General features: G+C 66.9%; 50 protein-coding genes and 1 tRNA gene (1 of these 51 only partly in view). 27 read left to right on the top strand and 24 right to left on the bottom strand.

The features are described 5' to 3' along the window. Nucleotides 1-373, top strand: the 3' portion of a protein-coding gene (locus tag QQK63_RS02020) for a sarcosine oxidase subunit alpha family protein (protein WP_277826489.1). Its footprint begins 2561 nt before the window's first position; only the last 373 of its 2934 coding nucleotides appear in the window; its start codon lies off the left edge, out of view; it ends in the stop codon at nt 371-373. Continuing rightward, nucleotides 366-935 (top strand): sarcosine oxidase subunit gamma, encoded by a 570-nt coding sequence (locus tag QQK63_RS02015; protein ID WP_277826487.1) that lies wholly within the window; start codon nt 366-368, stop codon nt 933-935. Before QQK63_RS02020 ends, QQK63_RS02015 begins: the two co-directional genes overlap by 8 nt. On the opposite strand, the gene QQK63_RS02010 is transcribed toward QQK63_RS02015, so the two are convergent. Beyond that, nucleotides 920-1315 carry a hypothetical protein gene (locus QQK63_RS02010; RefSeq protein WP_277826485.1) on the bottom strand — a complete coding sequence of 132 codons (396 nt, stop codon included), beginning with the start codon at nt 1313-1315 and terminating at the stop codon, nt 920-922. The genes QQK63_RS02015 and QQK63_RS02010 overlap by 16 nt on opposite strands. 152 nt (nt 1316-1467) lie before the next feature. On the opposite strand from QQK63_RS02010, the gene dnaG reads away from it, so the two are divergent. From dnaG to QQK63_RS01990, 4 genes are all read left to right on the top strand, one after another. Then, nucleotides 1468-3411 carry a DNA primase gene (dnaG, locus tag QQK63_RS02005; protein WP_277826483.1) on the top strand — a complete coding sequence of 648 codons (1944 nt, stop codon included), beginning with the start codon at nt 1468-1470 and terminating at the stop codon, nt 3409-3411. Between the two features lie 110 nt (nt 3412-3521). Continuing rightward, nucleotides 3522-5525: an RNA polymerase sigma factor RpoD gene (rpoD, locus tag QQK63_RS02000; RefSeq protein ID WP_277826481.1), complete on the top strand. Its 2004-nt coding sequence runs from the start codon at nt 3522-3524 to the stop codon at nt 5523-5525. A gap of 56 nt (nt 5526-5581) precedes the next feature. After that, nucleotides 5582-6175: a hypothetical protein gene (locus QQK63_RS01995; protein WP_284283164.1), complete on the top strand. Its 594-nt coding sequence runs from the start codon at nt 5582-5584 to the stop codon at nt 6173-6175. Nucleotides 6176-6196: 21 nt separating this feature from the next. Continuing rightward, nucleotides 6197-6466: an HlyU family transcriptional regulator gene (locus QQK63_RS01990; RefSeq protein ID WP_277826476.1), complete on the top strand. Its 270-nt coding sequence runs from the start codon at nt 6197-6199 to the stop codon at nt 6464-6466. A 359-nt stretch (nt 6467-6825) separates the two neighbouring features. On the opposite strand, the gene meaB is transcribed toward QQK63_RS01990, so the two are convergent. Continuing rightward, the gene (gene meaB / locus QQK63_RS01985) at nt 6826-7821 is read right to left on the bottom strand and encodes a methylmalonyl Co-A mutase-associated GTPase MeaB (RefSeq protein ID WP_277826474.1); all 996 of its coding nucleotides are present in this window, start codon (nt 7819-7821) and stop codon (nt 6826-6828) included. A 195-nt stretch (nt 7822-8016) separates the two neighbouring features. Here meaB and hrpB point away from each other — a divergent pair, with 195 nt between their 5' ends. Both hrpB and selD read left to right on the top strand, forming a co-directional pair. Further along, nucleotides 8017-10425 (top strand): ATP-dependent helicase HrpB, encoded by a 2409-nt coding sequence (hrpB, locus tag QQK63_RS01980; RefSeq protein WP_277826472.1) that lies wholly within the window; start codon nt 8017-8019, stop codon nt 10423-10425. Nucleotides 10426-10500: 75 nt separating this feature from the next. Next, the gene (selD, locus tag QQK63_RS01975; protein ID WP_277826470.1) at nt 10501-12633 is read left to right on the top strand and encodes a selenide, water dikinase SelD; all 2133 of its coding nucleotides are present in this window, start codon (nt 10501-10503) and stop codon (nt 12631-12633) included. Between the two features lie 16 nt (nt 12634-12649). Here the strand turns inward: selD and QQK63_RS01970 are convergent, their stop codons facing one another. Next, nucleotides 12650-13081 carry an Lrp/AsnC family transcriptional regulator gene (locus QQK63_RS01970; protein WP_277826468.1) on the bottom strand — a complete coding sequence of 144 codons (432 nt, stop codon included), beginning with the start codon at nt 13079-13081 and terminating at the stop codon, nt 12650-12652. A gap of 129 nt (nt 13082-13210) precedes the next feature. On the opposite strand from QQK63_RS01970, the gene QQK63_RS01965 reads away from it, so the two are divergent. The 4 genes from QQK63_RS01965 to QQK63_RS01950 all read left to right on the top strand — a co-directional run bounded on the left by QQK63_RS01965 (nt 13211) and on the right by QQK63_RS01950 (nt 18012). Continuing rightward, on the top strand, nt 13211-14386 hold the full coding sequence (locus QQK63_RS01965) for a type III PLP-dependent enzyme (protein WP_277826466.1): 1176 nt from the start codon (nt 13211-13213) through the stop codon (nt 14384-14386). A gap of 62 nt (nt 14387-14448) precedes the next feature. After that, nucleotides 14449-16746 (top strand): xanthine dehydrogenase family protein molybdopterin-binding subunit, encoded by a 2298-nt coding sequence (locus QQK63_RS01960; protein ID WP_277826464.1) that lies wholly within the window; start codon nt 14449-14451, stop codon nt 16744-16746. Nucleotides 16747-16870: 124 nt separating this feature from the next. Further along, nucleotides 16871-17506 carry a DNA-binding transcriptional response regulator gene (locus tag QQK63_RS01955; RefSeq protein ID WP_277826462.1) on the top strand — a complete coding sequence of 212 codons (636 nt, stop codon included), beginning with the start codon at nt 16871-16873 and terminating at the stop codon, nt 17504-17506. A gap of 104 nt (nt 17507-17610) precedes the next feature. Beyond that, nucleotides 17611-18012, top strand: a complete 402-nt coding sequence (locus tag QQK63_RS01950; protein ID WP_277826460.1) for a hypothetical protein — start codon at nt 17611-17613, stop codon at nt 18010-18012. A gap of 20 nt (nt 18013-18032) precedes the next feature. Here QQK63_RS01950 and QQK63_RS01945 read toward each other — a convergent pair whose 3' ends face one another. After that, on the bottom strand, nt 18033-18638 hold the full coding sequence (locus QQK63_RS01945; protein ID WP_277826458.1) for a response regulator transcription factor: 606 nt from the start codon (nt 18636-18638) through the stop codon (nt 18033-18035). A 590-nt stretch (nt 18639-19228) separates the two neighbouring features. Here QQK63_RS01945 and QQK63_RS01940 point away from each other — a divergent pair. Beyond that, nucleotides 19229-21715 (top strand): ATP-binding protein, encoded by a 2487-nt coding sequence (locus QQK63_RS01940; protein ID WP_277826456.1) that lies wholly within the window; start codon nt 19229-19231, stop codon nt 21713-21715. A 265-nt stretch (nt 21716-21980) separates the two neighbouring features. Further along, a complete protein-coding gene (locus tag QQK63_RS01935) occupies nt 21981-24362 on the top strand; it encodes a hybrid sensor histidine kinase/response regulator (RefSeq protein WP_277826454.1) in 2382 nt (793 codons plus the stop codon). A 159-nt stretch (nt 24363-24521) separates the two neighbouring features. Here the strand turns inward: QQK63_RS01935 and QQK63_RS01930 are convergent. Both QQK63_RS01930 and ychF read right to left on the bottom strand, forming a co-directional pair. Next, a tRNA-Ser gene (locus QQK63_RS01930) sits at nt 24522-24611 on the bottom strand. Nucleotides 24612-24673: 62 nt separating this feature from the next. Continuing rightward, nucleotides 24674-25771: a redox-regulated ATPase YchF gene (gene ychF, locus QQK63_RS01925; protein WP_277826452.1), complete on the bottom strand. Its 1098-nt coding sequence runs from the start codon at nt 25769-25771 to the stop codon at nt 24674-24676. 212 nt (nt 25772-25983) lie between these two features. Between ychF and QQK63_RS01920 the strand changes: the two genes are divergently transcribed. Both QQK63_RS01920 and trpA read left to right on the top strand, forming a co-directional pair. Beyond that, a complete protein-coding gene (locus QQK63_RS01920) occupies nt 25984-27333 on the top strand; it encodes an MATE family efflux transporter (RefSeq protein WP_277826451.1) in 1350 nt (449 codons plus the stop codon). Nucleotides 27334-27387: 54 nt separating this feature from the next. Further along, nucleotides 27388-28179 carry a tryptophan synthase subunit alpha gene (trpA, locus tag QQK63_RS01915; RefSeq protein WP_277826449.1) on the top strand — a complete coding sequence of 264 codons (792 nt, stop codon included), beginning with the start codon at nt 27388-27390 and terminating at the stop codon, nt 28177-28179. 40 nt (nt 28180-28219) lie between these two features. On the opposite strand, the gene QQK63_RS01910 is transcribed toward trpA, so the two are convergent. The 4 genes from QQK63_RS01910 to QQK63_RS01895 all read right to left on the bottom strand — a co-directional run bounded on the left by QQK63_RS01910 (nt 28220) and on the right by QQK63_RS01895 (nt 33628). Then, entirely contained in the window at nt 28220-28552 is a 333-nt protein-coding gene (locus QQK63_RS01910; protein ID WP_277826447.1) for a DnaJ family domain-containing protein, read from the bottom strand. A gap of 93 nt (nt 28553-28645) precedes the next feature. Continuing rightward, the gene (locus tag QQK63_RS01905; protein WP_277826445.1) at nt 28646-31549 is read right to left on the bottom strand and encodes a valine--tRNA ligase; all 2904 of its coding nucleotides are present in this window, start codon (nt 31547-31549) and stop codon (nt 28646-28648) included. A gap of 142 nt (nt 31550-31691) precedes the next feature. Continuing rightward, entirely contained in the window at nt 31692-32738 is a 1047-nt protein-coding gene (gene mnmH, locus QQK63_RS01900) for a tRNA 2-selenouridine(34) synthase MnmH (RefSeq protein WP_277826443.1), read from the bottom strand. Nucleotides 32739-32743: 5 nt separating this feature from the next. Next, nucleotides 32744-33628: an NAD(P)-dependent oxidoreductase gene (locus QQK63_RS01895; protein WP_277826441.1), complete on the bottom strand. Its 885-nt coding sequence runs from the start codon at nt 33626-33628 to the stop codon at nt 32744-32746. Nucleotides 33629-33808: 180 nt separating this feature from the next. On the opposite strand from QQK63_RS01895, the gene QQK63_RS01890 reads away from it, so the two are divergent. From QQK63_RS01890 to QQK63_RS01880, 3 genes are read left to right on the top strand one after another with little or no spacing between them, the layout of a single operon-like run. After that, nucleotides 33809-34756, top strand: a complete 948-nt coding sequence (locus QQK63_RS01890) for an MBL fold metallo-hydrolase (RefSeq protein WP_277826439.1) — start codon at nt 33809-33811, stop codon at nt 34754-34756. A gap of 6 nt (nt 34757-34762) precedes the next feature. Beyond that, nucleotides 34763-36370, top strand: coding sequence for an FAD-dependent oxidoreductase (locus tag QQK63_RS01885; RefSeq protein ID WP_277826438.1), 1608 nt, complete (start codon nt 34763-34765; stop codon nt 36368-36370). Next, entirely contained in the window at nt 36370-36558 is a 189-nt protein-coding gene (locus tag QQK63_RS01880; protein ID WP_277826436.1) for a DUF2783 domain-containing protein, read from the top strand. The genes QQK63_RS01885 and QQK63_RS01880 overlap by 1 nt, the downstream gene beginning before the upstream one ends. 4 nt (nt 36559-36562) lie before the next feature. Here the strand turns inward: QQK63_RS01880 and QQK63_RS01875 are convergent, their stop codons facing one another. Then, nucleotides 36563-37330: an aspartate dehydrogenase gene (locus tag QQK63_RS01875; RefSeq protein ID WP_277826434.1), complete on the bottom strand. Its 768-nt coding sequence runs from the start codon at nt 37328-37330 to the stop codon at nt 36563-36565. A 77-nt stretch (nt 37331-37407) separates the two neighbouring features. On the opposite strand from QQK63_RS01875, the gene QQK63_RS01870 reads away from it, so the two are divergent. Then, complete coding sequence (locus QQK63_RS01870) at nt 37408-39507, top strand: xanthine dehydrogenase family protein molybdopterin-binding subunit (RefSeq protein ID WP_277826432.1); 2100 nt, start codon at nt 37408-37410, stop codon at nt 39505-39507. 119 nt (nt 39508-39626) lie between these two features. Here the strand turns inward: QQK63_RS01870 and QQK63_RS01865 are convergent, their stop codons facing one another. The 7 genes from QQK63_RS01865 to QQK63_RS01835 all read right to left on the bottom strand — a co-directional run bounded on the left by QQK63_RS01865 (nt 39627) and on the right by QQK63_RS01835 (nt 43196). After that, nucleotides 39627-39872, bottom strand: coding sequence for a TFIIB-type zinc ribbon-containing protein (locus QQK63_RS01865; protein WP_277826430.1), 246 nt, complete (start codon nt 39870-39872; stop codon nt 39627-39629). 79 nt (nt 39873-39951) lie between these two features. After that, entirely contained in the window at nt 39952-40257 is a 306-nt protein-coding gene (locus tag QQK63_RS01860) for a DUF5665 domain-containing protein (RefSeq protein ID WP_277826428.1), read from the bottom strand. Further along, the gene (locus tag QQK63_RS01855) at nt 40247-40570 is read right to left on the bottom strand and encodes an antibiotic biosynthesis monooxygenase family protein (RefSeq protein ID WP_277826426.1); all 324 of its coding nucleotides are present in this window, start codon (nt 40568-40570) and stop codon (nt 40247-40249) included. The genes QQK63_RS01860 and QQK63_RS01855 overlap by 11 nt, the downstream gene beginning before the upstream one ends. 117 nt (nt 40571-40687) lie before the next feature. Further along, the gene (locus QQK63_RS01850; protein WP_277826424.1) at nt 40688-41182 is read right to left on the bottom strand and encodes a hypothetical protein; all 495 of its coding nucleotides are present in this window, start codon (nt 41180-41182) and stop codon (nt 40688-40690) included. A gap of 91 nt (nt 41183-41273) precedes the next feature. Beyond that, nucleotides 41274-41771 (bottom strand): tRNA (cytidine(34)-2'-O)-methyltransferase, encoded by a 498-nt coding sequence (locus QQK63_RS01845; RefSeq protein WP_277826422.1) that lies wholly within the window; start codon nt 41769-41771, stop codon nt 41274-41276. Then, nucleotides 41764-42600: a DUF6206 family protein gene (locus QQK63_RS01840; RefSeq protein WP_277826389.1), complete on the bottom strand. Its 837-nt coding sequence runs from the start codon at nt 42598-42600 to the stop codon at nt 41764-41766. The genes QQK63_RS01845 and QQK63_RS01840 overlap by 8 nt, the downstream gene beginning before the upstream one ends. Then, entirely contained in the window at nt 42597-43196 is a 600-nt protein-coding gene (locus QQK63_RS01835; RefSeq protein WP_277826366.1) for a carboxymuconolactone decarboxylase family protein, read from the bottom strand. Before QQK63_RS01835 ends, QQK63_RS01840 begins: the two co-directional genes overlap by 4 nt. A 104-nt stretch (nt 43197-43300) precedes the next feature. Here QQK63_RS01835 and QQK63_RS01830 point away from each other — a divergent pair, with 104 nt between their 5' ends. After that, nucleotides 43301-44029, top strand: a complete 729-nt coding sequence (locus QQK63_RS01830; RefSeq protein WP_277826364.1) for a hypothetical protein — start codon at nt 43301-43303, stop codon at nt 44027-44029. A gap of 20 nt (nt 44030-44049) precedes the next feature. Next, the gene (locus QQK63_RS01825; RefSeq protein ID WP_277826362.1) at nt 44050-44538 is read left to right on the top strand and encodes a HugZ family pyridoxamine 5'-phosphate oxidase; all 489 of its coding nucleotides are present in this window, start codon (nt 44050-44052) and stop codon (nt 44536-44538) included. Nucleotides 44539-44541: 3 nt separating this feature from the next. Here the strand turns inward: QQK63_RS01825 and QQK63_RS01820 are convergent, their stop codons facing one another. The 4 genes from QQK63_RS01820 to QQK63_RS01805 form a co-directional block, all read right to left on the bottom strand. After that, nucleotides 44542-45024 carry a DUF427 domain-containing protein gene (locus QQK63_RS01820; protein WP_277826360.1) on the bottom strand — a complete coding sequence of 161 codons (483 nt, stop codon included), beginning with the start codon at nt 45022-45024 and terminating at the stop codon, nt 44542-44544. Nucleotides 45025-45108: 84 nt separating this feature from the next. After that, complete coding sequence (locus tag QQK63_RS01815; protein WP_277826358.1) at nt 45109-47400, bottom strand: right-handed parallel beta-helix repeat-containing protein; 2292 nt, start codon at nt 47398-47400, stop codon at nt 45109-45111. Nucleotides 47401-47602: 202 nt separating this feature from the next. Then, nucleotides 47603-48019 (bottom strand): DUF4864 domain-containing protein, encoded by a 417-nt coding sequence (locus tag QQK63_RS01810; protein ID WP_336618802.1) that lies wholly within the window; start codon nt 48017-48019, stop codon nt 47603-47605. Between the two features lie 130 nt (nt 48020-48149). Then, complete coding sequence (locus tag QQK63_RS01805; RefSeq protein WP_277826356.1) at nt 48150-49796, bottom strand: lysine--tRNA ligase; 1647 nt, start codon at nt 49794-49796, stop codon at nt 48150-48152. A 108-nt stretch (nt 49797-49904) separates the two neighbouring features. Here QQK63_RS01805 and QQK63_RS01800 point away from each other — a divergent pair, with 108 nt between their 5' ends. Then, nucleotides 49905-50318 (top strand): tellurite resistance TerB family protein, encoded by a 414-nt coding sequence (locus QQK63_RS01800; protein ID WP_277826354.1) that lies wholly within the window; start codon nt 49905-49907, stop codon nt 50316-50318. A gap of 4 nt (nt 50319-50322) precedes the next feature. Here the strand turns inward: QQK63_RS01800 and QQK63_RS01795 are convergent, their stop codons facing one another. Then, entirely contained in the window at nt 50323-51651 is a 1329-nt protein-coding gene (locus tag QQK63_RS01795) for an MFS transporter (protein ID WP_277826352.1), read from the bottom strand. A 149-nt stretch (nt 51652-51800) separates the two neighbouring features. Here QQK63_RS01795 and QQK63_RS01790 point away from each other — a divergent pair, with 149 nt between their 5' ends. The 3 genes from QQK63_RS01790 to QQK63_RS01780 all read left to right on the top strand — a co-directional run bounded on the left by QQK63_RS01790 (nt 51801) and on the right by QQK63_RS01780 (nt 55120). Beyond that, nucleotides 51801-53219 carry a 1-acyl-sn-glycerol-3-phosphate acyltransferase gene (locus QQK63_RS01790; RefSeq protein ID WP_277826350.1) on the top strand — a complete coding sequence of 473 codons (1419 nt, stop codon included), beginning with the start codon at nt 51801-51803 and terminating at the stop codon, nt 53217-53219. A 117-nt stretch (nt 53220-53336) separates the two neighbouring features. Continuing rightward, complete coding sequence (ccrA, locus tag QQK63_RS01785; protein WP_277827774.1) at nt 53337-54632, top strand: crotonyl-CoA carboxylase/reductase; 1296 nt, start codon at nt 53337-53339, stop codon at nt 54630-54632. Nucleotides 54633-54835: 203 nt separating this feature from the next. Then, nucleotides 54836-55120, top strand: coding sequence for a hypothetical protein (locus tag QQK63_RS01780; protein WP_277826348.1), 285 nt, complete (start codon nt 54836-54838; stop codon nt 55118-55120). A 132-nt stretch (nt 55121-55252) separates the two neighbouring features. Here the strand turns inward: QQK63_RS01780 and rpe are convergent, their stop codons facing one another. Continuing rightward, nucleotides 55253-55933, bottom strand: coding sequence for a ribulose-phosphate 3-epimerase (gene rpe, locus QQK63_RS01775; protein ID WP_277826346.1), 681 nt, complete (start codon nt 55931-55933; stop codon nt 55253-55255). Nucleotides 55934-56080: 147 nt separating this feature from the next. Here rpe and deoC point away from each other — a divergent pair, with 147 nt between their 5' ends. Then, the gene (gene deoC, locus QQK63_RS01770) at nt 56081-57082 is read left to right on the top strand and encodes a deoxyribose-phosphate aldolase (RefSeq protein WP_277826344.1); all 1002 of its coding nucleotides are present in this window, start codon (nt 56081-56083) and stop codon (nt 57080-57082) included. Nucleotides 57083-57162 lie beyond the last annotated feature (80 nt).

Here is a 57162-nt window from a genome sequence, read left to right as displayed (position 1 = left end):
GATGCAGGGGATGCTGTCGGGCAAGAAGGATTTCATCGGCAAGGCCGCAGCAGGCCGCCCCGGCCTCCTAGACCCCGCGCGGGAGCGTTTGGTGGGCCTCAAACCCGTCGATCCGGACGGGGTGCTGACGGCCGGGGCGCGGCTTTTCAAACCCGAGGACCCGCCCGAGGCGCGCAACGATCAGGGCTATGTGACATCGGTCGGCCAGTCGCCCAACCTCGGCCACATGATCGCGCTGGCCTTCCTGCGCCATGGCCCCGAGCGCGAGGGGCATGAAATCATGATGATCGATGCTCTGCGCGGTATCCGGACGAAGGTAGAGGTCGTGCCGCCGGTCTTCTTCGACCGCGAGGGAGGGCGCGCCCGTGGCTGAGTTGATCGCGACATCGCCCCTGCGTGACCTGACACCGATCACCATCGGCAACGTGACACTGACCGAAGGTATCCCGGGACAGGTCTGGGCCGTCCTTCCTTGGCGCGGGGCGACAGAGGCCGCAAGCACGGCCCTGCAATCGGCCCACGGCCTACCCTTTCCCGCGCCGGGGAATCTGCACAAGGCAGGGTCGACGCGCATCGCATGGGCGGGGCTGGATCAGGCCTTTCTCCTCGGGACGACGCCGGATACCGCCTTGGCCGCCCATGCCGCCCTGATCGACCAATCCGACGCCTGGGCGCATCTGGTCCTTTCAGGCCCTGCCACACGCGAAGTTCTGGCCCGCCTCGTGCCCGTGGACCTTGCTCCCGCCGCCTGCCCTAAGGGATCGGCGCGGCGCACACTTCTGGGGCACATGTCTTGCCTGATCCTGCATCCGGGCGGGGATACGTTCGAGATCCTCGTGTTCCGCTCCATGGCCAGCAGCGCGGTTCATGACTTGACGCGCGCAATGACGGCCGTGGCCGCGCGCGATCTTCGGGGCGCTCAAACCCCCGGATGAGGTCGTACGCCGCGCAGGCGCATCGCGTGGTCGATGATGACGAACATGTCGTTGGCCAAGGCCTGATCGGCATAGCGCGGGTCGCCAAGCCGTTCCGCCCAGGACCGGTGGGCATTGCGCAGTTGCGCGTCGGTCCGCTCGCTTCGGTCCATGTAGGTTTCAAGACGCACACGCACCTGCGACGGGCTGAATTGCTGGATCTCGCCCGCCATCAGGTCCGTGAACACGACCTCTACCGGATCGGTGGCCGGCGCGGCACGTGGCGTTGCGGCTGGCGTGACAAAGAGGAATAGGCCCATGCCGATCACCGCGCAAAAAGCCATCGCGGCAAAGACCACTTCGACCCGCGCACCCCCGCTTTTCGTCCTGACAAGCGCCATGTTCCTGCATCGCTCCGCTGCTGAGCGTGCAGGATGCGGGACAAGTTTGGCGGGATTTGGGCCAAAGCGCGCAGCGCCCGGGGCGTTTCATCCCCAGCCTTTAACGGCACCGCATCTGGACAGGGGGGGCTGCCCCCCCGATATTGCAAGACATGAGTCTCCCACCCGGCTTCCTTGACGAGTTGCGCAATCGCGTCCCGATCAGCCAGGTCGTGGGCCGCAAAGTCATCTGGGACAACCGCAAGTCGAACCAGGCCAAGGGCGATTTCTGGGCCCCCTGCCCGTTCCACCAGGAAAAGACCGCGAGCTTTCACGTCGATGACCGCAAGGGCTTCTACTACTGCTTCGGCTGCCACGCCAAAGGTGATGCGCTGGGGTTCGTTCAGGAAACCGAAAATGTCGGCTTCATGGAGGCGGTGGAAATCCTTGCCCGCGAAGCCGGGATGCAGATGCCGGCCCGCGACCCGCAGGCCGCGCGGCAGGCCGACCGCGCCACGAAACTGGCCGCAGCGATGGAAGCGGCCGTCGCACATTACCGGCTACAGCTGAAAACCGGCGCTGCGGCCGAGGCGCGTGCCTATCTTGATCGGCGGGGCCTCGATGCCGCAGCGCTCGACCTGTTCGAGATCGGCTTTGCGCCCGCCGCCCGTCAGGGTGCCTTCAGCGCGTTGACCGGCAAGGGCCTCGACGAGGCGGATGTGATCGAGGCCGGGATCGCCACGCGCCCCGATGATGGCGGCGCACCCTATGACGCGTTCCGCGATAGGATCATGTTCCCGATCCGGGATGCGCGGGGGCGGTGCATCGGCTTCGGCGGTCGCGCGATGGACCCGAACGCGCGCGCCAAATACCTGAATTCCCGCGAAACCCCCCTCTTCGACAAAGGTCGCGCGCTTTACAACCATGGTCCCGCGCGCGAGGCGGCGGGCAAGGGCCAGCCGCTGATCGTGGCCGAGGGCTACATGGATGTGATCGCGCTGGTGCGGGCAGGTTTTGGCGCTGCGGTCGCACCCTTGGGCACCGCGATCACGCAAGACCAGCTGCGGCTGATGTGGCGCATCGCGGACGAGCCGATCATCGCGCTTGATGGCGACAAGGCGGGTTTGCGCGCGGCACTGCGTCTGGTCGATCTGGCGCTGCCGATGCTTGAGCCGGGCAAGACGCTGCGCTTTTGCCTCATGCCCGAAGGGCTCGACCCTGACGAGCTGATCAAGGCCCGCGGGCGCGACGCGATGCAGGCGCAGCTTGATGCCGCCGAACCGCTGGTGCGGATGCTCTGGCGGCGCGAGACCGAGGGGCAAATCTTCGATACGCCCGAACGGCGCGCGGCCCTCGACCGGCGGCTGCGGCAGGCGATCGGCCAGATCACCGACCAAGGCCTGCGCCGTCATTATGGCGAGGCGCTGGCAGAGTTGCGTCGGGCGCTTTTCCGCCCCGCGGTGCCACAAGGTCGCGGGGATCGCGCAGGCTGGCGGGCGCGTGGCTTTGCCGAGGCGCAGATGCCCTTGGCCGAAACCCGGTCATCCGCCTTGGGGTCCGGGGCGCTTTCGGCGGATGACCTTCGGATCATGCTGATCCTCGCCACGCTTTGCCGGTATCCGGAACTTGTGTCCCGGTTCGAAACCGATCTCGACCGCCTCGCCCCGCGCCACGCCGATCATGCGGCGCTGGTTGACGTGATCCTGACCGCCGAGGCCGCGGATTCCGAGGCGATGGGGGCGGCCTGCGCCGCCGCGGGACTCGGGGCCGCCCTTGAAAGCTTGCAGTCGATGGCCCATTTGCGCATCAACCCCATCCTAGCGGGGCCGCCCGATGCCACCCGGGCAGAAGCCTGCCTGACCGAGGAGTTCGCGAAGTACCACGCCGACCGCGCGCTGAAGGCCGAGATGACCGAGGCGCTGGAAGACCTGGACAATATCCCCGAAGGGGACACGCGGCTGGGTCGCCGCCTCAACCACGCCGTTCACCGCCGCCAGACGGCGGGACGGGCCACCGCCTCGGACATGCAAGGAGCTGTCAGCGAAGACACAGACGCCCTGTCCGATCGACTGCGTGCCTTGATAGAGGCCCGCGTCTGGGAGAAGAAAACCCGCTAAGTGCTCTATGCGAATCACTGATTCGCCTTACATAAGTTGCAGTAGCAAAGATTCGGCGGCCCGACCGCCCCGCCGGCTTCACGCCACGAACCGCCAAAGGACACCTGCCCATGGCCAAAGATACCGAAGATCGCAAGCCGCAGGACGGGGAGGAAACCGACATCGGGCTCGACATGAGCCAGGCTGCGGTCAAGAAGATGATCGCGGAGGCGCGGGCACGTGGGTACATCACCTATGACCAGCTCAATACCGTGCTGCCGCCCGAGCAGGTGTCTTCGGAGCAGATCGAGGATGTGATGTCGATGCTGTCCGAGATGGGCATCAACGTCATCGAGGACGACGAGGCGGACGAGGACGCGGAGGCGAACAAGGGGGCCACGGACCTCGTGGAAACCTCGACCTCGCGCGAGGTGGCGCTGTCGTCTTCCGAGACCGAGAAACTGGACCGCACGGACGACCCGGTGCGGATGTACCTGCGCGAGATGGGCAGTGTCGAGCTCTTGTCGCGCGAGGGTGAGATCGCCATCGCCAAGCGGATCGAGGCGGGCAGAAATACAATGATCGCAGGGCTTTGCGAAAGCCCGCTGACCTTTCAGGCGATCACGATCTGGCGCGACGAATTGCTGGATGAAGACATCTTGCTGCGCGATGTCATCGACCTCGACGCGACCTTTGGCCGGTCGCTGGGCGAGGATGACGACGAACCGGTCGTGGCGCCTGTCGCCAATGCCAAGCCGCAGCCGGTCGAGGCGCGGGGTGGCGAGGCTGACGAGGAGTTGGACGCCGATGGCGAGCCGATCCGCCGCGCCGCCGATGACGACGACGACGAGGACGAACAGGCCAACATGAGCCTTGCCGCCATGGAGGCGGCGCTGAAACCGCGCGTTCTGGACATTCTGGACCGGATTGCCGCCGATTACGTCAAGCTTTCGGAAATGCAGGACAAGCGCATTTCCGCGACGCTGAACGAGGATGGCAGTTTCTCCAAATCGGACGAGGCGACCTATCAGCAATTGCGGTCCGAAATCGTGGTGCTGGTGAATGAATTGCACCTGCACAACAACCGGATCGAAGCGCTGATCGACCAGCTTTACGGGATCAACCGCCGGATCATGGCCATCGACAGCGCCATGGTGAAACTGGCCGACCAAGCGCGGATCAACCGGCGCGAATTCATCGACGAATATCGCGGCTGCGAATTGGACCCGGCATGGTGCGACCGGATGGCCGAAAAGGCCGGGCGTGGCTGGCAGGCGCTGATGGAGCGGTCCCGCGACAAGGTCGAGGAATTGCGCAGCGACATGGCGCAGGTCGGCCAATACGTGGGCCTCGATATCAGCGAATTCCGCCGCATCGTGAACCAGGTGCAAAAGGGCGAGAAAGAAGCCCGCCAGGCGAAAAAGGAAATGGTCGAAGCCAACCTGCGGCTCGTGATTTCCATCGCCAAGAAATACACCAACCGCGGTCTGCAATTCCTGGACCTGATCCAGGAAGGTAACATCGGCCTGATGAAGGCGGTGGACAAGTTCGAATACCGCCGGGGCTACAAGTTCTCGACCTACGCGACGTGGTGGATCCGGCAGGCGATCACGCGGTCCATCGCCGACCAGGCGCGCACGATCCGTATTCCGGTCCACATGATCGAGACGATCAACAAGCTGGTGCGGACGGGGCGGCAGATGCTGCACGAGATCGGCCGCGAGCCGACGCCCGAGGAATTGGCCGAAAAGCTGCAGATGCCGCTGGAAAAGGTTCGCAAGGTGATGAAGATCGCCAAGGAGCCGATCAGCCTCGAGACGCCCATCGGCGACGAGGAAGACAGCCAGCTGGGCGATTTCATCGAGGACAAGAACGCCGTCCTGCCGCTGGATTCGGCCATTCAGGAGAACCTGAAGGAAACGACGACGCGGGTTCTAGCGTCGCTCACGCCGCGTGAGGAGCGCGTGCTGCGCATGCGGTTCGGGATCGGGATGAACACGGACCACACGCTGGAAGAAGTGGGCCAGCAGTTCAGCGTGACCCGCGAGCGGATCCGGCAGATCGAAGCCAAGGCGCTCAGGAAGCTGAAGCATCCGAGCCGGAGCCGGAAGCTGCGGAGTTTCCTCGATCAGTGAGGACCGATCCGGCCACAGGTCGCGCGTTTCGCGGCAGCCAGAAATGGTTGCAGCACTTGGTAGAGCACGCACCTGAAAGGCTGGAGCCGCCAAAGCTTGGGCGACTGGATTGGGTATCACCCATTCCTGCGACACAATATCGAGAATATCAGGATTACGCCTTTCTTGATATTCTCGGGTTGGGGCATCTGGATACGGCTTTACGGGAATTCTGGCCGCGCGGCGGCGCGGTATGGGACGGATTGGCCCAAAGCAAAAGCGGGCCGGTACTTGTCGAAGCCAAGGCACATGTCAGCGAAAGTTTCAGCAGCCCTTGCGGCGCGACGGCACCAGCTTCGTTAGAATTGATCCGGAAGAGCCTTTCAGACTGCTCCCGCGATCTGGGCGCGGATATGCGTTCGGATTGGGCGCGCTGCCACTATCAGACCGCCAATCGTATTGCGCACCTGTGGTGGCTGCATCGACAGGGAATTCGGGCACATCTGCTGTTCGTGCATTTCGTTGGCGACGCCGAAATGAAGGGACCAAAATCGGCGGAAACGTGGATTGCCGTGGAAATGGCCGCAAACTATGCTCTGGGGCTTCCGAAGCAGCATGGTCTATCGGACTTTATCCACTACGTTCATACTGACGTTTCGAATATCGGTTGATCGACAGCGAGGCTAATAGCCATGTCCCTTTTCTCCAGACTTTTCGGCGGCAGCGGCAAACCCGCCAAGGAGCCGGAACTCTACAAGGACTTCCGTATCTTTCCCGATCCGCAGCAGGGTTCGGGTGGATACAGGGTGTCGGCACGGATCGAGAAGGATCTGGGCGGGGAAACCAAGGTTCACCAACTCTTGCGCGCTGATACGTTGCAGACGCTGGAGGAAGCCGAGGCGTTTTCGATCCGCAAGGCCAAGCAGGTGATCGACGAACAGGGCGAGCGGATTTTCGGTTAAGATCGGGTTACGATTTTTTGCCGAAAGTTTCGGAAAGGTTAAGATTTTTCGGGGCATGTGAAGGGGATCTTGCCGGGGATGGGACCGGGCAAGGTCTCGTTAACCCTGCGCGGGAACGGTGTTGACGGGGGTCGTGCAACGGGTCCGGGGCGCGTGTGGCGCGCGGGCAATGCATGGTCGGATTGAGATTTGGTTGAGGTGGGAGACGTAGGGTGGGCAATTTGCCCACCACGCGGGCCCACGATGCGAACCCACCATACGGGCGGCGTCGGTGAGGCGGTGGGGTGGTTTTGGTGGGCAGATTGCCCACCCTACAGTTTGGCATCGGTGGTTGTGGGGTGGTGGGCAGATTGCCCACCCTACAGTTTGGCGAGGATTGCGGCGGCGGCGGCGTCGGGGGTGAGGCGACCCTCGGTCACGGCCTCGGCATGGTCGGCCATGGCGCGGCGCAGGTCGGGGTCGCGGCGCAGGCGCGACAGGAGACCCTCGCGCACCTCTTCCTCGAACCAATGGACGGCCTGGGCGGCGCGGGCGTGATCCCACCAGCCCTGATCCTTGCGCCAGCGGGCCAGCGCCTGCACCTCGGCCCATGCGCCGGCGATACCGTCACCGGTGACGGCGGAGACGGGCAGCGCCTTGGGGAAACCCTCGGGGTCCTGCGGGCGTTTGCGCAAGAGCCGCAGCGCGCCCGCGTAATCGGCGACGGTGCGGGTGGCCGCAGGCTTGAGATCGCCATCGGCCTTGTTGACCAAGATGAGGTCGGCCATTTCCATGATGCCGCGTTTGACGCCCTGCAATTCGTCGCCGCCCGCCGGCGCGAGCAGGAGGACGAAGACATCGCACATCTGCGCCACCATGGTCTCCGACTGGCCGACGCCCACGGTTTCGATCAGCACCACGTCGAAGCCCGCCGCCTCGCAGAGCGCCACGGCCTCGCGCGTGCGGCGGGCGACGCCGCCCAGATGCGTGGCCGAGGGCGAGGGGCGGATGAAGGCGGCCGGTTCGCGGCTCAGGCGGTCCATCCGGGTCTTGTCGCCGAGGATCGAGCCGCCCGAGCGGGAGGAGGAGGGATCGACGGCAAGGACCGCGACGCGCAAGCCCCCCTCGACCAGCGCCATGCCGAAGGTTTCGATGAAGGTGGATTTGCCCACCCCCGGCGTACCCGAGAGCCCGATGCGCAGCGCCTGCCGCCCGAGATCCTTGGTGGGTTTGCGCAAAGCCTCGATCAGGGCGGTGGCGTCCTGCCGGTGATCGGGGCGGGTGCTTTCGACCAGTGTGACGGCCCGGGCCAGCGCGCGCCGGTCGCCCGCGAGGATGCGGGAGGCGAGATCGTCGGTAGGGGGCGCTTGGGTCATCGGGGGGTCGTCTTTCGGGTCCGGGGCCGTGGGGCGCGTGGCCTGTCGTGTTCTGCCCGGTTGCGCGCGTGCCTGTCCAGCCCGCTTGCCGAGGTCGGATGCCGCGCCCCTGCCCCGCTGCGGCGGGATTTGCGTGTTGACGGGGCGGGCGGGCGTGGCGCAGGTGGAGGCGCGTAAGACTGGACGAGAGCGCCCGTGGCCCTGCCCATCGACGATATCCTGACCGCGTTGAAGGTGGCGCTTGCCCGTGAGGGGCGATTGGTGCTGCAGGCCCCGCCCGGGGCGGGCAAGACCACGGGCGTGCCGCTGGCGCTCATGGACCTTGTGGCGGGGCGGATCGTGATGCTGGAGCCGCGACGGCTGGCGGCGCGGGCGGCGGCGGAGCGGATGGCGGAGATGCTGGGGGAGCCTGTCGGGGGGACGGTGGGTTACCGCATCCGGGGCGAGAGCGCGGTGTCGGAGGCAACGCGGATCGAGGTGGTGACGGAGGGGATCCTGACGCGGATGGTGCAGGATCGGCCGGATCTGCCGGGCGTGGGCTGCGTGATCTTCGACGAATTCCATGAACGCTCGCTCAATGCCGATCTGGGGCTGGCGCTGACGTGGGAGGTGCGGCAGGCGCTCAGGCCGGATCTGGCGCTGCTGGTCATGTCGGCGACGCTGGATGCGGGGCCGGTGGCGGCGATGCTGGGGGAGGCGCCGCTGTTGACGTCGGAAGGGCGGGCCTATCCGGTCGAGACGCGGCATCTGGAGCGGCCTGTGCCGAAGGAGCGGCGGCTGGAGGATGCGGTGGCCGATCTGGTGCTGGAGGCCATGGCGGCGACGGAGGGGGGCTGCCTTGTGTTCCTGCCGGGAGAGGGGGAAATCCGGCGGGTGGCGGCACGGTTGCAGGCTGCCGTGCCGGGGGATGTGGCGCTCCACATGCTTTATGGCGCGATGCGGATCGAGGATCAGCGCGCGGCGATCCTGCCCGCAACCAAGGGGCGCAAGCTGGTGCTGGCCACAGCCATAGCGGAAACCTCGCTCACCATCGAGGATGTGCGGGTGGTCGTCGATGCGGGGCGCGCGCGACGGGCAAGGTTCGATCCGGGCACGGGCATGTCACGGCTGGTGACGGAGCCGGTCAGCCGGGCGGAGGCCGATCAGCGGCGCGGGCGGGCGGGGCGGGTGGCACCCGGCATCTGCTACCGGATGTGGACCAAGGGCGCGGAAGGCGCGCTGCCCGCCTTTCCGCCCCCTGAAATCGCCGCGACGGATCTGGCGGGGCTGGCGCTGGAACTGGCGATCTGGGGCGGGGCCGAGGGGCTGGCCTTTCTGACGCCGCCGCCCGAGGGGGCGCTGGCGGAGGCACGCGCGCTGCTCGGGGAGCTGGGCGCGCTGGATGCGGAGGGGCGGATCACGTCGCATGGGCGGGCGCTGGCGCGGCTGCCGCTGCATCCCCGGCTTGGGCATATGGTGCTGACGGGGGGGCCGGGCGCGGCGCGGATGGCGGCGCTGCTGGCGGCGCGTGATCCGCTCAGGGGACAGGGGACGGACCTGATGCTGCGGCTGCGCGCGCTGGAGGATCCAGGCGGGATGGGGGCCGACCGGGGCGCGGTGGCGCAGATCCGGGATGAGGCGAAGCGGCTGAAACGCTACGAGGCCGGGGAGCGGCTGTCCCCGGGGGCGCAGGCGGCGCTGGCCTATCCCGACCGGATCGGCTTGCGGCGGTCGGGGGAGGCCCCGCGCTATGTCCTGTCGGGCGGTGCGGGCGCGATCCTGCCCGAGGGGGACGGGCTGGCCGGGCAACGCCTGATCGTGGCCACCGATCTGGACGGCGACAGGCGGGAGGCGCGGGTGCGGCAGGCCGTGGCCCTGTCCGAGGCGGAGCTGCGCGCGCTTTATTCGGATCGGATGGCTTGGGTCGATCATTGCCATTGGTCCAAGCGCCATCGCCGGGTCGAGGCACGCCAGCAGGAACGGTTCGGCGGGCTGGTGCTGGAGGATCGGGTCTGGCGCGATGCGCCGCCCGAGGCCGTCATCGCGGCGCTGATCGAAGGGGTGCGCGACCTGGGCCTGTCGGCGCTGGACTGGAGCGAAAAGGCGCGACTGCTGCGTGCGCGGGTCGCGGTGGCGGGCGTGGCCGATGTCTCGGATGCGGCGCTTTTGGCGGGTTTGGAGGATTGGCTTGCGCCATGGCTGACGCGGGAGCGGAGCGCGGCCGATCTGGGCCGGCTCGATCCGACCGAAGCGCTGAGGCTTTGGCTCGGGCATCAGGCGATGGCGGAGGTCGACAGGCTGGCGCCCGCGACATGGACCAGCCCCCTGGGCCGCGCCATTCCCATCGATTATTCGGGCGAGGTACCGGAGGTGGCGCTGCGGTTGCAGGAGGTCTTTGGCACAACGATCCATCCGGTGGTGGGACCGGACAGGGTACCGTTGAAAATGGTACTGCTGTCGCCCGCATCGCGCCCGGTGCAGGTGACGAATGATCTGCCGGGATTTTGGGACGGGTCCTATGCCGAGGTGCGCAAGGAGATGCGCGCACGCTACCCGCGCCACCCCTGGCCCGAGGACCCACGTGCGGCGGAAGCGACCTTGCGGGCGAAGCCGCGCGGGGGGTAGGCCGGTGTTGGGGGCGCTGCCCCCGTCGCCTTTGGCGACTCCCCCGGGATATTTGGGAAACAGAGAAGGACGGACATGCGCGACGGGTCGGTGCCGCTGGTCAGGGAGCTGGTTCTTGTCGGGGGCGGGCATGCGCATGCGCTGGTGTTGAAGCGCTGGGGGATGCGGCCCGTGCCGGGAGTGCGGGTGACGCTGGTGAACCCCGGACCCTCTGCCCCCTATACCGGCATGTTGCCTGGGCATGTGGCGGGGCATTACAGCCGCGCGGATCTGGAAATCGACCTTGTGCGGCTGGCGCGGTTTGCCGGCGCGCGGATCATTCTCGGGGCGGTCGACCTGATCGACCCGGTGACGCGGCGCGTGTCGGTGCCGGGGCGTGCGCCCCTCGCCTATGACCTGTTGTCGGTCGATATCGGCATCACCTCGGACATGGCCGATCTGCCGGGATTTGCCGAACATGGGGTGGCGGCCAAGCCGCTTGGCGCTTTCGCGGATCGCTGGACGGCGTTTTGCAAGGGGGAAGGCCCTGCAAGGATCGCGGTGATCGGGGGCGGCATCGCGGGGGTGGAATTGTCCATGGCCATGGCCGAGCGGATGCGGGGGCTTGGCCGGGCGGCGGAGGTTTGCGTGATCGACCGGGGCGCGGTGCTGGAGGGGCATCCGGCGCGGGGGCGGTTGATCGCGGCGATGGAGGGGTACGGGATCGCGCGGGCCGAGGGGGCGGCCCCGGTGCGGGTGGAGGTTGGCGCGGTGCATCTGGACGGGGGGCGCGTGGTCGAGGCCGATCTGGTGGTGGGGGCGGCCGGCGCCGTGCCGCATGGCTGGCTGGCGGATTGCGGAATGGAGATGCGCGACGGCTACATGGTCGTCGATGATCAGTTGCGCTCGATCAGTCATCCCGAGATCTACGGCGCGGGCGATTGCGTGTATCTGAGCCATGCGCCGCGGCCCAAGGCTGGCGTTTTCGCCGTGCGGGCAGCCCCGGTTCTGGCCTGGAACCTGCGGGCGGATCTGGTGGGGGCGCAACGGCGGCGGTTTCGGCCGCAGCGCGATTTCCTGAAGCTCGTGTCGCTGGGCGGCAAGGTGGCGCTGGCGGAAAAGGCGGGGTTCGTGGTGGCGGGGCCTGCGATGTGGCGCTGGAAGGACCGGATCGACGCGCGCTTCATGGAGGGCCTGCGCGATCTGCCCGCGATGGCGGGGCCGCGCGCGCCCGATGGGGCGGCCAAGGGTGTCGCGCGCGAGATGGCGGGCCCTGCGCCCTGCGGCGGCTGCGGGGCGAAGCTGGGTGCGGGGGCCCTGACCGGGATCCTTGGCGGGCGGCCCGGCGATGACGCGGCGGTTCTGGAGGTGGGGGGCGCGCGGCAGGTGATCTCGACCGATCACTTGCGCGGTTTTGCCGAAGATCCGGCCCTCGTGGCGCGGGCGGCGGCGGTTCATGCCATGGGCGATATCTGGGCCATGGGGGCGCGGCCGCAGGCGGCCGTGGCCAACGTGATCCTGCCCCGCATGGTGGCGAGGATGCAGGGCGCGTGGCTGGACGAGGTGATGGCAGCGGCGGGCGTGGTTTTCGGGGAGGCGGGCGTTGCAGTCGTGGGCGGTCATTCCTCGATGGGTCGCGAGTTGACCATCGGGTTCACGGTGACGGGGCTGTTGGAGCGCGAGCCGGTGACGCTGGCGGGGGCACAGGCGGGCGATGCGCTGATCCTGACGCGGGGGATCGGAACCGGCGTGGTTCTGGCGGGCGAGATGCGGATGCTGGCGACAGGGGCGGAGGTGGCCGCGGTCTGGGCGCAGATGGGCCGGGGACAGGGTTCGGCGGCAGCGATCCTGTCGCCCCATGCCCGCGCCATGACGGATGTGACGGGGTTCGGGCTTGCCGGGCATTTGGGCAATATCTGCGCGGCATCCGGCGTGGGCGCGGAGGTGGATCTGGAGGAGGTGCCGGTTCTGGCAGGCGCGCTGCGGCTGTCGGGGCTGGGGGTACACTCGACCCTTTGGGCGCAGAACCGGGCGGCGCTGGAGGGGCGGGTTACCGTGCCCGAGGGGGCGCTGGGCGATCTGGTCTATGATCCGCAGACGGCGGGGGGGTTGTTGGCCGCCGTGCCGGAGGAGCGGGCCGAGGCGTTGGTTGCAGAGTTGATGGCGGCGGGGTTCGACGCGGCGCAGATCGGGGTGGTGACGGCAGCGCCGGGGATCGTGTTTTCCTGAGGCTGGGCCGCGCCCGTCAAAGGGTGCGGTCGAGTTTCGTCGAGAGGTGGATGAGGCTTTCCGACGAGCGGACGCCCTCGATCTCGCCGATGCGGTCGAGGATGGCGTCGAGCGCGGTGGTGGTGGGCGCGCCCACCTCGAGCAGCAGGTCGACGCGGCCGGAAATGGTGTGGATGCGTTCGACCTCGGCCACGGCCTTGAGGCGGGCGAGGATGGCGGGCTGGCTGCGGGGATCGACGGAGAGGAGCACGCTGGCGCGGATGCGGCCCTGGCGGAGCGCCTCGCCCAGCCGGAGGGTGTAGCCCGCGATCACGCCGGAGCTTTCGAGCCGTTCGAGGCGGGCCTGCGCGGTGGAGCGGGCGACCTTGAGCCGCCGGGCGATGACGGCGACGGACATGCGGGCGTCACCGGCCAGAAGGCGCAAGATATCGCGGTCGAGATCGTCCATAGGGGCATTCCGCCATTGGTTTCGTCGATATGACAAGATGATCGGGCATTTCGTGCAGAGTGACCAGAGAAATCGCCCGGAATTGGCGGCAGGCTGAGGGGGAGGAGCGACAAGACAAAGGACAGGCGCATGAGCGAGACACGGCCGCTGCACCGGAGCCCGCGGGATTACCTTGTGGCGGAGGCGCCCGACGAGCCGGTGCTGTTCCTGTCGCCCGAGGTGTTGCAAGACAGCGCGCGGCGGTTCCTGCGCGGGTTCCCGGGGATGGTGACCTATGCGGTCAAGGCCAATCCGGCGGAGGCGGTGTTGCTCAACCTGATGGCGGCGGGGGTGGCGGGGTTCGACGTGGCCTCGCCTGCCGAGATCGCGCTGGTGCGGTCCTTGAGCCCCGAGGCGGCGCTGCACTACCACAACCCGGTACGGTCGCGGGACGAGATCGCCGCGGGGGTGGCCGCGGGTGTCGCGTCGTGGAGCGTCGATCATCCGGGCGAGTGGCGCAAGCTGGCCGAGGCCCTGCCCCGCGGTGCGGAGATCGCGGTCAGGTTCAAGCTGGCGGTCACGGGCGCGGCCTATGATTTCGGCGAGAAATTCGGCGCGACGCCCGAGGAGGCCGTGGCGCTATTGGCCGAGGTGGCGCGGGCGGGGTTCCGCCCTGCCCTGACGTTTCATCCCGGCACGCAATGCACCGACCCCGAGGCTTGGGCGAGTTATATCCACGCGGCGGGCGAGATCGCGCGGGCGGCCGGGGTGCGGCTGGCGCGGCTGAACGTGGGTGGTGGGTTCCCGTCGCGGCGGATGCGGGGCGAGGGTGCCCCGCTTGACGCGATCTTCGCGCGGATCGGGGCGGCGGCGCGAGAGGCTTTCGGCACGGACGCGCCCGCGCTGGTCTGCGAGCCGGGGCGGGCGATGGTGGCCGAGGCGGTCAGCCTTGCGCTGCGGGTGAAATCGCTGCGCGGTATGGGCGAGGTCTATCTGAACGACGGGATCTACGGCGCCCTCGCGGAACAGCCCTTGATGGGCATGACCGACCGCATCCGGGTGATGGCCCCGGACGGACGGGCAAGGGCCGGCGCGCCGCGCGACAGGCTGGTCTGGGGGCCGACCTGTGACAGCCTTGACCGGTTGCCGGGCAAGGTGCCCCTACCCTGCGACATGGAGGAGGGCGATTACCTGCTGATCGACGGGATGGGGGCCTATTCCACGGCGACGGTCACACGGTTCAACGGCTATGGCGGCCTGCGGCTGGCCACCGTTCGGACATTGGAGGAGCCGGCCGGCACTGGACACCACCGCCCACGCGCCTAGTGTCCCGGCGGGGACATGCGTACGCGCCTGTCCCGGCAGGGGCACAAGAAAGGGCGCAAGCGATGAGCAAGTTCGGGACCAGCCAGCCGGTGACCCGGTTGGAAGACACGCGGTTTCTGACCGGCAAGGGCCGCTATGTGGACGATATCGCGCCCGCGCATGCGCTGCATGCCTTTGTCTTTCGCAGCACGGCGGCGCATGGCGTCATCACCGCGCTGGACGTGTCCGAGGCGCGGGAAGCGCCGGGCGTTCACCTGATCCTGACAGCGGCGGATCTGGCCGAGGCCGGGCTGAAGAACGCGATGAAATATTCCCCCGTCAAGAACGGCGACGGATCGCGCCCGCCCCTGCCCGCCCGCCCCATTCTGGCCGAGGGACGGGTGCGGTTCGTGGGGGAACCCGTGGCATTTGTCGTGGCCGAAACGCTGGCAGAAGCCAAGGATGCCGCCGAACTGATCGTGCTGGAACTGGATGACCGGCCTGCCAAGCTCGACATCGCGCCGGGGGGCGAGGTGCTGCACGAGGTGGCGCCCGACAACGTGGCCTATGATTTCGCCATGGGCGATGCGGCGGCGACGGAAGCGGCCTTGGCGGGTGCGGCCCATGTCGTGACCCATACGAGCCACGACAACCGGGTGATCGTGAACAGCATGGAGCCGCGCGGCTGCTACGCGGAGCCCGAGGGCGAGCGCATCCATCTGGCGGTCAACGGTCAGGGGGTTTGGGGCACCAAGGGCGAATTGGCCAAATGGCTGGGCTGGCCCGAGGATCGGGTCCGCGTGACCAACCCGGACGTGGGCGGCGGGTTCGGGATGAAGGGGATGAATTACCCCGAGAACCTGCTGGTGGCGCAAGCCGCGCGGATGTTGGGCCACCCCGTGCGCTGGATGGGCGAGCGCACGGAATCCATGCTGTCGGACAACGGCGGGCGCGACCTGATCGTGACGACCACGCTGGGCTTCGATGCCGAGTTGCGGCTGGTGGCGTTCCGCACCGACAGCCTGTCGAACATGGGGGCCTATCCATCGAATTTCGGGATGAACATCCAATCCTCGCTCTATTCCAAGGTTCTGACCGGCACCTATGACGTGCAGACCTATCATTTCCGCAATCGCGGCATCTACACGAGCACGACCCAGATCGACGCCTATCGCGGCGCCGGGCGGCCCGAGGCGATCTATGCGCTGGAACGCGCGATGGATTTCGCGGCGCGCGAATTGGGGGTGGACCCGCTGGAGTTGCGGCGGCGGAATTTCATCGCCCGCGCGCAATTCCCCTATCGCAGCGCGACGGGCGAGCTCTATGACGTGGGCGATTTCCACCGGGTTCTGGCGCGCGCGGAGGCTTGCGCCGATCTGGCAGGGTTCGCCGAGCGGCGGGCAGCATCGGAGGCAGAGGGCAAGCTGCGTGGCCTGGGCCTGTGTTATTACATCGAGAGCATTCTGGGCGATCCGTCGGAAACCGCGACCATCGAGATCACGCAGACCGGCGCAAAGGTCTATGTCGGCACGCAGTCGAACGGACAGGGGCATGAGACGGTCTATGCGCAGCTACTGCATGACCAGACGGGCCTGCCACTGGACAGCATCGAGATCGTGCAGGGCGACAGCGACCTGATCGCCCATGGCGGCGGCACGGGCGGGTCGCGGTCGGTGACGGTGCAGGGCATGGCGATGCGCGCCACGGCCGAAACGCTGATCACGGGGCTGACGGCCTTTCTGGCCGAGGACATGGACCGGGCCGATATCGCCTTTGACGCGGAGGAAGGCGTGTTCCGCGCGCCGGGATCGAACGTGGTGGTGACGCTGATCGAGGCGGCGGGGCGCGCACGGGCTGCCGGGCGCGGTGACTTGGTGCAGGTGACCGAGACGCAGACCCTGCCGGGGCGGTCCTATCCCAACGGCTGCCATATCACGGAACTGGAAATCGACCGCGACACCGGGGTGGTGCGGATCGACCGCTACACGGTGGTCGATGATTTCGGCAACCTGATGAACCCGAGGCTGGCCGAGGGGCAGGTTCATGGTGGCGTGGTACAGGGGATCGGGCAGGCGCTGACCGAGCATGTCGTGTTCGACGCCGAGGGCCAGTTGCTGACGGCGACCTTCATGGATTACGGGATGCCGCGCGCCGATGACACGCCCTTCATCGCCTTCTACACCGAGGCCGTGCCGTCGACCGCGAACCCGCTGGGCATGAAGGGGTGCGGCGAGGCGGGGACCGTTGGCGCGCTGGCTGCCGTCGCCAATGCGGTTCAGGATGCGCTTTGGCCGCTGGGCCTGCGGCAGGTCGACATGCCGTTCACGCCCGCGCGGGTCTGGGAGATGTTGCAACACGCGGAGCGCATCGCCGCCGAATAGCGACCCGACAGGGCAGCGGGCGCGGTCTGCGGGCGGGCGCGAAGGTTGGCGTTCGATCTTCCGATGTGTCGCGGAAAACTTCTTGTTCCGGCATGGTTACGACCGAGCAGCAGGAAGAACGAACATGGCACTTTGGTACGGCCTTAAGGGTTGGGTGAGTGCGCTTTCAGGCGATCGTGCGGGGAAAACCGCCGAGGCCGAGGACAGCGCGCTGGAACGTCATGCTTCGGGTCCGGCCACAGGCGTGGCGCAGAGCGCAGCGGCCCATATCCTCGGCTCGGAGGTGTGCAAGCGGCGGATCATGCTGGTGGCCGATCCGATGTGCCAGATCCTCGAACATGCGACATGGCTGGATCAGCACACGCATGGCGTGGAATTGTGCAGCGGCCTGCCGGATGCCAAGGATCGCGCGGCGCAGTTTTCCGAAGACGCGATCGTGGTGATCGGGATCGATTATTTCGTCGATCTGGATGCGGCGATCACGGCCTTGGCGCAATTCCGGATGGATGCGCCAGATCTGCCCATCGTCATGGGGTCGGTGACCTTCGCGCGGCTGGACCTGTCGTGCGAGCGGGCGATGATCGCGGATGCAAGCATCCGCCTGCCGGTGACGCGGCCGCAACTGGCGCTGTCGCTGGGTGCGGCGCTGACCAATCACCGCGTGATGATGGCGCGTCTTGCAGAGCTGTCGGAGCGACGGGCCGCACAGACCGGCGTGCCCTCCAATGATCCGATCCAGCCCGTTTATCTACCGCATTGAGACAGCCGCCCCCCTTGCGGGACGCGACGAAGCCCGGCCTAGGCGCAGGCCACCCGCACCGCCCCGATCCAGGCGCGGTGCCGCTACATGAAAGGACGCGCGCCGTGCCTTGCACCGCTGACCAGATGGACCTGCCGCTTTCGGCGTTGCTGGGCGAGGAGGCCCGGGTTGCGGGCATCCGGCCGAGCGTTCTGAATTCGGATTTCTTCAGGGAATATTCGCTGACGCGGCTCTTGGAGAACCCCGAGGACGCCTATTACAGCCTGTTTCACACCCGTGGTATCGGGGCCACGATGCGGTTGCGCATCGTCGATGTGATTGCCGCGAAATTGCAGGCGATATGGCCGGAGCCATGGGTGCTGGCCGCGGCGGAGCCGGAGACCGGGATCGCTGATGAGACCGGGGCGGAGGACGGACCGGACGCGCGGTTGCGCGGGTTCGTGCGGCATTGGCTGACGCAAGCCGAACGCCACCCACGGCCGAGGCTGCGCCAGAAGCGCAGCTGAACGGCCGGGGCGGCGCGGCCTCAGATCAGCATGCGTTCGCGCGCGATGATGCAGGCATGGGCGCGGTTGCGGGCCGCAAGCTTCATGCAGATGTTGCGCATAATCATTTTGACTTGCGTTTCGGTATTGGCGATTTCGCGGGCGATTTCCTTGTTGGTCTCGCCATCGGCGGCCAGCCGCAGCACGTGGATTTCGCGGTCCGACAGCGGCGGACGCTTTTCGTCGGAGGGGCTAGAGACGGCGCTATCCGTATGCGGGATGAAGGTCTGGCCGGTCGCGATCAGCCGCAACGCGATCTCGAGCGATTTGAGCGGAAGTGTCTTGGGGATATAGCCCTTTACGCCGAGCGTGATGGCATCGTCGAGGAATTGCCGATCGACCTGCCCCGCAAAGAGGACGACGCTGCCCTCGCCCGCCTTGGCGATCACCTCGGTGATGCTGGCGAGGCCGTGCATTCCGGGCATCCGCAGGTCGAGCAAGATGACATCGTGGGCGGTCACGCTCAGTTCGTCGAGGGTTCCCTGAAGCGTAAAGGTGATGGACACATCGAAATCCGTGGTCCGCCGCAGACTGTCGGAAATAGCTTGCGCCAAAAGCGCGTGATCATCAGCAATCAGGACTTTCATCGTTTCGCTCCAACTTGCTGCTCTGAAAAACACGCGAGCCGGTCAAAACAAACGCAACAACCTGTATGTCTGGGTCTTGCTCCCCCAGATTGCGGGCCATAGCCTAGGCGCAAGACCGGGGCCACCCCGAAAGATCCTGCGCCTTGCCGAGCCCCGCTACCGCAGGGCGGCATAGCCTGCCTCGCACAAGTCCCCATGCCTCAAAAGAGCCAAGGGAGTTGGTGACTATTCGCTCCGCAACGCTATCGTCATATAAAGTTTGGCGCAACACACTCTGGTGGCATATGTGCCGTTGGTTGGCAAATAATTGCCCATTGCTATACAAAATCGGCATTGGGGTGGAAGTCAGGATGACTTTCGACCGGTTTTTGTGCATTTTCTCCTTCGATACAATCAGAAGGTAGGGAGACGCGCGCCAGTCATCTTCCCCGACAACCGGCCTCGCGGACCTAGATGGCCGAGGCAAGGGACCAACACAGCCCCGAAGCGGAGCGGGGCGGCAGACGCAAGATGGGCCATTCGGCCGAACACTGTACCCGTGACGATTTTCCAACCCGACAGTATGGGTTTTGACAGGGGATCGCGGGAGCGTGGCCGGAGCGGAGGAAAAACAGGGCTGGAGGTGCAGGTCATGCTGCAAGCTGGCCATCCTGTTCGGGGTCGCGCTGTTTGCGGCGGCGGTGTCGCTCTATCTTGCCGGTCGTGCCGAGCAGAGGCGCGAGATCGCCTATCTTCAGGCGCTCGCGCAATCAGAGGCGGGTCGGGTCGACACCCAGCTTGGGGCCTACAAGGCCGCGCTGATGACCATCGCGCAATCCGAGGCGCTGGTCGGGGGCGATGACCTGCCCACCTTGCGTGCGGAGGCGGAGCGGGTGGGTGAGTTGTTCGGGGTCTGGTTCATGCTGGCACCGGCCGGGCAATCCTTTGAGCCGCTGATGCGGTCGGGATCGCGGGAAGCCTTGCCCGTGACCGAACCGGCATCCGCCCATCCCGAGCTGGTGGCTACCGAGCAGGCGGCGCTGGAGAGCGGTCAGCCGACAGTTTCGGACGCGTTCACGAGCCTTCTCACCGGCGCGCTGATCGTGACGCTGGCCACGGGCGTTCCCGCCGGTGACGGTGTTGCGACGGACCGGGTGCTTTACCTGTCTTTCGACATGGCGCATCTGTCGGGCCTGTTGCAGGTGGATGCCTTGCCGCCCGATCATGTGGCCATCATCTTCGACGGCTCGCGGCGCGTCATTGCGCGGTCCGCGGATATCGACCGCCACCAATTGGCCCCGGTGCCCGCGATGCTGGCCGAGGCTGTGCCGGAGGCAGAGACGGCGGTGTGGGTCGGAGCAAATGACGAAACGGTCGGACTGCGCCGGGTTCATGCCATCCACAGGCTGGAGGCCGCGCCACATTGGGGCCTTGCCGTCTCGGCCCCGCATCGATCGGTCTTGGCGCTGGGGCTTGGCACGATCTGGCCCGCCCTGTCGGTTCTGGCAACGATCCTGTTGCTGGTCACGGGCGATACGATCCGGACCCGCACGATGATGGCGCGTCGGGCGCGCGACCGTGCCATGACAAAAGCCGCCGAGACAGCGAAGCTGAACGAGGCCCTGCGCGCGGAGCAAGCCCGCAGGACCAAGCTGATCGGGATCGTCGGGCATGAATTGCGCACGCCTTTGATCGCGCAGCTTGGCGCGCTGGACCTGCTGGAGCGGGACATGCCCGCACCGGAGCGGGCAGAGTTGATCGAACGGGCCCGCCGCGACGCCCACGACATGCTGGATCTTCTGGAAGATCTGTTGGACGTGGCCCGGATCGGCACGGGTGAGGCGCGATTGCAGCCCGTTCGCGTCGATCCGGCCGCCCTTGTGCGGGAAACCGCCCGGATGCTGGAGCCGCTGGCCCGGCGCAACAGCAACGAGATCACGGTCGAGATCCTGAACGAGACCGGGCCGGTTCTGGCCGATCCGGGGGCGCTGCGCCGGATCTTGCTGAATTTCGGCAGCAATGCCGCGAAATTCACCCGCGACGGCAAGATCGTTCTGGCGCTGCGGGCGCGTCCGGCGGGCGAGGAAAGGATCGAGGTCATCTTGTCGGTGACGGATACGGGCGTGGGGATCGCGCCCGAGGACCAAGGAAAATTGTTCCAGGATTTCGGGATGCTGGAGGCGACCCGCGCGCTTGATCCGGGCGGCACGGGGTTGGGACTTGCGATCTGCCGGGGTCTGGCCGAGGCGATGGGCGGGCGCGTCGGCGTGACGAGCCGCCCCGGCTTTGGGTCGACCTTTACAGCCGAAATCCCCCTGCCCCGCTGCGCCGAGCCCGCGCCACTGGGTGACGGCACGGACTTGGCGGGGCTGCGCGTGCTGCTGGCCGAGGATCAGGAGATCATCCGCAGGGTCACCGCCCATCGGCTGGAGGCACTGGGCGCGGAGGTGGTGGCGGTGGCGGATGGCGTGATGGCGGTGGCCGAGGCGCAGAGCCGGGATTTCGACCTGATCTTGCTGGATCTGCGGCTGCCCGGGCTGGACGGGGCAGAGGCCGCGCGGCGGATCCGGTCCGGGGCGGGGCATGAGGCGGGTGCCGTGATCGTCGGTGTGACCGCGGATCGCAACGCCGCGGCAGAGGCGTTGGTCGCGGACGGCGTGATGGCGGCCTGTCTGACCAAACCGCTTGATCCGCGCGCCTTGGCCCGACATCTGCGCGCGGCAGCGGGAGCGCCGGAAATGGTGCCGGGCGGGGTTTGCGTGATCGACGCGGCGGCGGTGGATTGGCTGAGCGAAGCACCGTGTTTCGCGCGTGAGTTGTTCGAGACGCTGCGGAAGGACACCGAGGTGGCGCTGGGCGCCATCGCGGCGGCGCGGGCGGCGGGCGATCTGAGCGCTGTCGCGGAGATCGCGCACCGGGCCTCGGGCCTTGCGAAAGCCTGCGGGGCCAGCGCACTTGGCGCGGCGATGGACCAGATCGACCGCGCCGCGCTGGCGGGGGATGCGGCCGGAGTGGACGAGGCGCGGGCGCGGGCCTGCCGTGTGGCGGCGGAGACGGACAAGGCGCTGGAGGCGCGACGGGAGACCGCGGCAAGCTGAGGCGGGGCGGCGCAAGGGCATGGTTTGCCCGGCGCGGCCGGAGCATGGCCCCCCCCCGTGGGCGCAAAGCCCGGCCCGCACCCAAACTTTAGAGTGAAATATATCCTAATATCAGTATTTCGCCGTGGCCGGGATGCCGCTACGCAGGATCGGCAAAGCCGACCGCTGCGTCCGCGCATCAGAAAGCCGTTTTGACCGAGTTTGCGGCGGTCGGGTGAGTGGTTGCTCGGGCCACGCTTCCCCCGTGCCGTTGGAGTGACCGCTCATGAGACCGCACGAGACTTTGGATTGCCTCGACCTGCCGCAGCCGTTGGTCACCCTGTTCGAAGGCCTGCCCGTCGCAGCGGCCCTCCATGACCCGAGCGGCGAGAACGGCGTTTGTTTCGTGAACGAGGTCTTTACCGCGACTTTCGGCTATGCGCCGGGCGATGTGCCCGATCTCGCATCTTGGGCGGCGCGCGTCTATCCGGACCCGGCCTATCGCCGGGCGGCGCTGGCGCGCTGCAGGTCCATCGTGGAGGCGCAACGGCGCACCGGGCGGGTGCAGCCGCCGGTGGAACACCTCATCACCGACAAGGCAGGCCGGTCGCGGAATGTGCAGATCGGGGTCGCGCCGCAGGGCGATTTCGTTTTGCTGACCTTTCAGGACATCACCGGCCTGCGCCAGACCGAGGCGCGCGAACGCGCCAAGCAAGCCGCGCTGGACCGGGCTGCCCATGCGCTGACCGAGGATATGCCCGGCGGGGCCTTCACCATGCTGCTGGAGCCGGGGCAGGACATGGCACGGTTCACCTTCGCAAGCCGGCATTTCCTCGACCTGATGGGAGTGGAGCGGGACAGGGTGCTGGCCGATCCCATGGCGGTCCTGGATTGCATCCCGGACGAGGATCGGGAGCCGTGGATCGCGGCGCACCGCGCGGCCTTTTGTGCCCGCACCGCCTTTTCGCGGGAAATGCGGACGGTCGTCGGGGGCGAGACCCGCTGGGTCCGGGCGGATGCCGTGCCCCGCGATCTTGGTTATGGCTGGTTCGTCTGGGAAGGCGTGATGGTCGACATCACACCGCTGCGGGTGACGGAGCAGCGGCTGGAACGGGTGCTCGACGCCGCGCAGGCCTATGTCTGGAGCCTCGATCTGCCCTCGGGATTGACGGTGTTCAACGACCGTTGGGCGCAGAGCCACGGCCTTGCGCCCGTGCAGCACCTCGACACCTGGATGAAGGGGGTTCATCCCGAGGATCGGCACATCGTCCGTGATGCGATGGCCCGGATCAGGGCGGGCGAGATCGATCAGGCGACCTGCATCTACAGGCGGCGGAACGCGGCGGGGGCATGGCGCTGGATCAAGGTCTTTGCCGGGGTCAACGGCCGCGACGCGACGGGCCGCCCGCACACGCTGTCGGGCGTCAGTTTCGACATCACCGCCGAGCAGGAAAGCCGGATCGAGGCACAGGAAACGCAGGCCAGCCTGCGCGAGGAGCTGCAACGGGCCCACCAGCGCGAAACGGTGGCGCAGGTGGCGGGCGGGCTGGCCCATGACCTGAACAACCTGATCGGGCTGGTGTTGTGGAACATCGAAAAGCTCGATCCGCTGGGCGCGCGGGACGCCGACGTGGCCGCAAGCCTGTCGCAGATGCGCCGCGCGGTGGACATGTCGCGCGACCTGATCGGCGGGCTGGAGGGGCTGTGGCATCCCGAGACCGCGCGGTCGGACCAGGATCTGGGCGCGCTTTTGTCGGCGGCGCGCGACCTGATCGGGTGGGGGCGCGCCAAACGTCACGACCTGCGGGTCGCGGTGCCTGCCCTCCCCCTGCCGATCTGGGGCAATCCGACGGAGATCCTTCAGGTGCTGATGAACCTGACGCTGAATGCCTGCGATGCCGGAACGCCGGATCGCCCCGCAAGGGTCGATATCGCGGCACTGGAGCCGGGAACGGCCCGGCCCGGCTGTCACCCCGATGCGGGCGTGCCGATCCACCCGGAGACGGAGGTGGTGATGTTCACCATCACGGACACGGGCACCGGCATCACCGCCGATGTGCGGGACCGGATGTTCCGCCATCATTTCACGACCAAGGGCGCGCGGGGCACCGGGCTTGGCCTGCCGATCGTGGCGCGGATCCTGCAACACAACAAGGCGGCGATGTGGATCGACACCGCGATCGGCACCGGAACGACGATGACGATCGCCTGGCCGGCCACCGCGCCCCGCATGGCCGAGCCCCCAGAGGCAGGCGCACAGCCCGAGCCGACGGCAGGTGTTCCGGTCGATCCGTCCCTGCTGGCGGGGACGCAAGCACTGGTCGTCGATGATCTGCCCGATGTGGCCATGGTTCTTGCCGCGATGCTGGAGACAGCGGGGGCGGCGGCCTATTGCGAAACCGACGCCGATCTTGCGCTGCAGATGCTGGCAGAGACACCGGGGATGTTTTCGGTGCTGGTGACGGACCTGCACATGCAGGGCATGGACGGCCTTGCCTTGGCGCGGCAGGCCGCCCTGCTGGATCCACCGATACCTACGGTGCTGGTGACCGCTCGGGCCGAGATGCTGGCCATGGAGGACCGAACGGCCTTTGCCGCCGTCTTGCCCAAGCCGGTCTCGAGCGCGGAGATGGTGCAGGCCGTGCGCAAGGCGGTGAACCGGGCCTGACAAGAACACACGGCGACATCCGGCTGCGTCCTTTGAGAGCAGGGCGAGATGCGCGCGACATGGGGAGCATGCGATCTTGACGCAGCAGACCGACCGCAGCCCCCATGCGAGTGCGGGGCCGGTGGGGCGGTCGGATGTTCAAGAAATTGTGCCAGATGATGGCGGAGACGATGGGATTCGAACCCACGAGACGGTTTCCCGCCTACTCCCTTAGCAGGGGAGCGCCTTCGACCACTCGGCCACGTCTCCGCCGACCCGTCTAATCGCAGCCCCTGCCGGGGACAAGCCTTAATTCAGGGGCAAACCGCCGCTCAGGCGTTGAACAGGAAATGCAGGACGTCGCCGTCCTTGACCTCGTAGGTTTTGCCTTCGACGCGCATCTTGCCCGCCTCCTTGGCGCCCGTCTCGCCCTTCAGCGCGACGTAATCGTCATAGGCGATGGTCTCGGACCGGATGAAGCCGCGTTCGAAATCGCCATGGATGACACCTGCGGCCTGGGGGGCCAGCGTGCCCTTTCGGATGGTCCAGGCGCGGGCCTCCTTGGGGCCGACGGTGAAATAGGTCTGAAGGCCCAAAAGCGCGTAGCCCGCGCGGATCAGGCGGTCGAGGCCCGCCTCCTCCAGCCCCATTTCCTCGAGGAACATCGCGGCCTCGTCGGCGTCCAGTTGGGCGATCTCCTCCTCGATGCGGGCGGAGATGACGACATGGGCGGCACCTTGGGCGGCTGCCATTTCGGCCACGCGGGCGGATTGCGCATTGCCGGAGGCGGCCGAGGATTCCTCGACGTTGCAGACGTAGAGGATGGGTTTGGAGGTCAGAAGCTGGAGCATCTTCCACGCCTTCTGATCCTCTTCGGCGACGGGCACGAGGCGGGCGGGCTTGCCGTCCTCCAGCATGGCCTGCGCGGCCTTGAGCAGGCGTTCCTGGGCCACGGCTTCCTTGTCGCCGCCACGGATCTTGCGGGTGAGGTTCTGGATGCGCTTCTCGATCGATTCCAGATCGGCCAGCATCAGCTCGGTCTCGATCGTTTCGGCATCGGCGATGGGGTCGACGCGGCCCTCGACATGGGTGACATCGCCATCCTCGAAACAGCGCAGCACATGGGCGATGGCGTCGGTTTCGCGGATATTGGCGAGAAACTGGTTGCCAAGGCCCTCGCCCTTGGAGGCGCCCTTCACCAGCCCCGCGATGTCGACGAAGGTCATGCGCGCCGGGATCACCTGTTTGGAGGCCGCAATGGCGGCAAGCCGGTCCAACCTTGGGTCGGGCACGGCCACGTCGCCTACATTCGGTTCGATCGTGCAGAAGGGAAAATTCGCCGCCTGCGCCGCGGCGGTTTTCGTCAGCGCGTTGAAAAGCGTCGACTTGCCGACATTCGGCAGGCCCACGATGCCCATCTTGAAGCCCATCTGCGCATCCTTCGCCGGTTTGCGGAAATTCGCGGGCATGTAGGGGGGGCGGGGCCCCGGCGTCAAGGTTGCGTCAGGTCGTGCCGGGCTTGACTTGAGGATTGGGGCGGGCCACCTCGGGCTTGCGGCAGCGCCGTCCCCGCGTGGCTGGGGTTTCGTTCAAGACTAGACGCATCGCCGGGGGCCCGTCTGCGATGCCGGTGGTATTGTCCATGTCTGCCCTGCCCCCGCCTGTGCCCGGCGCGCTGCGCGCCGAAATCGGACCGCTTGTGGCGCTGTCAGTGCCGATGATGGTCGGCCTGTCGGCGGTGACGCTGATGGGCGTGGTGGACACGGTCATGGTGGCGCCCTTGGGCACAGTGCCGCTGGCGGCCGTGGGGATCGCCTCGGCGGTCGGGATCTTGTTCATCGCGGCGCTGTGGGGGGTCGTGACGGTCGCGGGCGTGCGGATGGCGCAGGCCCATGGTGGTGGCGATGCGCGCGCCGTCTCGGGCGAGGTGCGGGCGGGATTGGTTCTGGGCGCGCTGACGGGGGCGGCGGGCGCCGTGCTGATGCTGGGGCTGTTGCCCTTCCTCGGCTGGATCGGGCAGCCGCAGGCCGTGGTCGCGGCCCTGCCGGTCTACTGGGCCCTCGTGGCGCTGGGATTGGTGCCCTTTACCGTTTTCTTCGTGCTCAAGGCGCTGTTCGACACCATCGGTCGGCCATGGGCGGGGGTGGTGTTGAGCTATCTGGGCGTGGCGCTGAACGTGCCGCTCAACTGGCTGTTGATCTACCAGCTGGGTCTGGGATTGCCCGGCGCGGGGGCGGCAAGCCTCATGTCGCAAGTGGCAAGCCTTGGGGTTGGGCTTTTGGTTTGGCGGCACTGGGCCGTGCTCGCCCCGTTCCGGCAAAGGGCGCGCGGGATCGGGCCACGGATGCGCGCGCAATGGCGTGATGGCTGGCCCCTGACGCTGGGCTATGCGGGCGAAGGCGGATCCTACGCGCTGATCGGGGTGATGATCGGCTGGCTGGGGGCCGAGGCGCTGGCCGCGAACCAGATCGTCCATGCGGTGGCGGGCGTCGCCTATGTCTTTCCGCTGGGTATGGCTGGGGCGGCCTCCCTCCGGGTGGGGATGGCGGTGGGCGCGGGAGAACGCGCGCGGCTTAGGCCCCTGCTCAAGGCGGCGCTTTTGATCGTGACAACATGGATGCTGGGCGTGATGGCCGTGCTGCTGATCGCGGGGGAGGCCATCGCGGGGGCCCTGTCGGACGATCCGGCGGTCATCGCCATCGCGGTCACGCTGTTTCTGGCGGTGGCGGTCATGCAGGTGGCCGATGGGGTGCAATCCACCACGCTCGGCGCGCTCAGGGGGATGATGGATGCGCGTTGGCCCACGATGGTGTCGCTGATCGCCTATTGGCCGGTGGCCCTGCCGGCGGGCTACGTGATGGGGTTCGTGCTGGACCTGGGTGCGGTCGGTGTCTGGATCGGCTTTGCGCTGGGTCTGGCGGTTGCCGCTGTGGCGCTGCCGTTGCGCTACCGCCATCTGACGCGGGTGCCGAAACCTACCCTGCCCCATTGATTTCCGCGCGCCCATGGCCCAAACCCGCGCGGACCAGTGACCTGAGGGGCGGATATGACACGGATCGACGACACCTTCGCGCGGCTGAAGGCCGAGGGGAAAAAGGCCTTCGTGGCCTATGTCATGGCGGGCGACCCGGATTACGACACCTCGGTCGAGATCGTGAAGGCGCTGCCGGGCGCGGGTGTGGACATCATCGAGTTGGGGATGCCCTTCACCGATCCGATGGCCGATGGCGAAACGATCCAGCTGGCCGGTCAGCGCGCGCTGGAAGGCGGCCAGACGCTTGACAAGACGCTCCAGATCGCGCGCGAATTGCGCAAGGGCGATGACAAGACGCCGATCGTGATGATGGGCTATTACAACCCGATCTATTCGCGCGGCGTCGATACCTTTCTGGCGCAAGCCAAGGAGGCGGGGATCGACGGCCTGATCATCGTCGACCTGCCGCCCGAAGAAGATGACGAGTTGTGCATCCCGGCGCAGAAGGCGGGGTTGAACTTCATCCGGCTGGCGACGCCCACGACGGATGGCAAGCGTCTGCCCAAGGTGCTGCAAAACACCAGCGGCTTTGTCTATTACGTCTCGATCACCGGGATCACGGGTGCCGCCGAGGCGGATGCGGCACAGGTCGCCCCCGAGGTGGCGCGGATCAAGGCCGCCACCGACCTGCCCGTCATCGTGGGCTTCGGGATCAAGACGCCCGCAGCTGCGCAATCCATCGCGGGCATCGCGGATGGCTGCGTTGTGGGATCGGCCATCGTGGCGCAGATCGCGGCAGGAAAGCCCGTGGCCGAGATCGCGGATTTCGTGGCGGGGCTGGCGGCAGGCGCGCATCGCGCCTAGGGGCGCATAGCGCGGCAGGTCGCCTAAGGGCGCAAAGCGCTCAGCGCATGAATCTTTTGCGGGCTTCGGTCGCGATGGACAGTTTCATGTCCAACTCTGCGATCCGCACCATGGCCGCGCGGCGGTCCGAAGGGTCGGTCGTCGCGGCATAGGCGGCCTTTGCCTCGGCCAGCTGTTTCTTGAGCTGGATTTCCTCGGGCAGCGCGCCGTGTTCGGCCATGATGCGAAAACCGATGGCCTCGCCCGGGTCGACAAGCGCGGCCTCGGGATGCTCGGGCAAGGGTTTTCCCTCGCCGGCCAGACCCGACAGCTTGCCCTCGGCTCGGGCCTTGAGCATGCGGCGTTCGGCGAGGCGATCCAACCAGAGGGGCATGGGCGCAACGATAGCACGCCCCGCGGGCCGACACGAGATTTACCGCGCGGACATTCCAAGATGTCCGGCGCGGAAACCTGCAGTTTCGCCAGATCAGCCGATGGCGGCCAGACGGTCCAGCGCGTCCTTGATCTTGGCGGCTTCTTCCTCGCGGGCGGCAAGGTTCTCGCGGGCTTCCTCCACGATCTCCTCGGGTGCGCTTTCGACGAATTTGGGATTGCCCAAGCGCCCCTTGAGACCCCCGATTTCCTTGCCGAGCTTGTCCATCACCTTGGCCAGACGGGCCTTTTCCTCGGCCACGTCGATCAGGTCGGCGATGGGCAGGCCAAAGACCGCGCCTTCGGCCGCGACCGTCACGGCCCCTTTGGGCATGGCGGCAACCTGCGTCACCTCCGACAGGCGGGCCAGCCGTTCGATCATCGCCGCGTTGCGCTCGAACGCCGCCTGCCCTTTCTCGTCAAGCTCCACCTGCAACAGCTGCACCTTGAGGCCTGCGGGCACATGCATCTGCGCGCGGACAGACCGGATTTCCTCGATCAGGCCGATGACCCAGCCCATTTCGCGATCGGCATCCGTGTCGATCAGTTCGGCGCCATAGTCCGGCCAATCGGCATGAACCAGCATCTTGGGCCGGTCCGCGATGGCGCCCCAAAGTTCCTCGGTGATGAAGGGCATCGTAGGGTGCAAGAGGATCAGGCACTGGTCGATGACCCATGCCATGGTCGCGCGCGTTTCCGCGATCACCGCTTCGTCGCCCGAGGCGAAGAGGGGCTTGGCGAATTCGAGATACCAGTCGCAGACCCGGCCCCAGACAAAGGCATAAAGCCCGTTCGCGGCATCGTTGAAGCGGTAGCCTGACAGCGCCTCGTCATGGGCCATGCGCGCACGGGCGGTTTCGCCGACGATCCACTTGTTGACCGTCTGGGTGACGCCCGCCGGGTCGAAACCCGGTACCGGCTTGCAGTCGTTCATTTCCGCGAAACGGGCGGCGTTCCAGAGTTTGGTGCCGAAATTGCGGTAGCCCGCGATGCGGTCCTTCGACAGTTTCAGGTCGCGCCCCATGGCGGCCATGGAGGTCAGGGTGAAGCGCAGGGCATCAGCCCCGAATTCCTCGATCAGTTCGAGCGGGTCGAGGACATTGCCGATGCTCTTCGACATCTTGCGCCCCTTCTCGTCGCGGACGAGGGCGTGGACATAGACATCGCGGAAGGGCACGTCGCCCACGACGGCCAGCTGCATCATCATCATCCGGGCGACCCAGAAAAAGATGATGTCGAAGCCCGAGACGAGGGTGGAGGTCGGGAAATAGCGTTTCAGTTCTGGCGTCTGTTCCGGCCAGCCGAGCGTGCCGATGGGCCAGAGACCCGAGGAGAACCAGGTGTCGAGGACATCGGGGTCGCGCGTCAGCGCCTTGCCGCCGGATTTGGCGATCGCCTCGGCCTCGGTCGACGCGCAATACATGCCGCCGTCCTCGTCGTACCACACCGGGATCTGGTGGCCCCACCACAGCTGGCGCGAGATGGTCCAGGGCTCGATATTCTCGAGCCAATGGAAATACACCTTGCGGTGCTGTTCGGGCATGATCTGGGTGCGGCCGTCACGGACGGCATCGAGCGCGGGGCCCACGATCTTGGCGGTGTCCACGAACCACTGGTCGGTCAGCATCGGTTCGATGACGACCTTGGACCGGTCGCCATGGGGCTGGGTGATGGTCTTGGCCTCGACAAGGGGGACAAGCGCATCGGCACCTTCGGCGTCGGGCTTGAGCGCGTCCTTGCCCAGACGCGGGTCATCGGCCCGCGTCATCACGGCCAGACCCTCGGCGGTGATCTCGGCGATCACACGCGCCCGCGCCTCGTAGCGGTCGAGCCCGCGCAGATGGTCGGGCACGAGGTTCAGGGCATCGGCCTCTGCCTCGGTCAGGGTCTTTTCGCCATTGGCCACGGCCTGCGCGATGGCGGCTGCCTCGGCGTAGGGGGTGCCGTCGGCGCGCAGCTGCGCGCGGGTGTCCATCAGACGGTAGCAGGGGATACCGCCGCGCTTGGCCACGCCGTAGTCGTTGAAATCATGCGCGCCCGTGATCTTGACCGCGCCGGAGCCGAAGGTGGGATCGGGGTATTCATCGGTGATGATCGGGATCAGGCGGCGGTGTTCCTTGGGCCCGACGGGGATTTCGCACAGCATCCCCACGATAGGCTTGTAACGCTCGTCATCGGGATGGACGGCCACCGCGCCATCGCCCAGCATCGTCTCGGGGCGCGTCGTGGCGATGGAGATGTAATCCCGCGTCTCGCGCAGGATCACGTTCCCGTCTTCATCTTTCTCGACATATTCATAGGTTTGTCCACCGGCGAGCGGATACTTGAAATGCCACATATGGCCGGGGGTATCGATGTTCTCGACCTCGAGATCGCTGATCGCGGTCTCGAAATGCGGGTCCCAGTTCACCAGCCGCTTGCCGCGGTAGATGTAGCCTTTTTCGTACATGTCCACGAAGACCTTGATGACGGCATCGTGGAAATTCCCCTCTTCGCCCGCAGGCGCGCCGGGGGCGCCGGACATGGTGAAAGCCTCGCGCGACCAATCGCAGGACGCCCCCAGCCGCTTGAGCTGCTGGCGGATCGTGCCGCCCGATTTCGCCTTCCACGCCCAGACATGGGACAGGAATTCCTCGCGGGTCATGTCGCGGCGGGATTTGCCCTCCTTGGCCAGTTCGCGTTCGACGACCATCTGGGTGGCGATGCCCGCATGGTCGGTGCCCGGCTGCCAAAGCGTGTCGAAGCCGCGCATCCGGTGCCAGCGCGTCAGCACGTCTTGCAGCGTGTTGTTGAAGGCATGGCCCACATGCAGCACACCCGTGACATTGGGCGGCGGGATCATGATGGAAAAGGGCTCGGCCCCGGGGCGTGCATTGGCCCCGGCCTTGAAGCACCCGCGCGCCTCCCATTCGGCGGCGATGCGCGGTTCGGCTTCGGCGGCGTTGAAACTCTTGTCCATGGGCGGCGTCCCTCTCGTCGGTCAGGGCGTCAGGTAGCGGATGGCGGGCGCGAGGAAAAGGGGGCGAGGGGCGCGTGCGTGGCGGCGTTGCAAGGGGGGCGCTGCCGCCTTGATGAGTATTTGGAAAGCAAAGACGGGGCGGTCAGGCCAGATGGGCCGCGACGGCGCGGGCGGCGCGGTCGAGCGCGGCCTCGTCCAGATCCCCCCCGTCGATCTGCGCGATCACGGGGCTTGCGTCGTCGCGGCGAAGCCGGCCATAGGCGCGGTCGTAGTGCGCCTCGATCAGGGCGCGCGACAGCGCCTCTGTCTCGCCCGCCGTGAGCAGCGCGAGCCAATCTTCGACCGTGGCATGGCCCGCAACACTGCGCAGCCCGTTCAGCCGCCGGGTCAGCCCCTCGGTATCGGCGGCGAGATCGGCATAGACGGCGGCGAGGTAGCGCGCGCGGGCCGCGACCGGCGCCTCGATCACGATCCGGGGGGCGTCGCGCATGGCGACCCAAAGGGCGGGCGGCAGGCGCAGGGTGCCGATCCGGGCCGATTCCGCCTCGACCAGCAGGGGACGGGCGGGGTCGAGCCGCGAGAGCGCCCCGACCAGCGCGGATTCGAAAGCCTTTTGCGCGGGTTGATCCCCCTCCACATCGCCGAGGATGGAGCCGCGATGCCGCGCCAACCCTTCGAGGTCGACCACCTGCCCGCCAAGGCTGGCGACACGTTTGAGGATCTCGGTCTTGGCCGTGCCGGTATAGCCGTCGAGCCGGATCACCCGAAACGGCAGGACCGCGTCGTAGAGTTGGCCCACGACATGGCGCCGCCATGTGCGGTAGCCGCCCTCCAGCACTTCGGCGCGCCAGCCGATCTGTTGCAGGATCGAGGTGAAGGATCCCGACCGCTGACCGCCACGCCAGCAATAGACAAGCGGCCGCCAGCCGCCGTCATGGCCCATCAGCCGCGTCTCGATGTGGTGGGCGGCGTTGCGCGCCACCAGCGCCGCGCCGATCTTTCGCGCGCGAAAGGGGCTGTCTTGCACGTAGATCGTGCCGACCTCGGCCCGTTCGGCATCGGACAGGACAGGCATCGAGACCGCGCCCGGCAGATGATCCTCGGCGAATTCCGAGGGGCTGCGCACGTCGATCAGCGCGTCGAACCCAGCCGCCCGCAGCGCCGACAGATCGGTGAAGCGGAAGGCCAATCGGGTCAGTCCAGCTCGCCGTTCATGGCGCGGAAGCGCTGGATCAGGCTGGACGTATCCCAGCGCCCGCCGCCCAGTTGCTGCACATCGGCGTAGAACTGGTCGACGATGGCGGTCACCGGCAGGGAGGCGCCGATTTCCTTGGCCTGCCCCAGCGCGATGCCCAGATCCTTGCGCATCCAGTCGACGGCGAAACCGTGGTTGAACTGGTTGTCCACCATGGTGCCCGCGCGGTTCTTGAGCTGCCAGGATCCGCCTGCGCCTTGGGCAACCAGATCGGCGACCGCCTTGGGGTCGAGGCCGGCCTTCATCGCGAAATAAAGCCCCTCGGACATGGCCTGCACGAGGCCCGCGATGCAGATCTGGTTGACCATCTTGGTCAGTTGGCCCGCACCGATCGCGCCGAAATGGACCGTCGCCTTGGAATAGGCGGCCACGACGGGTTCGGCGGCAGCATAATGGGCGGCATCACCGCCGCACATGATGGCGAGCTGGCCGTTTTCAGCCCCTGCCTGCCCGCCCGAAACGGGCGCATCGACCCAGCCGATGCCGGCCTCGGCGGCGGCGCCGGCCAGTTCGCGCGTCACGGTGGCCGAGACGGTGGTGTGATCGACCACGATCGCGCCCGATTTCATCCCCGCCAACGCGCCATCGGGCCCGGCATAGACCGAGCGGAGGTCATCGTCGTTGCCGACGCAGGACAGGACGAAATCGCATCCTTCGGCGGCCTCGCGCGGGGTCGCAGCAAAGGCACCGCCATGTTCGGCCACCCAAGCCTCGGCCTTGGCCGTCGTACGGTTGTAGACGGTCACGGCATGGCCCGCGCGCAAAAGATGCGCCGCCATCGGATAGCCCATCACGCCAAGACCCAAAAACGCCAGTTTCGCCATCGCCCGTCCCTTTCATCGGTCTGTCCCGAACCGCGCGGACCCTAGCACCCAATCCCTGCATGTCCAGAGGACAGGACCTAGCGCGTCCAGAGGACAGGACCTGCCGTTTCCGCAGGACCGGCCCCTCGACGGATCGTTGCATTTGCACTAATCTTGCCCGGCACAGAGGGGGAAGAGACCATGGCCAAGGCCTTCGCATCGGCGGGTGACCTGTCCGAGAAGACCATCAGCTTCACCGAGATCGGCGAGGGGCTTTATGCCTTCACCGCCCAAGGCGACCCCAATTCGGGCGTCATCATCGGGGATGACAGCGTCATGGTGATCGAGGCGCAGGCCACGCCGCGCCTTGCCCGCAAGGTGATCGAGTGCATCAGGAGCGTGACGGACAAGCCGATTTCGCACCTTGTCCTGACCCATTACCACGCCGTCCGCGTGCTGGGCGCCTCGGCCTATGGCGCGGGTCAGGTGATCATGTCCGATGTCGCGCGATCCATGGTGGTCGAGCGCGGCCAAGAGGATTGGGACAGCGAATTCGCCCGCTTCCCGCGCCTGTTCCAGGGGCACGAGGACATTCCGGGCCTGACATGGCCCACCACGACCTTTTCGGACAGCATGACCGTGTACCTCGGCAATCGCCGGGTCGACATCTTCACGCCGGGTCGCGCGCATACGGCGGGCGACGCGGCGATCTGGGTGCCGGATGCCGAGGTCATGTTCACCGGCGATATCGTCGAATACCACTCGGCCTGTTATTGCGGCGACGGGCATTTCGCCGATTGGGGCGACACGCTGGACGTGATCGCGGGGTTCCGGCCACGCGCCATCGCGCCGGGGCGGGGCGATGCGCTGATCGGCGACATGGTGGGCCGCGCCATCGACAGCACGCGGGATTTCGTGAATTCCACCTACGATCCCGTCGCGCGCGTCGCGGCAAAGGGCGGCTCGCTCAAGGAGGCGATGGCGGCGGCGCGCGCCGTCTGCGATCCGAAATTCGGGGATTTCGCGATCTACGAACATTGCCTGCCCTTCAACATCGCCCGCGCCTATGACGAGGCGCGGGGCCTCGACCATCCGCGCATCTGGACCGCCGAACGGGATGCCGAGATGTGGGCGGCGCTGCAGGGCTGAGATGCGATGACCTGGCAAGACCGCTATCCGCTGTCCTTTCGGCTTTATCCCTATGCGCGGTCCGCCGATCAGGATGCGGCGCGGCCTGTCCATCATCCCGTGGTGATCCTTGGGGCCGGGCCGGTCGGCCTTGCGCTGGCGCTTGACCTTGGGTTGCGGGGGGCACCGGTGCTGGTGCTCGACGATCATGAGGGGGTCGGCCAAGGCTCTCGCGCGATCTGTTTCGCCAAACGCTCGCTGGACATCGCCCACCGGCTGGGCTGCGGGGCCGACATGCTGGCCAAGGGCGTGGTCTGGAACCGGGGCCGCGTGTTCCATGACCGGGACGAGGTCTATGCCTTTGACCTGCTGCCCGAGGACGGCCACCGCCACCCAGCCTTCATCAACCTGCAACAGCCATGGTTCGAACGCTTCCTTGTGGATGGGATCGCCCGCGCCAAGGCGCAAGGTGCGCCGATCGAGATCCGGGGCCGCAACCGGCTGAGCAGGATGGACGCGGCGGGCGATGGCGTGACGCTTCGTCTGGACACGCCCGATGGACCCTATGACCTGCGAACCGACTGGTTGATCGCCTGCGATGGCGCGCGCTCGCCCATCCGCGAGATGATGGGGCTGGGGTTCGAGGGGCGGGTGTTCGAGGACAATTTCCTGATCGCCGACGTGAAGATGAAAGCCGATTTCCCGACCGAACGCTGGTTCTGGTTCGAGCCATGGTTCAAGTCGGGCGCCTCCGCGCTGCTCCACAAACAACCCGACGACATCTGGCGGATCGACTTCCAGCTTGGCTGGAACATCGACCGCAAGGCCGAGCTTGACCCCACCCGGATCCGCAAACGCATCGACCTGATGCTGGGGCCGGACGTGGACTACGAGCTCGACTGGACCTCCATCTACACGTTCCAGTGCCGCCGGATGGAACGGTTCCGCCATGGCCGTGTGATCTTTGCAGGCGATGCCGCCCATCAGGTCAGCCCCTTTGGCGCGCGGGGGGCCAATTCGGGTGTGCAGGATGCCGACAACCTGGGCTGGAAACTCGCCGCCGTTCTGGCAGGCGCAGCGCCCGAAAGCCTCATCGACAGCTACGATGCCGAACGCATCCATGCCGCCGACGAGAATATCCGCAACTCCACCCGTGCGACCGATTTCATCACGCCCAAATCGCCGCAATCGCACCTGTTCCGCGATGCGGTGCTGCATCTGGCACGCCATGCACCCTTTGCCCGGCCCATGGTGAATTCGGGGCGCCTGTCGCTGCCCTCGGTCTATGACGCCTCGCCGCTCGTCACGCGCGACGCCCTGCCCGGCAGTCCGGCGCGGACCCGGCCCGGTGCGCCCTGCCCCGATGCGCGGCTCGGCGATGGCTACCTGCTCGATCATCTGGGGCGGGGCTTCACCCTTCTGGCGCTGGGGGCGACAGTGCCCAGCGTGCCGGATGGGGTGGCGGTTCTGACGCTCGACGCCGCCAATCCCGATTTGCGCGACCGCTATCTGGGGCAGGCGCAGCGCGCGCTCTACCTCATTCGGCCCGACCAGCATGTCGCCGCCCGCTGGGCTGCCTGCGACGCGGACAAACTGGCCCGCGCGTTCGACCGCGCCATGGGAAAGGCAGCGTGATGGCAAACCTGAACCTCGACCCCATCCTTTCCAATCCCGACGATCTTTACGAGGCGCTGATCGCCGCCCATGACGGCCTGACCCGTGAAGAGAGCGAGGCGTTGAACGCCCGCCTGATCCTGATCCTGATGAACCATCTCGGCGATCCGGGCGTGATACGGCAGGCGATCGAAGCCGCGAAACGCTAGGTCGTCAGGTCGTCACCCGCGCCCGAAGCCGCCGCACCTCGGCCAGAACGCTCATGGCGGCCAAGGCCGAACTGCGTGGATTGTCCGGCAGGGAGGCGCCCGTGATCTCGAACCGGAACGATCCGAAATTCCCCTCGGCTTCCACCTCGTGGACATTGCCCGCCGCCGTGGGATCGGCCAACAGTCGCGCCTGCGTCTGATCGAACCCCAGCCCCGCCAGCGCCACCGCCGCCGCGACATTGGCATTCTTGGGATAGCGCAAGGCCGCCTGCCGCGCGCTGCCCTCGAAATGGGCGGCGGGCGTGGTCAGGGCCGACAGGTCCAGCACATCCTCCGCGGGCGATCCGGCCCAGCCCTTGGGCGGCTTGCGACCCGTGTAGCGGACGCTACGCAAGCCACCAGCAGCGCCGGCGCGCAGGGCATCAAGCGCGCCGATCGCCCCGCTCGCCAGATGCAGCCGCGCGCCTCCTGCCTCTGCCGCCTCGGCCAGATCACGGGCAAGCCCCTCATCGGCCAGCGCACCCAGCGACAGCGTTATCACGTCTATCCCCGCCGCCAAGGCCGCAGGCCCATGCGCGGCCAGCCCCGCATGGCCCGCGCAATCGACCAGATGCGTCACCCCGGGTGGCAGTTCCGCCACGGACCGCACAGCATGCAGGCCCGAGGGCGCGCTGCCGCGCACGATCACCGCTGCCGGGCCAAGCCCGTCGCGCGCCAGCGCCGCGATGACCCATCCCCCGATGCTGCCCGCCCCGATCACCGCCAGTTTCATCGCCGTCCCATCCCTTGCCATTCCCGTCCAAAGCCACACTATCAGCCGTGGTTGGGATGGCCACAGGGACAGATGCGATGACGAAACCCGAACACAAGATGATCGGCGCGCCCGTGACCCGGCGCGAGGATCCGGCGCTTTTGATGGGGCGGGGCCGCTACACCGCCGATATCGCGCTGACCGATCCGCTCCACATCGCGTTCCTGCGCAGCCCGGTCGCGGCGGGCAAGATCACCGGCATCGACATTTCCGAGGCATTGGCCGCCCCCGGCGTCGTCGCCGTGCTGACCGGGGCCGACCTGCCGCCCACCCTGCCGCCCGATGTCCAGCCCGTGCTGGACATCGCCGAGGTGCTGCCCTTTCCGCTTCTGGCCCGGGAAAATGTCACCGCCGTGGGCGAACCCGTCGTGGCCGTTTTCGCCGACAGCCCGGCACATGCCGCCGATGCCGTCGACCTGATCGTGCTCGACATCGACGACAGCCCCCTGCCCGAACCGCGCCGCATCGCCAGCCGCGCATGGCGCACCGGCAACGCCGCCCGCGCCTTTGCCGAGGCCGCCCATGTGGTCGAGGTCGAAACCCGTCATCCCCGCGTCGCGCCCTCGCCTATGGAGCCGCGCGGCATCGCCGTCCAATACGACGCGGCGACCGAGGGCGTCACGATCTGGCAATCGACCCAGACGCCGCATCGCACGAAAAACGACCTTGCCCGCATCCTGCAACTCGACCCGGACCGGGTGCGCGTCAAAGCCCCCGATGTCGGCGGCGGTTTCGGGATGAAGGGCTTTTCCTACCCCGAGGAAGTTCTGGCGGTTTGGGCCGCGATGCATCTGAAACGCGATGTGCGCTGGATCGCGACCCGGTCCGAGGAATTCCTGTCCGCGGGCCATGGGCGCGGCCTGACCTCGCGCGGGCGGCTGGCGCTGGATGCCGAAGGCCGCTTCCTCGCGCTCGAAGCGCGGATCGACGCGCCCGTCGGTGGGTGGCTGTCGGGCACGGCGCTGATGCCTGCCTTCAACGCGGCGCGCATCCTGCCCTCGGGCTATGTGATCCCGGCGCTCGACATCGAAACAGCCGTCACCGCCCATCCGACGCCGCCCGTCGGCATCTATCGGGGCGCGGGCCGGCCCGAGGCGAATGTGATCATCGAACGCCTGATCGACGAGGCCGCAGCCGTCACGGGCCGCGACCCGATCGCGCTGCGCCGTGCGAACCTTTTGCCCGCCTCTGCCATGCCGCATGACACGGCGACCGGCAACAAGCTCGACAGCGGCGATTACGCCGCCGCCCTCGATGCGTTCGAGGCCGCCGCCGATCTGGCGGGCCTGCGCGCCCGGCGCGATGCGATCCGCGCGGCAGGCGGGATCGCGGGGCTTGGCACGGCCTTCTACGTGGACCCTTCGGCGGCGGGCTTCGAATATGCCAGCGTGACGCTGAACGCAGACGGCACGGCCCATATCGTCACCGGCGCGACGCAACAGGGCCACGGGCGGCTGACCGCCTTTTCCCAGATCGCAAGTGACGCTCTGGGCATCCCGATGGAGGCGATCACGCTCGACGCGGGCGATACCGGCACCGCGCCGGTGGGCGTCGGCGCCGTGGGCAGCCGGGCCACCGCCATCGGCGGCAGCGCGCTCCTCGAGGCTTGCGAAAAGGTGCTGAAGCTGCGCGAGGCGGGCCAACCCCTGCCCCTGACCGCCGAAAGCCGCTACGAGGTCGCGGGGCAGGCTTGGGCCTTCGGGGCCTATGCCGCGCTTGTGCAGATCGACGCGGACACCGGCGTCGCCCGCCTGCTGTCTGCCCATGCCCATGACGACACCGGCCTGATCGTGAACCCCGTTCAGGTCGAGGGTCAGATCCGCGGCGGCTTTGCCCAAGCCGTCGGCGAAACCATGCTGGAGGCCATCGCGCTCGATGACGAGGGGCAGCTTCTGACCGGCAGCTTCATGGATTACGCCATGCCGCGCGCCGATGACCTGCCGCCGCTCGGCCTGTCGCAGACGGAAACGCCGAGCCCGATGAACCCGCTGGGTGCCAAAGGCGTGGGGGAGGCCGCGACGACCGGCGCACCCGCGGCGCTCATCAACGCGATCACGGATGCCTTCCGCCCCACGGGCAAAGCGCCGCCGCAGATGCCCTTTTCGCCCGGACGGATCTGGGAGGCGCTGAACGGCTGATCCCTAGAGCGCGTCGCGTTCATTCGCACTCACGCGTCGCGCTCTTACCTTCTGATGTCGCATGTCCGGGGCGCGGAAAACCGGTTCCCACTTTTGCGCGACATGCTCCAACGCCCGCGTCAGAAATCGAAGATGTCGTCGAGGAAGGATCCCCGGCGCTTCTTCTTCTCGTAGCCGCGGTCGTCGTCGCGGTAGCTTGGCTCGGGCGCAGGGCGCATCGGCTGTGCCGCCGGGGCGGATCGTTCGATGATCTTGTCCAACTCGCCGCGATCCAGCCAGACACCGCGGCATTGCGGGCAGTAGTCGATCTCGACACCTTGCCGGTCGGCCATGACAAGGGTGGTGCCGTCAACGGGGCATTGCATGTCTGGACGCTCCTTTGCTTGGGTCCTTCCGATGCAGATAGGCACGGCCCCGACCGGCACAAGCCGTGATAGGCAAAACCTATTCCCCGCCCGTCAAGGTCTGGATCTCGGTCGCGATGCGCACGGCCCAATCCCCGATGATCGGGATGAATTCGATCTGGCTCAAGGCCCAGATGATCAAGGACAACAGCACGGTCGCGCCGATCACCGTGCCCAGCCCGACCGCCATGCCGCTGGCAAAGCGCAGCATCAGGACGCGCGGCACCGATTGGTAAATCTGGAACATCTTGTGACTGCGCAGAAAGGTCAGCTCGCGCCGCAGCGCGCGCACCTCTTCGGCCAGCGCCTCGGGCCCGGCCGGATCGCGCCCCGGTTCATCCACCATAGGTCGCCGCCACGTCATAAAGGACCGGCTCGAATGACCGGCACAGCGCCCCGATCCGCCGGTTGCGCGCCCGCATCTCGTCCGAGCGCAGCATCGCCTGGAAATCCTCGCGCCTCTGCCATTGCGAATAATTGGCGATCCGCGTCTGCGCGTCGTTCACATGCAGCGCCGCCGAGACAAATCCCGGCTGGTGCGAAATGAACTCGGCATAGGCCGCCTGCAATTCGTCCATCAGGTCGGCGCAGGTGCCCGGCGATGTCTCGAAGGTGGTGATGACGGTCTGGACATCGTCGGTCCGGCTGTCGGTGAACATGGCGGCCTCTTGCGTTTGGACCGAGGCCGCGAAGCCAAGGCCGTAGGTTTCCCCCGAAGGATGCAGCCCTATGCCCGGCGTTTCAACCTTTGCCCGTCGTTCCCCGCAAGCGCGGGATCAGAAGAACGATTGCGTCTGTGTCGTCGTATAGGTGTTGTGCAGGGTCGCGTAGTCGGGATTGTCGCCCGCATCATAGCGCAGGTTGTTGGCTTGCGCATGGGCCTCGAACGCGCCAAGCGCGTCGATCTCGTTGCCCGAATTCATGTTCGGATCCAGCGCCTCGCGCTGTGCATCTGCGAAAAGACTGTCATAGGCGGCCTGCACGTCGCCATTCGCGCGGTCGAGATAGCCTTGCATCATCTGCACGGGATCCGACCACGGGTTCAGCTGCGCCAGTGTGCCCCAGGCGCTTTCGTCCCCGCCCGCATCGCGATCGCTTTGCCCAACTTCGATCGAGGCGAGGTGGACGCTGATGTCGCCCGACAGATCCTCCATGCCGCCCGACACCACGAGGGTCGCGGCAATCCCAAGCCCGACCAGCCCGCCGGTCAGGACGACCCAATCCACCGCCACCGCGCCGGAGGTGTCCGTGACGAATGTCTTGAAATCCATATGCCTGTCTCCGCTGCGAAAGCTTCTGTCAGGCAGGAACTTCACCCGGCGGACATGGCGGAAACATGGCGGGCGCGCACCCGAACCAAGGTCATTTCCGGCCGGGCGGCCCCAGATGCGTCCGCATCGCCTGATAGACCACCGCCGTCGCCGCATTGGCAAGGTTTAGCGACCTGATGTGCGGGCTCCGCATCGGCAGGCGAAAGGTCCGGTCCTCCAGCCCGTTCAGGATCTCGGGCTGCAACCCCTTGGTCTCGCGCCCGAACACGAGATAGGCATCGCCGGGATAGTCGGGGTCGTAGACCGTGCCCCCCGCCCCGTCATCCTCGAACAGGAACAGCTGGTCGCGGCGCGGCTGCCGCGCGGCAAGGAAGGCGGCCCAATCGTCGTATTCCGACAGCCGGACATGCTTCCAGTAATCCAGCCCCGCCCGCCGCACCGATTTGTCGGAAATGTCGAACCCGTAGGGCCGGATCAGGATCAGCTCCAGATCCAGCGCCACGCAGGTGCGCCCGATCGTACCGGTGTTGCCGGGGATTTCGGGCGTCACCAGCACGACCTTCATGTCAGGCCGGGTGGCCTCAGACATTCGGCTTGCCCTCAAGCCCCAGCACGCGGCGCATCCCCGTCCAGAAGGCGGGCAGACGCGGCGGACGGTCCAGTTCCGCCAGAACCTCGGCCCCCATCCCAAGATCAAGCCGGCTGTCGGCAAAGTCCCGCGCCCAGGCCAAGATCGCCGGACCATCCGCGGGGCGCAGCCGCACCGCGCTGCCGATCAGACCCACGATGGTGCCTGCGGGCGAATACCATTCGTCCTGAATGCCGCGGATGCGCTCGGGCATGATCGCGCCCATGCTGCGCACCAGACCAGCCTCGGAGAACCGCAACAAGAGCCGCCCCATATCCTCGCGGCTGTACCCGATCAGAGGCGGAAACGTGTCGAAAAAGATCGGACCCTGCGCGTCATAGGCGAAATTCCGGATCGACGGATGATAGCCGATGCGCTCGGGCCGCTGCGCCACCCGCACCCAGAAATCCGCGATGCTGGCGGCCGCCCCTTCCAAGAGCGCCAGCGCGCCTTGCAGATCGGCGGCCTCCACCTGCGGGCGCATCAACAGGGCCTCGTCCAGCGCGTCCTGCACGATCACCGGTTGCAGATATCCCGCCTCGTTCAGGATCAGGAACCGCGTCTCCGGCAGGCGCACGCCGGCCCATGTCAGCACCTCGACATAGGCCGTGTGCCGCCGCGCCAGCTGTTCCAGCAATTCGGGGTCACGCCCGCCGCGATAGGTCTTGATCACCTTGTCCTTCAGCGGCCCTTCGGCCGGCCGGAAGGGCGCGCAGAAATATCCCAGCCGGGAAATCGGCTCGCCCCGCGACCGGAGCGCCTCGCGCACGGAACCTGCCAATTCGCTCATCGGTGTTTGCCCACGGTCCAGCCCGTGGCCTCCGCCAGCCGCGCCTCACCCTTGGACAGCGGAAGATCCTCCAGCGCCGATCCCATCGAATCGTTCCAACGGTTCAAGTAGCCAAACAGCGCCACCACCCCCATGATCTCGACGATCTGCCCCTCGTCCCAATGCGCCCTCAGCCGCGCGCCCACCTCGGGCGTCACCGCATTGGGCACCTGCGTCGCGGCCTGCGCAAAGGCCAGTGCCGCCTTTTCCGCATCGCTGAACGCCGCGCTCGCCTCGAAATCGAAGACGTCGGTCAACCGCGCCTCGCTCGCGTTGAACCGTTCCGAGGCAAGGATCATATGCGCCTGACAATACAGGCATCCCGAGGCGAAGCTCGAGACATAGCCGATCAGCCGCTTGAATTCCGGTGTCACGCCCGACCCGTAATCCGTCATCACCGCGACGTTCAGATCGGTAAAGGCCCGCGCGATCGGCGCGCGATGCGCCATGGTGCGCACCGAATTCGGGATCACCCCCAAAGGTCCTTTGAAGAACTGGACGTGGGCGCACAGATCGGCGTCCATCGCCTCTTCTGTGAGCGGCGGCACAAGGGCCATGACGATCCCCCCTCGGTCGTGGCAAGCCTGCAAGCTGCCCGCGCCATGGGCCGGGCGCAAGGCGGTTAGCGGTTTGTTAACCACGCCTTTGGCAGAATGCCACCATGCGTTGCCGCCTCGCCACGATCCTCGCCTGCCTGCCGCTCTCGGCCCTGCCGATGGCGGGTCGGGGCCTCGCCGGGCCATGGGCGCGCCCCGCGGGCGAGGGGTTTTTGGCTTTTTCCATCACCTCCGACAGCCCGACCACGGGCCTGATCACCGGGGACATCCTCTTTGACAGCCACGCGGGGATTTACGGCGAATACGGGCTGGGCCACCGCCTGACGCTCGGCGGGCAGATCGGCCATAGCGAAACGGCGGAAGATGGCGTGATCTTCCTGCGCTACACGCTCACCCCGCCGGACGCGACATGGCAATTCGCGCTCGATACCGGCGCGGGCCAGCGCATCGAACCGGGTCGACCCGACCGGCAGCTCGCCCGGCTGGGCCTGTCGGTCGGGCGCGGCTTTGCCGGGGGCGAGCTACCCTTTTGGCCGGGCCGCACCCATCATGGCGGCTGGGTCACGTTTGACGCGACGGGGCTCTACGACACCGCCAGCGCCGATGTTATCTGGGCGGTCGAGGGGACCATCGGCCTGTCGCTCTCCGAAAGCCTGCGCGTCTTGTTGCAGGCCAAGGCCGAGGAATGGCCGGATGCCGACACCAGCTACGCCCTTCTGCCCGGTCTGGCCTATGCGCTGACCAACCGCACCACGGCACAGATCGGCGCGCGCCTCGGCCTTGGCCAGACCGAGACATGGGGGATCGGCCTCGGCCTCTGGCACAGTTTCTGAGATCGCCCTAGATCTGCACCATGACCGACCCGACCGACCGCCCCGCCGACCCGATCCGCCCCACCGATGCCGAGGCACGGACGCTCGCCCGCGACCTGATCGCCGGGGCGCGCTTTGCCGCCCTTGCCGTTCTCGACCCCGACACCGGCGCGCCCATGGCAACGCGCATAGCCCTTGTGCCCGGCCCGGATGGCGTGCCGCTCACCCTCGTCTCGACGCTGTCGGCCCACACTGCGGCCCTCGCCGCCGATCCGCGCTGTTCGCTCCTGATCGGGGAACCGGGTCCAAAGGGCGATCCCCTGACCCATCCGCGCCTGACGCTTCAGGCCCATGCCGAACCAGCCGACAAGGCGGCGCTCAAGGCGCATTACCTGTCGCTCTATCCCAAAGCGACGCTCTACTACGATTTCGGGGATTTCGGGCTCTACCGCTTTGCCCCCCTCGCCGCCCATCTCAACGGCGGCTTCGGCAAGGCCTACCGCCTCACGCCTCAGGATCTGTTGCCCTGACCCCTACCAGTGCAGCGTGCCCATCGCGCCCTTGATCTTGCCCGTCAGGTTGGGCGTGACCCAGCCGCCGTAGAAATCACCCGGCTGCGGCACGACCTTGATATCCCCCACATAGGCCGCATCGACCGAGGTGGCATAGAACGCCAGATGATCCCGGATCGCCTCGAACCTGTGGGTCGGCGCGGGATAGGACCATGCCGCATGGCGCGACCGCCGCCCGTTCAGGACCAGGTCGAAATAGACCGCCCGCCCCTTCCATTCGCAAAATGTCTCGCGCGCTACGGGCACCAATGCCGCGCCCAGAACCGCCTCGGTCGGCAGGTAATAGGTCGGCGCATGATGGGTTTCGAGCACCCGCCACGCGGTCCCCGGCTCCGCCTCGGCCACCGGAACCCCGGCAAAGACCACGCGCAAGGGTTGCGTCACGCGCTCCAAGCGGGGCGGGCGGGGATAGTCCTGAACGTTTTCGACGGGCAATACGGTCATGCCTTGCCAGCTAGCCCGAGGATGCGCCGAAGAAAAGCCCGACCCCGCATGGGGCCGGGCCAATCCTGCGCCAAGGCGCAGCGCTCACAGATCGCAGCGCGCCGTCACCTGCGCCGTGCCGCGCACATCTTGCTGCCAGCGCAGGCGCAGGGTGCGCCCCCCCGCGCCCTGCGCCGGTTCGGCATAGGGCGTAAGGTAGACGATCACATTCGACGCACTGCGGAGCGGCCCCTCCGCCAGGAACGATGTCGCCGCCCGCACAGGCGCACCAAAGGGGGTGAAGGGCGTGAAATCCACGTTCCACACGCTGCTGGCACTCCCCTCCGCGTGGCGGAGCGTCACCGGGTTCTCGGTGCGCTTCACGATCCCTGTATAGGTGTTGCCCTTGAACACAAGATCCGCCGTCCGCGTCAGATCCAGCCCGGCAAAGGAACTGTCCACCCCTTCCACCGCCGACAATTGCGCGCCGCCCGTCTTCTTGAACAGGTTGTCGGTCACCGTCAGCCCGTTGATGAAATGCCCCGGCCCATAGGGCTTGATCGTGATGAAATTCATCCACGGCGCGCTTTCGGTCGAGAAAAAGATGTTCCCGTCGAGCGTCAGCCCGTGAAAGCTGAACCCGCCGGTAAAAGCCGGCGTCGGATCGCGCTCGTTCGTCCATTCGACATAGCAATTGTCGACGTAATTCCCTTCGAAGGTCGTCTTGGTGTTGTTGTCCGTCAGGATCAGCCCCGCCGTGCGCGGCCCATCCGTCACCCCGTCGCCCTGAAAGAAATGGTTGCCCGAAAAGATGTTTCCGGTGCCCCCCACGACACCGAAATGCCGGAACTTGTTCACGCGGTTGTCGCGCACCTTGATGTCCGAGGAATTGGTGTTGAAGCCGATCGTGGTGCGCAGCGGCGCATTGGTGTCCTGCTCGTTCGACAGGAACTGGCACCGGTCGATCTGCATCCCCTGACAGCCCTCGCCGGTCGAAGTGATCCCGCGATCCTTCGGCCCGGTAAAGAAACAATCCTGGACCTGGAACACCAACCCGTCGCGCGGCAGGTTCAGCGCCGAACACACGCCCGCGCACAAAAACTCGATATCCGAGACGACGAAGCGTTGCAGGTTCAACCAGCCCGAGAAATCCAACAGGTACTTGAACCGGCGGAACGTGTAGCTCTGGGTGACCGGCGCGCCGTAGAACGGGGCCGACAACGTGATCCGTCCCCCCGCCACATCGGTCGCGGTGACATAGATCTCGCGCCCCACGCCTTGGCCCGCCGTGACCAGCGCGCCCACCGGGATCGCCGCGACATTCGACAAGCCGGTGATCCGGCGCGGGTCCGACGCGCTCCAGCTTCCGGTTCGCGTCACCACCTCGTCGGCCCAGGCCGGACCGTTCAGCGCGGCCAACTGCCCGTTCCGCAACACGCGCCGATTGGCATAGGTATTGCGGTTGCCCACGATCGCCTGAATGTCGAGCGGCGCCTCCAGCAGCACCCGCCGCCCGCACAAGTCGAACCCCTCGTGGTCGGATTGGTTGAACAATTGCTGGATGCCCTTCTTCAGGCCCAACACATCGTCGCCCATCGCCTCCGCATAGCCCTTGAGGTCGAAATTCCGGTTCAGCGACAGCCGCGCGCCATCGGGCATCACCAGACGCCCCTCGAACCGCGCCGGGCTGTTCAGGGTCAGGCTCGACCCGATCAGGTAATTGCCCGCAGGCACCAGGATCTCGCGCCCCGCCGCCGCCGCATCCGCCGCGACAAAGGCCGCGCGGTCATCGCTCACCCCGTCGCCCTGCGCGCCGTAATCGCGCACATCGACCCAATCCATCATCTTGCGCAGGAAAACGCCCGTGACATCCTCGACCATGATGTCGTCGATCCTGACCTGCCCGCCATTCGCGCCCGTCAGGTCCAGACCCACATGGGCGAAACTGGCCGCGGGTCCCCAGGGCATGTCGACGCCCGTGCGCGTGCCCGTCCCGATGATGGCCGACACCGTGATGACCGCGCCATAGGCGGTCAGCGCCGTGGTCGGCCCCGCCTGCACCACACCCGACAGGTTCTGCGACGCCGCATTTCCCGCCCAGGCCGCGATCCGGACCGAGGGCAGATTGCCCGACAGCACCTTCACCCGCGCCGAAACCCGCAGGTAGAGACCCGGCCGGATCGGTGTCTGACCCATATGGCGCAGGCGCGTCGTGGCCTCCGTCTTCACGATCTCCAGACAGCTGCCGAAGTCGGCATCGGCCGCCACCAGCGCCGCATTGGCCGCACTGGCCCAGGTGTCGCTGCCCGGCCGCCCGTCCTGCCGCGACCAGACGCCCAGCCCGCTGGCAAAGGGCGGCGGCATCAGCACAAGCCCGTCCGTGATCACCTGGTTCATGTCCTGTCCCCTTTCCGCGCCGGCGGTCCCCGGCGCGCTCATGTCGGGCCGGACAGGGGACACCGGACTGCGCCCCTGACGGCCAGCTCGGTTGTGAAACGATGTCGGAAATAGCCCCGACCGCAAGGATCGGGGCCCGCGCACAGGTCTAGCGCGCCGAGGTTAAGGCGGGGTTAACACCGCGAGCGGCGGTCAGGTCGGTTCAGGCCGCCACATCGGGCGCGGGCAATAGCTGCACGCCGTTGATGCGCCAGCCCTCTGCCGTTTCGACCATCTGGTAGCCAAGGTAATGCACCCGCCCCTCCGCATCGATCACCTGCACCCGCTGCACCAGCAATCCGCCAAAGCTCTGCAGATCGATGAAATCCACCGTGCCGGGCTGCCAGACCATCGGGTAGCCCTGTTCGACCATGCGGGCGAAATTTTCGACGCTGCCGAACAGGCTCTGGATGTTGGGGCTGGCATAGGTCCATGCCTCGTTCACCTCGCCCGCGCGGAAGGCGTCGAACTGCCCCGCGATCACCGCTTCGATACCGGGATCAGGGGCCAGAACTTCCTGCGCATGTGCGGTCAGCGCGGCGAAGCTCAGGGCAAGGGCGGCAATGAATTTGCGCAGCATGTGGGCCTCCGGGTCGATGTTGTCCCGAAGAAACGTAGCCCGCCCGCCCAAGGTTTCACGTAGGGTGAGCGATCCCGCCCACTACGGCCCAGCCGCCCGTAAAAGGGTGGGCGCAATCGCCCACCCTACGTCACGCGGCCAATTCGCCCGCCAAACCCTTGGCGATCAACGCGCGGCTTTCCTCGATGCCGTAAAGCGCGATGAACCCGCCGAACCGAGGGCCCTGGCTTGCGCCCAAGAGCACCTCGTAAAGCGCGCCGAACCAGTCGCGCAGCGGCTCGAACCCGTGCAGCTTGCCGATGGCGAAAACGATGGATTGCAGGAACTCGTCATCGTGCCAATCGACGACCGGGGCGGCGACCTCCTTGCCGTCCAGCTCCGCCTTGCGCGCCAGCACCTCCAGCGCCTTCGCCTCGTCGCCCAGACAATCCGCCAGTTCGGCCATCGCCGCCGCCTCCTGATCGGTCGGCAGGCGGAAGACCCGCGTGGGCTTCACGAAATCGGCGTAATAGCGGATGGCGAACCCCGCCGCCTGATCGAGGTCCGGATTGCCCTCCGGGCTCGCTTCGGGCGCATAGCGGCGGATGAAGCCCCAAAGCTTCTCCTTCTCCTCGGCGCCCGACACCGACACGAGGTTGAGCAACATCGCGAACGGCACCACCATCGTGCTTTTCGGCACAGACCCGTTGTGGATGTGATGCACGGGGTTGGCCAGCTGTTGCTCCAGCGTCTGTCCCGCATAGGCCGCCAGTTGCTGGTGGTATTCGTCCACCGCCTTGGGGATCACGTCGAAATAGAGCCTCTTGGCCGTCTTGGGCTTGAGATACATGAAATAGGACAGGCTCTCGGTCGAGGCATAGCTCAGCCATTCATCAATCGAAATGCCGTTGCCCGAAGACTTGGAAATCTTCTGGCCGGTCTCATCAAGGAACAATTCATAGGTGAAATGGTGCGGCGCGGGCCCACCCAATATCTCGCAGATCGCGTCGTAGATCGGCGTATTGGTCGAATGGTCCTTGCCGTACATCTCGAAATCGACGCCCAAAGCCGCCCAGCGCGCGCCGAAATCGGGCTTCCACTGCAACTTGCACTGACCGCCCGTCACCGGCACCGTCCATTCGCGGCCCGTCTCGTCGTCGAAGGTGACCGTGCCCTCCTTTGCATCCACGTGCTTGATCGGCACATACAGAACCCGCCCCGTTTCGGGATGGATGGGCAGGAAGATCGAATAGGTCTGCTGGCGCTCCTCGCGCAGCGATTTCAGCATCACCTTCATCAGCGCGTCATACCGTTCGCAGGCGCGCAGCAAGATCTCGTCGAACTGACCCGAGGCGTAGTAATCGGTCGCCGAATAGAACTCGTATTCGAACCCGAACGTGTCGAGGAACCGCCGCAGCATCGCGTTGTTGTGATGGCCGAAGCTTTCGAATTCCCCGAACGGGTCGGGCACGCGCGTCAGCGGCTTTTGCAGATGCGCGCGCAGCATGTCCTGGTTGGGCACGTTGCCCGGCACCTTGCGCATCCCGTCCATGTCGTCCGAGAAACAGATCAGCCGCGTCGGGATGTCCGAAATCGCCTCGAAGGCACGGCGGATCATCGTCGTGCGCAAAACTTCGCCGAAGGTCCCGATATGGGGCAGACCCGACGGCCCGTAGCCCGTCTCGAACAGGACGTAACCCTTTTCCGGCGGCGCTTTTTCATACCGTTTCAACACCGCCCGCGCCTCTTCGAAAGGCCAGGCCTTGGAGGTCATCGCGGCGTCGCGGAGCGTTGTCATCGTCTCTCGGTCCCATTCTGCGCCGGGCCCCATCGCCCGCGCGCCCCCGCCCTATTGTGCCGATGGGGCGACGTCAATAAATACCCCGTCAACCACAGGAGTGTCCCCATGTCCGACATCATCAGCGCCGAAGATGCCCTTGTCGCCGTCATGGTGGCCGTATCCGTCGCCGACGAGGCGATCCGCACTGCCGAACTGATCAAGATCGAGCAGATCGTGAACCACCTTCCGGTCTTCGCCGCCTATGACGCCGACCGGATGCGCGAAGTGGCGAAAACCGTCTTCGACCTTTTCGAGGAAGAAGACGGGCTTGATGCGCTCTTCGGCCTCGTGCGCGACGCGCTCCCCGACCGGCTCTACGAAACGGCCTATGCCATCGCCTGCGATGTCGCCGCCGCCGATGGCGCGCTGACCCAACCCGAACTCCGCTTTCTCGAGGAATTGCGCCACGCGCTCGAGATCGACCGCCTCCATGCGGCGGCCATCGAACGCGGCGCGCGCGCGCGGCACCTGACGCTCTGATCGCTCAGGCCGCGCCGCGCGTCTCGGGTCCTGCCTCCGCCTCGGCGGTCTCGGCCTCTGCCCGCTCGGCCTCCGCCTGCTCCGCGGCCCAAACGCCCGCCGCCTCCACCGCCACGACCGAGGCCGTGGGCAAAACGCCAAGATAGCTGTCCGTGTCCTCGGTCATGACGCTGCTCTGGCGCCGGGTCATCCGGTAGGCCGCATAAACGGCCATCGCCGTGAACGTCGCCCCCAACACCAGCCAGAAGGCATGGGGCCCACCCGTCTCCATCGCCCAACCCACGACCAAGGGCCCAAGGATCGCCCCCAACCCGAAGATGAAGATCAAGCCCCCCGATGCCGCCGCCATGTCCTCGTTCGGCAGGAAGTCGTTGGTATAGGCCAAAAGCAGCGCGTAAAGCGGCGTGGTCATCCCCCCCGCCAGCAAGGCCGCGCCCATCAACGGCCACAGGCCCAAACCCTCCAACGCCGGCACATCGCTGCCCGCCACCCAGCCCAATCCGCAGGCCATGGCCCCCATCGCCGCCGTGCCCATGATCACCCTGCGCCGGTCGAACCGGTCCGACAGCCAGCCGATCGGATACTGGAACGCCAGCGCCCCGGCGAAAAGCATCGCCACGAACAAGGCGATCTCGGATGCGCTCATCCCGATCTGACTGCCGAACACCGCCGCCATCCCCGATTGCGTGGCATAGACCCCGCCCAACAGGAAAATCCCCACCGTCCCCAAGGGCGAGCCGCGAAACAGCACCCGAAGCGACATGGGCCGCGCCACCTCCACCGCGGGCGCGGGCGTGACCGACAACAGGATCGGCGCAAAGGACACCGACACGAGGATCGAGGCCCCGATGAACAATCCCGCCCCCGCCGCATCCCCCAGCGTCAGCAACCCCTGCGCACTGATGATCCCCAGCGTCTGCGCGATCATGTAGGCCGACAGTACCTTGCCCCGCGTCTCGTTGGTCGAGGCGTTGTTGAGCCAGCTTTCCGCCGTGACATAGATGCCCGACATGCAAAACCCCAACAGGATGCGCAAAACCGTCCAGGCCCAGGGCTCCGCGATCAACGGATAGGCGATCAGCCCCGCGGACATGAAGCTGCCCAAGGCCGCGAAAACCCGCACATGACCCACCCGCTGGATCAACGTGGGTGTCATCCGCGCCCCCGACAGGAACCCGATGAAATAGCCCGAGGTCACGACCGCAAGCTCTGCCGCCGAAAACCCCTCGATCCCGCCGCGCAAGCCGATCAGCGTGAAATGCATGCCGTTGCCCAGCATGATCAGGACGATGCCGACCAAAAGCGCCCAGACACCGGAAATAACGTTCAACATGACAGGGTCCCCGCGCGCCGCATCCACCCCCTGCATCGCATCTGCGGCAGCGCAGCGATTTCGCCGCAGCGCCGCATCGGGGGCCAAGTGCGACACGCGACACGCACGCCCGTTGCCCGCGCCCGCCAAACCTGCGAACCTGCCGCCTCATGACTGGTTCCGTCACACTGCCGATCTGGCTCTTCGTCCTGATCCTGCTCTTTGCGGGCGTCACCTTCGCCTCGCATTTCCTCTTTCCCTCGGTGCGCTGGTTCCTGCGCCGCCGTCTCGAACGCGCGGTCGAGGAATTGAACAAGCGCCTCAAGCGCCCGATCCAGCCCTTCAAGCTGGCGCGCCGGATGGATACGATCCGCCGCCTGATCTACGATCCCGAGGTCGCGCAGGCCATCGCCGACCACGCCCGCGACAACAACATCCGCGAAGACGTGGCCTTCCAAAAGGCGGAACGCTACGCCCGCGAGATCGTGCCGGGCTTTTCCGCCTTCACCTATTTCGGCTTCGCGATCCGCGCCGCCCGCATCCTGTCGCAATCGCTCTACCGGGTGCGGCTCGTCCATGCCAACGACCCCGCGCTCGAGGCGATCCCGGCCGATGCCACCGTGGTCTTCGTCATGAACCACCGCTCCAACATGGATTACGTTCTGGTCACGTGGCTTGTGGCCGAACGCTCGGCGCTGGCCTATGCGGTGGGCGAATGGGCCCGCGTCTGGCCCATGCGCCAGCTTGTGCGCGCCATGGGCGGCTATTTCATCCGCCGCCGCCACAACAACGCCCTCTACCGCAAGGTTCTGGCCCGCTACGTCCAGATGGCGACCGAGGCCGGCGTGACACAGGCCGTCTTCCCCGAAGGCGGTCTCAGCCGCACGGGCTACCTCTCCCGCCCCAAGCTCGGCCTGTTTTCCTACATCCTCGAGGGCTTCCAGCCCGGCCGGTCCCGCGATGTCGTCTTCGTGCCCGTCGCGCTCAACTACGACCGCGTGATGGAGGACAAGACCCTGATCGACGCCCATATCACGGGCAACCGCCGCTTCCGCTTCTCGCTCAAACCGATCTGGCGCTACCTGCGGCGGCAACTCTGGAACAGGATCACCGGCCGCTACCACCGCTACGGCTATGCCGCCGTCAGCTTCGGTGAACCGCTCAGCCTCTCGGCCTTCCTGCAAGACCGCCATGACGATGCCGCCGCCGAACTGGGCGACGCCCTCATGGGCCGCATCGCCACCGTCATGCCCGTCACCCCCGTGCCGCTCGTCGCCCACGCGCTGCAAGACGGGGTGCGCAGCGTCGTGGCCCTCGACGCACTCCTGCGCCGCCGGGTCGAGTCGGCCAAGGCACGCGGCGTGACCATCCACATCCCCCGCGACGACATCGCCTACACGATCGAATCCGGGCTGCGTGCGCTCATCGAACGGCGCGTGCTGCGCCGCACCGGCGACCAGCTCACGCTGACCGACACCGGGCAGGCGGCGGACCTTCTGGCCTTCTATGCCGCCTCCGTCGCGCATCTGCTCGACGATGTCGACGACGGCACCGCAACCGCCGCCCCGCGCAAGGCCTCTGCGACATAATATTTCAATAATCTGCGTTTTCCCATTTGCTTTGTTGCGCGCGGCTATGTAACCCTCGCAGCAGCAGCAAGATTGATTCCGCATTGCGGCATCGGCAAGGGAACGGAGAATATGACGATGGCCCTCGACGCGACCCCCGCGATCGCCAGCTATGACGCCCCGAAAAAAGACCTTTACGAAATGGGCGAAATCCCGCCCTTGGGCCATGTTCCCGCACAGATGTATGGCTGGATCCTGCGTCAGGAACGCCACGGCGACCCGACCGAGGCGCTCAAGATCGAAGTGGTGGATACCCCCAAGCTCGAAAGCAACGACGTGCTCGTGCTCGTGATGGCCGCGGGCGTCAATTACAACGGCGTCTGGGCCTGTCTGGGCAAACCGGCGTCCGTCTTCAACCAGCACAAGGCGCCCTATGCGATCATCGGCTCGGATGCGGCGGGCATCGTCTGGGCCGTCGGCGACCGCGTCACCCGCTGGAAGGTCGGCGACGAGGTTGTGATCCACTGCAATCAGGACGATGGCGATGACGAGGAATGCAACGGCGGCGACCCGATGCTCTCGCCCTCCCAGCGCATCTGGGGTTACGAGACCGCCGACGGCAGCTTCGCCCAGTTCACCCGCGTCCAATCCCAACAGCTCATGCCGCGCCCCAAGCACCTGACTTGGGAGGAATCGGCCTGCTACACGCTCACCCTCGCCACCGCCTACCGGATGCTCTTCGGCCATGAACCCCATGACCTGAAGCCGGGGCAAAACGTTCTTGTTTGGGGCGCGTCCGGGGGCCTTGGCTCTTTCGCGATCCAGCTCATCAACACCGCGGGCGCCAATGCGATCGGCGTGATCTCGGACGAGGACAAGCGCCAGTTCGTCATGGATCTCGGCGCCAAGGGCGTGATCAACCGGCGTGATTTCAACTGCTGGGGCCGCCTCCCCGAGGTCGGGACCGACGACTACAAGGATTGGTTCGCCGAGGTGCGCCGCTTCGGCAAGGCGATCTGGGACATCACCGGCAAGGGCGTGAACGTCGACATGGTCTTCGAACATCCCGGCGAGGCGACCTTTCCGGTCTCCACCTTCGTCGTGAAACGCGGCGGGATGGTCGTGATCTGCGCGGGAACCTCGGGCTACAATTGCACCTTCGACGTGCGCCACATGTGGTCCCACCAAAAACGGTTGCAGGGTAGCCATTTCGCCCATCTCAAACAGGCCGCCGCCGCCAACAAGCTGATGCTCGACCGCCGCCTCGACCCCTGCATGTCCGAGGTCTTCCCGTGGGAGGAATTGCCCATCGCCCACATGAAGATGCTCCGCAACGAACACAAACCCGGCAACATGGCCGTGCTGGTTCAGGCCCCCCGCACCGGCCTGCGCACGCTCGAGGATGTTCTGGCCGCAGGGCCCACCGCCACCTGACGGCAAACCGACCCGACGCCGGGCCCAGCCCCGGCGCGACAGACGCGCGCCCCGCCCGGTCTCACCCGGCGCGGGGCGCTTGCGTGTTTGGCCCACCACACCCCCGGCGCAGGTCGCACGACAGCCGCGCTTTCGCCCGCATTCCGCCATATTCGCGGCCGAAGCTCGCCCCTGTTGAATGATCCTGAGCCGGGGTGCCCGCTATGCCCGCCGATCCGATCGCCTGCACGCTCCTTGCCGCCGCAAGCCTGACCACGGGCCTGCGCCGCGCGGTTCGTCGTGCCGTACCACCGGCCATGGCGCCCGCCTCCGATCCCGCAAGCTCGGCGCTCGCCGCCGCCCGTCTGCGCGCCCGGCACCTGCACATCCCCGACAGCGCCATCGCCCGCCATCTCGACACCGCGCGGCTCAAAGGCCAGACGGAGCTTTCCGCGATGAACGACCTGATCGCGCAGGCCAGCACCCGCGCACCACTCAAGCACCGCTAGGACCACGGGCCCACGCGCTCCCGCACCCCAAGGCCGCAACCGCGCAGGTCTTGGCGCGGCCCCTCCTTCATCTTGGCAAGAAAACTCAAGACGCGCCGCACGCCACAAGGCGGCCCGCCGGGCAAGCGCCCCTCAGGCGCTGGCCGCAGCCCGGATCGCGCGGATATTCGCGCCATAGACCTCCGGCGCGTCCACCGATCCGCCCCGGAACACCGCAGATCCCGCGACCAGCACATCCGCGCCCGCCGCGACGACCAGCGGCGCGGTCGTCACATCGACCCCGCCATCGATCTCGATATGCACCGGGCGGTCCCCGATCATCGCGCGCAAGCGGCGCACCTTGTCCGTCATGTCGATGAACTTCTGCCCCCCGAAACCGGGGTTCACGGTCATCACGCAGACCAGATCGACCATGTCCAAGAGATGCGCCACCGCTTCGGCCGGCGTGCCGGGGTTCAGCGCGACGCCCGCTTTCATCCCCGCCGCCCGGATCGCCTGCAAGGTCCGGTGGATATGCGGACCCGCCTCCACATGCGCGGTCAGAACATCCGCCCCGGCCTCGGCATAGGCGTCGATATACGGATCGACCGGCGCGATCATCAGATGCACATCCATGACCGTTTTCACATGCGGACGGAACGCCTTCACCGCCATGGGCCCGAATGTCAGGTTGGGCACGAAATGCCCGTCCATCACATCGACATGCACCCAATCCGCGCCCTCGGCCTCGATGGCACGGATCTCGGCCCCGAAATTCGCGAAATCGGCGGACAGGATCGACGGCGCGATCTTGATGGAACGGTCGAACGACATCGGCACCCCCTTGGCAATCGCCGCCCTGTTAGCTCCTGCGGCAAAGGCTGTCACGCGCGGATTGATTTTTGACCGTTTGGTCAAGCTTGCCTTTGCCCCGCCCCCATGACAGGCTTTGCACGAACGCGACCGACGACCGGCCCCCCGATGACCCCGACACAAACAAAAACCGCGCCGCTGACGCAGGAGCACCTGCCGCAGCTGCACCGCCCCCGCAATCCGGGGATGGCGCTAGACCTCGACTGGGTGGCCCGCGTGCAGGCCAATACCTCGGCCATCGAACGCCGTGCGGCCACCCTGCCCGGCCGCCGCACCGTCAAGAAAGAATACCAGGCCGCCTGGCTTGCCCGCGCCATCACGCTCATCGACCTCACGACGCTTGCGGGCGACGACACGCCGGGCCGCGTCCGGCGTCTGTGTGCCAAGGCCCGCCAACCCGTCCGCCCCGATCTGCTCGACGCGCTCGGCCTGCCGCCCCTCACCACGGGCGCCGTCTGCGTCTACCACGAGATGGTCGGCACGGCGGTCGAGGCGCTTGCAGGCACGGGCATCCCCGTCGCCGCTGTCTCCACCGGCTTTCCGGCGGGCCTCTCCCCCTACCATCTCCGCGTCAAGGAGATCGAGGAAAGCGTCAAGGCGGGTGCCGCGGAAATCGACATCGTCATCTCCCGCCGCCATGTCCTCACCGGCAATTGGCAGGCGCTTTATGACGAGATGCGCGAGTTTCGCGCCGCCTGCGGGGACGCGCATGTCAAGGCGATCCTCGCCACGGGCGAACTTGGCACGCTGAAAAACGTGGCCCGCGCCTCGCTCGTCTGCATGATGGCCGGGGCCGATTTCATCAAGACAAGCACCGGCAAGGAAAGCGTCAACGCCACGCTTCCCGTCTCGCTCACCATGATCCGCGCGATCCGCGCCTATGAGGCCGCGACCGGCATCAAGGTCGGCTACAAACCCGCAGGCGGCATTTCCAAGGCCAAGGATGCGCTGGTCTACCTGAGCCTCATGAAAGAGGAACTGGGCGACGACTGGCTGCGCCCCGATCTTTTCCGCTTCGGGGCTTCCTCGCTCTTGGGCGATATCGAACGGCAACTCGAACACCATGTCACCGGCGCCTATTCGACGGGCTGGCGGCATCCGATGGCATGAAACAGGGAGCCGTTTTCCTCGCGGAAAACGGCCCGAAAAACCCGGGTTTTTCGGGCCGGAAACCTCGAGGTTTCCGGCCA

The sequence above is a fragment of the Roseicyclus marinus genome (assembly GCF_030163795.1).
Taxonomy (GTDB): domain Bacteria; phylum Pseudomonadota; class Alphaproteobacteria; order Rhodobacterales; family Rhodobacteraceae; genus Roseicyclus; species Roseicyclus marinus.
Note: the sequence above shows the minus strand (reverse complement) of the source record. Positions and strands in the feature narration are given on the sequence as shown.

Excerpts from the sequence above, each read along its gene's own strand:
- QQK63_RS02010 (WP_277826485.1), bottom strand. The coding sequence starts at position 1,315 with ATGGCGCTTGTCAGGACGAAAAGCGGGGGTGCGCGGGTCGAAGTGGTC.
- dnaG (WP_277826483.1), top strand. The coding sequence starts at position 1,468 with ATGAGTCTCCCACCCGGCTTCCTTGACGAGTTGCGCAATCGCGTCCCG.
- rpoD (WP_277826481.1), top strand. The coding sequence starts at position 3,522 with ATGGCCAAAGATACCGAAGATCGCAAGCCGCAGGACGGGGAGGAAACC.
- QQK63_RS01990 (WP_277826476.1), top strand. The coding sequence starts at position 6,197 with ATGTCCCTTTTCTCCAGACTTTTCGGCGGCAGCGGCAAACCCGCCAAG.
- meaB (WP_277826474.1), bottom strand. The coding sequence starts at position 7,821 with ATGACCCAAGCGCCCCCTACCGACGATCTCGCCTCCCGCATCCTCGCG.
- selD (WP_277826470.1), top strand. The coding sequence starts at position 10,501 with ATGCGCGACGGGTCGGTGCCGCTGGTCAGGGAGCTGGTTCTTGTCGGG.
- QQK63_RS01970 (WP_277826468.1), bottom strand. The coding sequence starts at position 13,081 with ATGGACGATCTCGACCGCGATATCTTGCGCCTTCTGGCCGGTGACGCC.
- QQK63_RS01965 (WP_277826466.1), top strand. The coding sequence starts at position 13,211 with ATGAGCGAGACACGGCCGCTGCACCGGAGCCCGCGGGATTACCTTGTG.
- QQK63_RS01960 (WP_277826464.1), top strand. The coding sequence starts at position 14,449 with ATGAGCAAGTTCGGGACCAGCCAGCCGGTGACCCGGTTGGAAGACACG.
- QQK63_RS01955 (WP_277826462.1), top strand. The coding sequence starts at position 16,871 with ATGGCACTTTGGTACGGCCTTAAGGGTTGGGTGAGTGCGCTTTCAGGC.
- QQK63_RS01945 (WP_277826458.1), bottom strand. The coding sequence starts at position 18,638 with ATGAAAGTCCTGATTGCTGATGATCACGCGCTTTTGGCGCAAGCTATT.
- QQK63_RS01935 (WP_277826454.1), top strand. The coding sequence starts at position 21,981 with ATGAGACCGCACGAGACTTTGGATTGCCTCGACCTGCCGCAGCCGTTG.
- ychF (WP_277826452.1), bottom strand. The coding sequence starts at position 25,771 with ATGGGCTTCAAGATGGGCATCGTGGGCCTGCCGAATGTCGGCAAGTCG.
- QQK63_RS01920 (WP_277826451.1), top strand. The coding sequence starts at position 25,984 with ATGTCTGCCCTGCCCCCGCCTGTGCCCGGCGCGCTGCGCGCCGAAATC.
- trpA (WP_277826449.1), top strand. The coding sequence starts at position 27,388 with ATGACACGGATCGACGACACCTTCGCGCGGCTGAAGGCCGAGGGGAAA.
- QQK63_RS01910 (WP_277826447.1), bottom strand. The coding sequence starts at position 28,552 with ATGCCCCTCTGGTTGGATCGCCTCGCCGAACGCCGCATGCTCAAGGCC.
- QQK63_RS01905 (WP_277826445.1), bottom strand. The coding sequence starts at position 31,549 with ATGGACAAGAGTTTCAACGCCGCCGAAGCCGAACCGCGCATCGCCGCC.
- QQK63_RS01895 (WP_277826441.1), bottom strand. The coding sequence starts at position 33,628 with ATGGCGAAACTGGCGTTTTTGGGTCTTGGCGTGATGGGCTATCCGATG.
- QQK63_RS01890 (WP_277826439.1), top strand. The coding sequence starts at position 33,809 with ATGGCCAAGGCCTTCGCATCGGCGGGTGACCTGTCCGAGAAGACCATC.
- QQK63_RS01885 (WP_277826438.1), top strand. The coding sequence starts at position 34,763 with ATGACCTGGCAAGACCGCTATCCGCTGTCCTTTCGGCTTTATCCCTAT.
- QQK63_RS01880 (WP_277826436.1), top strand. The coding sequence starts at position 36,370 with ATGGCAAACCTGAACCTCGACCCCATCCTTTCCAATCCCGACGATCTT.
- QQK63_RS01875 (WP_277826434.1), bottom strand. The coding sequence starts at position 37,330 with ATGAAACTGGCGGTGATCGGGGCGGGCAGCATCGGGGGATGGGTCATC.
- QQK63_RS01870 (WP_277826432.1), top strand. The coding sequence starts at position 37,408 with ATGACGAAACCCGAACACAAGATGATCGGCGCGCCCGTGACCCGGCGC.
- QQK63_RS01865 (WP_277826430.1), bottom strand. The coding sequence starts at position 39,872 with ATGCAATGCCCCGTTGACGGCACCACCCTTGTCATGGCCGACCGGCAA.
- QQK63_RS01860 (WP_277826428.1), bottom strand. The coding sequence starts at position 40,257 with ATGGTGGATGAACCGGGGCGCGATCCGGCCGGGCCCGAGGCGCTGGCC.
- QQK63_RS01855 (WP_277826426.1), bottom strand. The coding sequence starts at position 40,570 with ATGTTCACCGACAGCCGGACCGACGATGTCCAGACCGTCATCACCACC.
- QQK63_RS01850 (WP_277826424.1), bottom strand. The coding sequence starts at position 41,182 with ATGGATTTCAAGACATTCGTCACGGACACCTCCGGCGCGGTGGCGGTG.
- QQK63_RS01845 (WP_277826422.1), bottom strand. The coding sequence starts at position 41,771 with ATGTCTGAGGCCACCCGGCCTGACATGAAGGTCGTGCTGGTGACGCCC.
- QQK63_RS01840 (WP_277826389.1), bottom strand. The coding sequence starts at position 42,600 with ATGAGCGAATTGGCAGGTTCCGTGCGCGAGGCGCTCCGGTCGCGGGGC.
- QQK63_RS01835 (WP_277826366.1), bottom strand. The coding sequence starts at position 43,196 with ATGGCCCTTGTGCCGCCGCTCACAGAAGAGGCGATGGACGCCGATCTG.
- QQK63_RS01830 (WP_277826364.1), top strand. The coding sequence starts at position 43,301 with ATGCGTTGCCGCCTCGCCACGATCCTCGCCTGCCTGCCGCTCTCGGCC.
- QQK63_RS01825 (WP_277826362.1), top strand. The coding sequence starts at position 44,050 with ATGACCGACCCGACCGACCGCCCCGCCGACCCGATCCGCCCCACCGAT.
- QQK63_RS01820 (WP_277826360.1), bottom strand. The coding sequence starts at position 45,024 with ATGACCGTATTGCCCGTCGAAAACGTTCAGGACTATCCCCGCCCGCCC.
- QQK63_RS01815 (WP_277826358.1), bottom strand. The coding sequence starts at position 47,400 with ATGAACCAGGTGATCACGGACGGGCTTGTGCTGATGCCGCCGCCCTTT.
- QQK63_RS01810 (WP_336618802.1), bottom strand. The coding sequence starts at position 48,019 with ATGCTGCGCAAATTCATTGCCGCCCTTGCCCTGAGCTTCGCCGCGCTG.
- QQK63_RS01805 (WP_277826356.1), bottom strand. The coding sequence starts at position 49,796 with ATGACAACGCTCCGCGACGCCGCGATGACCTCCAAGGCCTGGCCTTTC.
- QQK63_RS01800 (WP_277826354.1), top strand. The coding sequence starts at position 49,905 with ATGTCCGACATCATCAGCGCCGAAGATGCCCTTGTCGCCGTCATGGTG.
- QQK63_RS01795 (WP_277826352.1), bottom strand. The coding sequence starts at position 51,651 with ATGTTGAACGTTATTTCCGGTGTCTGGGCGCTTTTGGTCGGCATCGTC.
- QQK63_RS01790 (WP_277826350.1), top strand. The coding sequence starts at position 51,801 with ATGACTGGTTCCGTCACACTGCCGATCTGGCTCTTCGTCCTGATCCTG.
- ccrA (WP_277827774.1), top strand. The coding sequence starts at position 53,337 with ATGGCCCTCGACGCGACCCCCGCGATCGCCAGCTATGACGCCCCGAAA.
- QQK63_RS01780 (WP_277826348.1), top strand. The coding sequence starts at position 54,836 with ATGCCCGCCGATCCGATCGCCTGCACGCTCCTTGCCGCCGCAAGCCTG.
- rpe (WP_277826346.1), bottom strand. The coding sequence starts at position 55,933 with ATGTCGTTCGACCGTTCCATCAAGATCGCGCCGTCGATCCTGTCCGCC.
- deoC (WP_277826344.1), top strand. The coding sequence starts at position 56,081 with ATGACCCCGACACAAACAAAAACCGCGCCGCTGACGCAGGAGCACCTG.